This is a genomic window from Sphingobium sp. TomTYG73, assembly GCF_055394245.1.
Map to the genome: position 1 here is coordinate 916,732 of NZ_AP027340.1, position 43,339 is coordinate 960,070.

41 protein-coding genes (1 of these 41 cut by a window edge) are annotated in these 43,339 nt (G+C 60.4%); 20 read left to right on the top strand and 21 right to left on the bottom strand.

The features are described 5' to 3' along the window. The 5 genes from ACZ5TH_RS16920 to ACZ5TH_RS16940 all read left to right on the top strand — a co-directional run. Positions 1 to 832, top strand: partial view of an FAD-dependent oxidoreductase gene (locus ACZ5TH_RS16920; RefSeq protein WP_464795398.1) — the 3' portion only. Its footprint begins 794 nt before the window's first position; 832 of the gene's 1,626 nt are visible here — the last part of the coding sequence; its start codon lies off the left edge, out of view; it ends in the stop codon at positions 830 to 832. Between the two features lie 61 nt (positions 833 to 893). After that, entirely contained in the window at positions 894 to 1,757 is an 864-nt protein-coding gene (locus ACZ5TH_RS16925) for a sugar phosphate isomerase/epimerase family protein (RefSeq protein ID WP_464795399.1), read from the top strand. A 67-nt stretch (positions 1,758 to 1,824) separates the two neighbouring features. After that, a complete protein-coding gene (locus tag ACZ5TH_RS16930; RefSeq protein WP_464795400.1) occupies positions 1,825 to 3,453 on the top strand; it encodes an FAD-dependent oxidoreductase in 1,629 nt (542 codons plus the stop codon). 237 nt (positions 3,454 to 3,690) lie between these two features. Further along, positions 3,691 to 5,937: a TonB-dependent receptor gene (locus tag ACZ5TH_RS16935; protein WP_464795401.1), complete on the top strand. Its 2,247-nt coding sequence runs from the start codon at positions 3,691 to 3,693 to the stop codon at positions 5,935 to 5,937. Between the two features lie 145 nt (positions 5,938 to 6,082). Next, entirely contained in the window at positions 6,083 to 7,042 is a 960-nt protein-coding gene (locus ACZ5TH_RS16940; RefSeq protein WP_464795402.1) for a hypothetical protein, read from the top strand. A gap of 50 nt (positions 7,043 to 7,092) precedes the next feature. Here ACZ5TH_RS16940 and ACZ5TH_RS16945 read toward each other — a convergent pair whose 3' ends face one another. The 5 genes from ACZ5TH_RS16945 to ACZ5TH_RS16965 all read right to left on the bottom strand — a co-directional run bounded on the left by ACZ5TH_RS16945 (position 7,093) and on the right by ACZ5TH_RS16965 (position 12,186). Beyond that, positions 7,093 to 8,094: a hypothetical protein gene (locus ACZ5TH_RS16945; RefSeq protein WP_464795403.1), complete on the bottom strand. Its 1,002-nt coding sequence runs from the start codon at positions 8,092 to 8,094 to the stop codon at positions 7,093 to 7,095. A 34-nt stretch (positions 8,095 to 8,128) separates the two neighbouring features. Further along, entirely contained in the window at positions 8,129 to 8,944 is an 816-nt protein-coding gene (locus tag ACZ5TH_RS16950; RefSeq protein WP_464795404.1) for an enoyl-CoA hydratase/isomerase family protein, read from the bottom strand. Positions 8,945 to 8,967: 23 nt separating this feature from the next. Next, entirely contained in the window at positions 8,968 to 9,933 is a 966-nt protein-coding gene (locus ACZ5TH_RS16955; protein ID WP_464795757.1) for an alpha-ketoacid dehydrogenase subunit beta, read from the bottom strand. Between the two features lie 79 nt (positions 9,934 to 10,012). Next, positions 10,013 to 10,996, bottom strand: coding sequence for a thiamine pyrophosphate-dependent dehydrogenase E1 component subunit alpha (locus ACZ5TH_RS16960; RefSeq protein ID WP_464795405.1), 984 nt, complete (start codon positions 10,994 to 10,996; stop codon positions 10,013 to 10,015). A gap of 23 nt (positions 10,997 to 11,019) precedes the next feature. Next, positions 11,020 to 12,186 carry an acyl-CoA dehydrogenase family protein gene (locus tag ACZ5TH_RS16965; protein ID WP_464795406.1) on the bottom strand — a complete coding sequence of 389 codons (1,167 nt, stop codon included), beginning with the start codon at positions 12,184 to 12,186 and terminating at the stop codon, positions 11,020 to 11,022. 196 nt (positions 12,187 to 12,382) lie between these two features. Between ACZ5TH_RS16965 and ACZ5TH_RS16970 the strand changes: the two genes are divergently transcribed. Genes ACZ5TH_RS16970 through ACZ5TH_RS16980 form a run of 3 tightly spaced genes read left to right on the top strand, consistent with a single transcriptional unit; the run spans position 12,383 to position 15,661 of the window. Beyond that, positions 12,383 to 13,780, top strand: coding sequence for a phosphotransferase family protein (locus ACZ5TH_RS16970; RefSeq protein WP_464795407.1), 1,398 nt, complete (start codon positions 12,383 to 12,385; stop codon positions 13,778 to 13,780). Further along, entirely contained in the window at positions 13,780 to 14,916 is a 1,137-nt protein-coding gene (locus ACZ5TH_RS16975) for an epoxide hydrolase family protein (protein WP_464795408.1), read from the top strand. The genes ACZ5TH_RS16970 and ACZ5TH_RS16975 overlap by 1 nt, the downstream gene beginning before the upstream one ends. Positions 14,917 to 14,965: 49 nt before the next feature. Further along, a complete protein-coding gene (locus ACZ5TH_RS16980) occupies positions 14,966 to 15,661 on the top strand; it encodes a 2-oxo acid dehydrogenase subunit E2 (RefSeq protein WP_464795409.1) in 696 nt (231 codons plus the stop codon). A gap of 87 nt (positions 15,662 to 15,748) precedes the next feature. Here the strand turns inward: ACZ5TH_RS16980 and ACZ5TH_RS16985 are convergent, their stop codons facing one another. The 3 genes from ACZ5TH_RS16985 to ACZ5TH_RS16995 form a co-directional block, all read right to left on the bottom strand. Next, a complete protein-coding gene (locus tag ACZ5TH_RS16985) occupies positions 15,749 to 17,188 on the bottom strand; it encodes an aromatic ring-hydroxylating oxygenase subunit alpha (RefSeq protein ID WP_464795410.1) in 1,440 nt (479 codons plus the stop codon). 26 nt (positions 17,189 to 17,214) lie between these two features. Further along, positions 17,215 to 17,964 (bottom strand): SDR family NAD(P)-dependent oxidoreductase, encoded by a 750-nt coding sequence (locus ACZ5TH_RS16990; protein ID WP_460988892.1) that lies wholly within the window; start codon positions 17,962 to 17,964, stop codon positions 17,215 to 17,217. A gap of 102 nt (positions 17,965 to 18,066) precedes the next feature. Continuing rightward, the gene (locus tag ACZ5TH_RS16995) at positions 18,067 to 18,873 is read right to left on the bottom strand and encodes an enoyl-CoA hydratase/isomerase family protein (protein ID WP_464795411.1); all 807 of its coding nucleotides are present in this window, start codon (positions 18,871 to 18,873) and stop codon (positions 18,067 to 18,069) included. Positions 18,874 to 19,097: 224 nt separating this feature from the next. On the opposite strand from ACZ5TH_RS16995, the gene ACZ5TH_RS17000 reads away from it, so the two are divergent. From ACZ5TH_RS17000 to ACZ5TH_RS17015, 4 genes are all read left to right on the top strand, one after another. Next, a complete protein-coding gene (locus tag ACZ5TH_RS17000; RefSeq protein WP_464795412.1) occupies positions 19,098 to 19,607 on the top strand; it encodes a MarR family winged helix-turn-helix transcriptional regulator in 510 nt (169 codons plus the stop codon). A 112-nt stretch (positions 19,608 to 19,719) separates the two neighbouring features. After that, on the top strand, positions 19,720 to 20,517 hold the full coding sequence (locus tag ACZ5TH_RS17005; protein ID WP_464795413.1) for an enoyl-CoA hydratase/isomerase family protein: 798 nt from the start codon (positions 19,720 to 19,722) through the stop codon (positions 20,515 to 20,517). Between the two features lie 102 nt (positions 20,518 to 20,619). Further along, the gene (locus ACZ5TH_RS17010; protein ID WP_464795414.1) at positions 20,620 to 21,825 is read left to right on the top strand and encodes an acyl-CoA dehydrogenase family protein; all 1,206 of its coding nucleotides are present in this window, start codon (positions 20,620 to 20,622) and stop codon (positions 21,823 to 21,825) included. Between the two features lie 4 nt (positions 21,826 to 21,829). Continuing rightward, entirely contained in the window at positions 21,830 to 22,945 is a 1,116-nt protein-coding gene (locus tag ACZ5TH_RS17015; protein ID WP_464795415.1) for an acyl-CoA dehydrogenase family protein, read from the top strand. Here ACZ5TH_RS17015 and ACZ5TH_RS17020 read toward each other — a convergent pair. From ACZ5TH_RS17020 to ACZ5TH_RS17035, 4 genes are read right to left on the bottom strand one after another with little or no spacing between them, the layout of a single operon-like run. Next, positions 22,942 to 23,397 (bottom strand): nuclear transport factor 2 family protein, encoded by a 456-nt coding sequence (locus ACZ5TH_RS17020; protein ID WP_464795416.1) that lies wholly within the window; start codon positions 23,395 to 23,397, stop codon positions 22,942 to 22,944. The two genes, ACZ5TH_RS17015 and ACZ5TH_RS17020, sit on opposite strands and share 4 nt — an antisense overlap. Beyond that, positions 23,394 to 24,188, bottom strand: coding sequence for a ThuA domain-containing protein (locus ACZ5TH_RS17025; protein WP_464795417.1), 795 nt, complete (start codon positions 24,186 to 24,188; stop codon positions 23,394 to 23,396). Before ACZ5TH_RS17025 ends, ACZ5TH_RS17020 begins: the two co-directional genes overlap by 4 nt. Before the next feature lie 21 nt (positions 24,189 to 24,209). Further along, the gene (locus tag ACZ5TH_RS17030) at positions 24,210 to 24,971 is read right to left on the bottom strand and encodes an SDR family NAD(P)-dependent oxidoreductase (RefSeq protein ID WP_464795418.1); all 762 of its coding nucleotides are present in this window, start codon (positions 24,969 to 24,971) and stop codon (positions 24,210 to 24,212) included. Between the two features lie 24 nt (positions 24,972 to 24,995). Then, complete coding sequence (locus ACZ5TH_RS17035; RefSeq protein WP_464795758.1) at positions 24,996 to 25,778, bottom strand: glucose 1-dehydrogenase; 783 nt, start codon at positions 25,776 to 25,778, stop codon at positions 24,996 to 24,998. Between the two features lie 245 nt (positions 25,779 to 26,023). Between ACZ5TH_RS17035 and ACZ5TH_RS17040 the strand changes: the two genes are divergently transcribed. The 5 genes from ACZ5TH_RS17040 to ACZ5TH_RS17060 all read left to right on the top strand — a co-directional run bounded on the left by ACZ5TH_RS17040 (position 26,024) and on the right by ACZ5TH_RS17060 (position 31,043). Continuing rightward, positions 26,024 to 26,926 carry an SDR family NAD(P)-dependent oxidoreductase gene (locus tag ACZ5TH_RS17040; protein ID WP_464795419.1) on the top strand — a complete coding sequence of 301 codons (903 nt, stop codon included), beginning with the start codon at positions 26,024 to 26,026 and terminating at the stop codon, positions 26,924 to 26,926. Positions 26,927 to 27,005: 79 nt separating this feature from the next. Beyond that, entirely contained in the window at positions 27,006 to 28,124 is a 1,119-nt protein-coding gene (locus tag ACZ5TH_RS17045; protein ID WP_464795759.1) for an alkene reductase, read from the top strand. Positions 28,125 to 28,226: 102 nt separating this feature from the next. After that, positions 28,227 to 28,457, top strand: a complete 231-nt coding sequence (locus tag ACZ5TH_RS17050; protein ID WP_196227089.1) for a biotin/lipoyl-containing protein — start codon at positions 28,227 to 28,229, stop codon at positions 28,455 to 28,457. A gap of 56 nt (positions 28,458 to 28,513) precedes the next feature. Then, the gene (kce, locus tag ACZ5TH_RS17055; RefSeq protein ID WP_464795420.1) at positions 28,514 to 29,446 is read left to right on the top strand and encodes a 3,5-dioxohexanoate:acetyl-CoA acetone transferase; all 933 of its coding nucleotides are present in this window, start codon (positions 28,514 to 28,516) and stop codon (positions 29,444 to 29,446) included. Continuing rightward, positions 29,433 to 31,043: a class I adenylate-forming enzyme family protein gene (locus ACZ5TH_RS17060; RefSeq protein WP_464795421.1), complete on the top strand. Its 1,611-nt coding sequence runs from the start codon at positions 29,433 to 29,435 to the stop codon at positions 31,041 to 31,043. Before kce ends, ACZ5TH_RS17060 begins: the two co-directional genes overlap by 14 nt. Before the next feature lie 51 nt (positions 31,044 to 31,094). On the opposite strand, the gene ACZ5TH_RS17065 is transcribed toward ACZ5TH_RS17060, so the two are convergent. Further along, entirely contained in the window at positions 31,095 to 31,955 is an 861-nt protein-coding gene (locus ACZ5TH_RS17065; protein WP_464795422.1) for a MaoC/PaaZ C-terminal domain-containing protein, read from the bottom strand. 158 nt (positions 31,956 to 32,113) lie between these two features. On the opposite strand from ACZ5TH_RS17065, the gene ACZ5TH_RS17070 reads away from it, so the two are divergent. After that, positions 32,114 to 33,142, top strand: a complete 1,029-nt coding sequence (locus ACZ5TH_RS17070) for a zinc-binding dehydrogenase (RefSeq protein WP_464795423.1) — start codon at positions 32,114 to 32,116, stop codon at positions 33,140 to 33,142. 25 nt (positions 33,143 to 33,167) lie between these two features. Here the strand turns inward: ACZ5TH_RS17070 and ACZ5TH_RS17075 are convergent, their stop codons facing one another. The 7 genes from ACZ5TH_RS17075 to ACZ5TH_RS17105 form a co-directional block, all read right to left on the bottom strand. Continuing rightward, entirely contained in the window at positions 33,168 to 33,470 is a 303-nt protein-coding gene (locus tag ACZ5TH_RS17075; protein ID WP_464795424.1) for a YciI family protein, read from the bottom strand. Between the two features lie 28 nt (positions 33,471 to 33,498). After that, positions 33,499 to 34,026 (bottom strand): MarR family winged helix-turn-helix transcriptional regulator, encoded by a 528-nt coding sequence (locus ACZ5TH_RS17080; protein WP_449468879.1) that lies wholly within the window; start codon positions 34,024 to 34,026, stop codon positions 33,499 to 33,501. Between the two features lie 162 nt (positions 34,027 to 34,188). After that, entirely contained in the window at positions 34,189 to 35,358 is a 1,170-nt protein-coding gene (locus ACZ5TH_RS17085) for an acyl-CoA dehydrogenase family protein (protein WP_464795425.1), read from the bottom strand. Then, on the bottom strand, positions 35,351 to 36,244 hold the full coding sequence (locus ACZ5TH_RS17090; RefSeq protein ID WP_464795426.1) for an HpcH/HpaI aldolase/citrate lyase family protein: 894 nt from the start codon (positions 36,242 to 36,244) through the stop codon (positions 35,351 to 35,353). The genes ACZ5TH_RS17085 and ACZ5TH_RS17090 overlap by 8 nt, the downstream gene beginning before the upstream one ends. Beyond that, positions 36,241 to 36,696, bottom strand: coding sequence for a MaoC family dehydratase (locus ACZ5TH_RS17095; protein ID WP_464795427.1), 456 nt, complete (start codon positions 36,694 to 36,696; stop codon positions 36,241 to 36,243). The genes ACZ5TH_RS17090 and ACZ5TH_RS17095 overlap by 4 nt, the downstream gene beginning before the upstream one ends. Beyond that, positions 36,696 to 37,892 carry an acetyl-CoA acetyltransferase gene (locus ACZ5TH_RS17100; protein WP_464795428.1) on the bottom strand — a complete coding sequence of 399 codons (1,197 nt, stop codon included), beginning with the start codon at positions 37,890 to 37,892 and terminating at the stop codon, positions 36,696 to 36,698. The genes ACZ5TH_RS17095 and ACZ5TH_RS17100 overlap by 1 nt, the downstream gene beginning before the upstream one ends. A gap of 12 nt (positions 37,893 to 37,904) precedes the next feature. Then, positions 37,905 to 39,344, bottom strand: coding sequence for a 3-oxoacyl-[acyl-carrier-protein] synthase III C-terminal domain-containing protein (locus ACZ5TH_RS17105; protein ID WP_464795429.1), 1,440 nt, complete (start codon positions 39,342 to 39,344; stop codon positions 37,905 to 37,907). 189 nt (positions 39,345 to 39,533) lie between these two features. Here ACZ5TH_RS17105 and ACZ5TH_RS17110 point away from each other — a divergent pair, with 189 nt between their 5' ends. Both ACZ5TH_RS17110 and ACZ5TH_RS17115 read left to right on the top strand, forming a co-directional pair. Beyond that, a complete protein-coding gene (locus ACZ5TH_RS17110) occupies positions 39,534 to 40,283 on the top strand; it encodes an electron transfer flavoprotein subunit beta/FixA family protein (RefSeq protein ID WP_464795430.1) in 750 nt (249 codons plus the stop codon). A gap of 111 nt (positions 40,284 to 40,394) precedes the next feature. After that, a complete protein-coding gene (locus tag ACZ5TH_RS17115) occupies positions 40,395 to 41,324 on the top strand; it encodes an electron transfer flavoprotein subunit alpha/FixB family protein (RefSeq protein ID WP_464795431.1) in 930 nt (309 codons plus the stop codon). A gap of 109 nt (positions 41,325 to 41,433) precedes the next feature. Here ACZ5TH_RS17115 and ACZ5TH_RS17120 read toward each other — a convergent pair whose 3' ends face one another. Continuing rightward, a complete protein-coding gene (locus tag ACZ5TH_RS17120; protein ID WP_464795432.1) occupies positions 41,434 to 43,074 on the bottom strand; it encodes an AMP-binding protein in 1,641 nt (546 codons plus the stop codon). Positions 43,075 to 43,339: the final 265 nt, after the last annotated feature.

A 43,339-nucleotide genomic window follows, 5' to 3' on the forward strand; every position in this document is an offset into this window, starting at 1 on the left:
GATGCACGGCCCGCACAGCCCGCCCTGGAACGAAGGCGACGGGCTGAAGATGGCGATCCAGGCAGGCGCGTCGCTCGGCAACATGTCGGAGGCATGGTGGCAGCCTTCAGTGACGATACCGGGCGAAGAATATGACGGGCGGCCGCTCGTTCGGCTGACCGGCATCGAACGCTGCGGTCCCGGATCGATCATCGTCAACCGGACAGGTCGCCGCTTCGTCAACGAAGCCTGCAACTACAATGACATCGGGCGCGTGTTCCAGGCCTTCGACCCTGTGAACTTCGACTATCCCAACCTGCCCGCCTGGCACATCGTCAGCCAGGATTATATGGATCGCTTCCCGTTCCTGACGCGCTATCCGGGCGATCCGGTCCCATCCTGGATGGTGAGCGCCGACACACTGGCCGAACTGGCGGGCAAGATCGAGGTCGATCCTGCCGGACTGGAGGCGGAGGTCGCGCGTTTCAACGCTAATGCCGGCAAAGGCGTCGATCCCGACTTCCATCGCGGTGAAAGCGTCTATGAACTGTATTGGGGCGATGCTCAGGCAGAGGGCGCCGCGAAGACGCTGGGGCCACTCGAACGCGGTCCCTATTATGCGGTCGAAACCAAGATCGGAACGATCGGGACGAAAGGCGGCCCACGCACCAACGAGCGGGCCGAGGTGATGAGCCTTTCGGGCGGCATCGTCCCCGGCCTTTATGCAGCGGGCAACGCCATGGCGAGCATCATGGGCATGGCATATCCGGGCGGCGGTGCCACGCTCGGCCCCGCGCTGACCTTTGGCCACATTGCTGGCCGTGAAGCCGCGCGCGGATCAAACCGCTTCTGAACACCCTATTGAGCGGAAGCGGCCCTCCCCCTTCCCGCGATGTTGACGAAGGAATTTCATCATGAATGATCCGAAAATTGTCGCGACCTATTACACGATCGCGGGCGATGCTTATCCCGGCGCGCCGGTCGCCAGCCCTTTTCCGTTGGAACGGCGCGCTGCGGCGGCCGTTGCCGCGGGCTATTACGGCATGGGCCTGTCAGGCGATGATCTGGCCGCGAATGTTGCCTTGCATGGCACGGCGGGCATTCGCCGCATCCTGGACGATGCCGGTGTCCAGTTTCTGGAAATTGAGTGCCTGACGGACTGGTTCGCGCAGGGCGAAGCGCGGGCCGCTTCTGACATGATGCGTCGCCTATGGCTGGATACCGCTGTCGAGATCGGGACCAAGCATATCAAGATCGTCGGGGACATCAGCGACAGTGGCGTGTCGATGGAGACCATGGCCACCGACTTCCGGCTGCTCTGCGATCAGGCTGCGGAGGTGGGCGCCCATGTATCGATCGAGGTCTTTCCCCTGGCGAATATCCGCGACCTCAAGTCGGGGCGGCAACTTATCGAAATGGCCGGGACCGATAATGGCGGCCTGTTGATCGACATCTGGCACATGACGCGTCCGGGCATACCCTATGAAGAGGTAGCTGCCCTTCCCGCCAGCTATATCAAGCATGTCGAGTTGGACGATGCGGCGGCTGAAGTCGTTGGCGGTCTTTTCGATGATTCGACCGACAATCGCCTGCTGCCGGGCGAAGGCAGCTTCGATGTGCCCGCATTTCTGCGAGCCATCGCGGCGACCGGCTATGACGGCTGCTACGGGATCGAGATATTGTCGCACGAATTCCGCGCGCTTGAGCCGGAGGAAGCGGCGAAGCGATCCTTCGACGCCGTCGCGCGGCAGTTCGCGCTGGCACGGGAAAATGCCTGATCGGCCGTGGCGGCGCCTTCAATCGGGCGCCGCTGCAAGGACCATATGACAGTTTCAGGAGGACAGGGTGTCCGAGCAGGATGGGATTGAAGAGACCGACGTCATCGTGATCGGCTCGGGCGCTGCGGGGCTAGCAGCTGCCCTAAGCGCGCGTCACGCGGGAGCAGATGTCGTCATTCTGGAACGCTCGGAAAAACTCGGCGGGACCACGGCGACGTCGGGGGGCGTGCCCTGGATTCCATGCAACCACCACATGCATGAAGTCGGGACCAGCGACAGCCGCGAGGCGGCGCTCACCTACATGCGCCGTCAGTCCTTGGGCCGCATGGATGACGAGATGATCGAAACCTATGTCGATCAGGGCGCAGACGTCATCAAATTCATCGAAGCACTGACGGACATTCGATTTAGGGCGCTCAAATGGCCCGATTATCATCCCGAGCTGCCCGGCGGGACATTCGGACGGTCCCTGTCGGCGGGGTTGTTTCCCGGTAACAGGTTGGGGGAATTGCGGCCGAGATTACGGAGCAGCCTGACCTTTCCCATTCCGGTGTCGAGCAACGACCTTGAGGACGGCGTCGATATCTTCGACCCTGCCATAATCGGGGACCGGCTGGAAAAGGGGCTGGTGGGCGTCGGCAACGCGCTTGTTGCGGGGCTAACCGCCAGCGTGGTTGAGAAAGGCGTGCGCATCCTGTTCGGCATGCGGGCGCAAAGCCTTATTATGCGTGAAGGCGCGGTCACGGGCGTTGCGGGCAGCAAGGACGGCGAACCTTTCGAGATGCGTGCGCGGCGTGGCGTCGTTATCGCCAGCGGTGGCTTTGAGTGGAATGCCGGTCTGGTGAAGGACCTGCTGCGCGGCCCGCATGAGGGGGCGGCCAGTCCGCCGGACAATGAGGGCGATGGCCTGTTGATGGCGGCGGAGGCCGGGGCTGCCCTGGCGAACACGGATGAGGCGTGGTGGATGCCGATCATGAAGATTCCGGGCGAGGAATATGACGGCAATCCCGCAATCCGTTTTGCCGTGACAGAGCTGACGAAGCCAGGGTCGATCATGGTGAACCGCCAGGGGCAGCGGTTCGTGAATGAAGCATGCAATTATAATGATCTTGGCCGCTCCTTTTTCCAGTTCGACGCTCAGACGTTCGACTATCCCAATCGGGAGGCGTGGATCATTTTCCATCAGGCCTATCTGGACAAATATCCTGTACTCACGCGTTATCCTGGCGATCCCTTGCCGAATTGGATGATACAGGCGGCGTCGCTGCGCGTCCTTGCCGAGCAGATCGGTGTGGACGCCGATGGCCTTGAACATACGGTCGAGCAGTTCAACAAATCAGCTCGTGAGGGCAGCGACCCCGCCTTTCACCGGGGCGAGAGCCAATATGATCGCTACCATGGGGATTGGTCGCTGGAAGGCGCGCTTCAAACGGTCGGGCCGCTGGATCAGGCGCCCCTTTACGCCTGCCGGGTCTATCCCGGCGTTCTGGGAACGAAGGGCGGCCCGAAAATCAGCGCAAGAGCGGAAGTGCAGAATTTGCGTGGAGGTAATATCCCCGGCCTTTATGCGGCTGGCAATGCCGCCGCGAGCATTACCGGCATGGCTTATCCCGGAGCGGGCGGAACGATCGGCCCGGCACTGGTCTTCGGCCATATCGCTGGCCGAGAGGCTGCGGTCAGGACGAACCGCAGATAGGCATCTCCAAAAATAGATACATATATTTATCGTTCGCATGTTTACTTACTTGACAGCCGTCGTTGATGGTGCTGGAATGCGCTACCTGATAGAGGTGCAGCAATTAGCACCCAATGCGAAGCGGCCGAAAATGGTACTACTTCATAACAAGGTCAGACAAAGAAAACACAATATTCGCCTTGTCACACTTTCGGTCGAATAACTTATAATTATAATATTTAGTCGAGGGGAAGATCAATGAAGAAGAAGGCATTTTCGATCGTTGGTTTATTATTGGCGAGCGTGGCCCCTGCGCCCCTGCTTGCCCAGACGGATGCAGCCCCGCAAAGTGACGCCGCGTCGACTTCCTCGCCAGTCGGTCTCCAGGAGATCATCGTTACGGCTCAGCGCCGTAGCCAGAATTTGCAGGATGTCCCCGTCGCGGTAACGGCGTTTACGGGAGAAGCTCTGGAGACAAAAGGCATTTTCCGCGTGTCGGACCTTCAACAGGCCGACTCTTCACTGTTCGTCTCACAGATGTCCGGCGTTGTTGTGCCATTCCTGCGCGGCGTCGGAAATCCCGGTGCATCGACACCGGGTAATGAGGCAAGTGTTCCTGTCTATATCGACGATGTCTATTATTCACGTCTTGCGAGCGCCTATCTTGAACTGGCGAACATCGAGCGCGTTGAAGTTCTAAAAGGCCCGCAAGGCACGTTGTTCGGCCGCAATTCAACTGGCGGCCTGATGCAGGTATTCACGCGCGATCCCGGCGACACCACCGATCTTTCGGCAACGCTGGGCTATGCCAATTACGATACGATCAGCGGCAAGCTGTATGCGGCGACGCCGCTGGGTGAAGGCGTCGCCGCGGGAATCTCCTTCAGCGGTTTGAACCAGGGCGATGGATGGGGCAAAAACCTGTTCACCGGCAAGGATACGTACCGCCGCAAATTCTATAATATCCGATCGAAGGTCGTGTTTGAACCGAGCGACACGACAAAGATCCGCCTGAGCGGCTTTTATACCTATCAGCGGCAGAATCAGGGCAATTCGGTCCGTATCTATCCGGGAACGACCCGTGGCTATCCGCTGGGCTCACCACTTGAGGGCACCCAATATTTCGATCCGCCGGGCTTTTACGATATCAACGAGAATACCGAGATTTTCCATCGTCTGCGCGGTTGGGGTGGTGCGCTCAAAATCGACCAGGAACTGGGCTTTGCGGATTTCACCAGCATCACTTCCTACCGGAAAGCCAAGGAATTACTGAATTATGAGGGCGATCATACCGAATTGAACTGGCTGGCATTTCCGATCAAGATCGGAGACCGGCAGATTACCCAGGAACTTCAGTTGAAGTCTTTGCCTTCATCGAAGATCAGCTGGATATTGGGCCTTTTCTACATGAATTCGCGCACCGACGTGAATATCGCTCTCAATGGTGACGCCCTCACTCTGAACGGTCTTGCCAGCCAGAATATTGGTAGCCAGCAAAGGATCGAGTCTCTGGCTCCCTTCGCACAAGCGACCTTCCCCGTCGTGGATGACAAGACGAATGTCACGCTTGGCCTGCGCTACACGAAAGATCGCGTGGAAGGGAACGGCCGTGTTTCGCTGACACCGCTAGTTGGGGCCGACATTCCAGCTGGAAGCTATCATCAGGTCGCCAACTTCGACAAATGGACCTACAAAGTTTCAGTCGATCACAAATTTACCGACGATATCATGGCGTATGCGACATGGAGTCGCGGCTACAAGTCGGGTACGTTCAATACTATTCCGCTGGCCGCCCCGCCGACCAATCCGGAAACGGTGACGTCCTACGAGGCGGGTTTGAAGATGACCCTGTTCGATCGCAGGGTGCGCGCTAACTTTGCCGCGTTCCGCAACGACATCAAGGACCCGCAGGTCCAGCTCGTCCAGCTTGTGGACACGCCAGCTGGGCCGACACCCTTCGTCGCCTTTGCCAATGCGGACAAGGCGCGGACAAAAGGTTTCGAATTCGACACGACATTCCTGGTGACCGAGCGGTTGAGGCTCGACCTGGCGGGGCAGTATCTCTGGGCGAAATTCCTCAGCTTTGACAGTGCGCCGATCAACGTTCCCATCTTCGCCCCGCCTTGGGGCGTCGCCCTGGCGGTGGGCGATGTGGGTGGGAACAGGCTTTCCCAGACCCCGAAATGGAAAATCAACGCTGGCTTCAACTATGATCTGCCAACCTCTGTCGGTCAGTTCAGCTTTGCCGGTCAGATGTCATACCGTTCCAACCTGAAGTGGGACCCCGACAACATTTTAACCGAACCGAAGCTGACCCTGTTCAACGGCAGCATCTCGTTCAAGCCGGAATTCAATGACAAGCTGACCTTCCGCTTGTGGGGCGCGAACCTCACCAACGAGAAATATTTCGACAACGAAATTCCGCAGACCGATACGCCCGCCGGTGATCTGGGCGGCGTTGGTGATCCGCGGACGTACGGGGTCGAAGTCCGCTTCGATCTCTGATCACGGGCGCCTGCATGGTTGCTGAAAAATAAAAGGATGACCCGCGCCAGGTTAAACTGGCGCGGGTCATGAACATAGCCGGTATCGCCATATTTATGGTCGACAGGGCGCCTTTGCGCCCTTTTCCCGCTTTTTGGAGGCGATTATGCTCCTGCACGAAGATTACCCACACACAGTTCCAGCCCGAGCCTGGTTGCGTTGGAAGGAAAATTACTTCTGGGTCTTCATGGACCCCGATCGCGACCTATGCTGCCTTGCGCATAGTACGGCAGAGCCGACCTTTGACCGGGCTTTTGCCTCCTTTACCGTGCTGCATAAGGATGTGAAGGTTAGCCATAGCGGCGAGGTTCCCCTGCCCCAGCCGTTCGAACATCAGAAGCTGCTGCGCTACGGCAATCAGACGGTGCATTTCCTGAAGCCGCAGGAAGAGTTTCTTGTTGAATATGAGGACGAGAATGTTGCGGCATCACTGCGGTTTACCCGGCGCATGCATTTGTTCGACTTCCTCGCCTGCGCGGACGTCAATCCTGACCAGTTCTCCATTTCGGAGAATACCGCGCTCGATAAATCCGGCTTTCGCCATCAGGGTCAGTGCATGAATGCCACCGGCAAGGTGACGTTCAAGACAGGTGAGCTTGCGGGCGTGTCTGTTGACGTGGATGGGTCGGGCTATCGCGACCACAGCTGGGGCATGCGCAATGACCAGATAGTGATGGATCACAACTGGTCATTCTTCAATTTCCCTTCCATGGGCTTCCACCTTTTCACGGTGCGTAACATCGTTCGTCCTGAGAATATGACGGCGGAAGGCTATATCGCGCGGCCGGAGGGGAATGAGGTCATCAAGACGCTGAGGATCGAGAATGTCGGCGAAGGGCCGGAAGGGATGCCCGACAAGGTCATATTCCACACCATGACGCTTGGCGGCGAGACATTCACCCTGACCGCTGATGTCGGCAACGCCTTCGCCCGCCTGCCGCTGCATTCGCAGAAGCCCGGTGCCAAGGTCTATTATAATGTCGAAAATATGTGCCGGGTGAGGTGTGAAGAGACCGGCGAGGAAGGTCTGGCCAATGTCGAGATCGGCACATTGAAGGACGTATGAAGCGCTGACACGCCCTCCGGCTGGAAATATATGCCGGATGGCGCGTCCCTCTAAGCCTCCCGAATATGAGCGCCGGGGATCGTCCGTTCGTAGCAGCCGTAACCTTTCACCTTCCCGTTGAGGAGGAGGCTGACGGACTGCTCGTCAACCACGCGCGTTGGACCCGGATCGGTAGGATAGACGCCGACATATGTGTCGTTGGGCGAGGCGAGCGACAGGTAGGAGCTGCCGTGGAATGCGGCCGTGTCGATGACCAGCGTGCCGTTCTCATAACTCAGCACCGTCCGGATCAGCTTTTGGTCGTCATCCACATGGTTGCATCGTTCGATCTGTTCGATCTTCGCTTCGAAGCTCCTGCCGTCCTCGTAGATGACTGCCTCTGAAAACACGACCTGCTCACCCTGATCGATCTCTGCATCGAACAGCAGGAAGGACAAGCCGTTTTCAAAATAGCCCTGAAACCACTGATGGCTGTGCAGATTGCGGTTGTCGCGCCCGCCAAGGCTGTGATCCCGGTTGGCCATCGCGTTGAAGGTGAACTGCTCGCTGCCAACGCGGATCGATCCGGAAAGAAGACCGGGCTGTTCGATATGGCCAGCGGGGAGAAATTCCTGCAACGCGCCCACCTTGTGGAGATCCCAGATGTCGGCCGTCGATGTGAAGGTCAGGTCGAACGAAGCAGGCGTGCGTCGTCCGTCTCCCACCAGCCCGTCGAGCATCTGGGCGGCGGGAACGCGCATCACGCCACCGTTGAAGCGGTAAGTCAGCTTGCGCCCAGGCTCCACGATCCGCACCGCCAGATGAGGGCCGCCCGGCCCGTCCTCAGCGGCATGGGCATTGCCGATGGCTCGATGGGCAATCACCGTGTTGTCGGGCAAGCGGATGATGACGACCTCACGAAACAGGGTGAGGTCATGATGCCAACGGCCGATGTGGAACCAGAGGCCCACGCCCGATTGCGGATCGAACCCGGCGAGGCAGAAATTCTCGCTCCAATTGTCGATAACGGGAAAGGCGCCCTCCCAGGGCGTTTCCTTCAGCGGGATGTGCATGATCTTCTCCAACGCAGGGGGAGCGCCCACGCCTTTAGCGGACGGAGGGAAACACCGGCGCGCGCTTTTCGAGAAAGGCTGTCACGCCCTCTTCGAAATCAGCGTCGCCGACGCAGGCGACGATGCCGTCTGTTTCTGCATCAAGGACCTGCGCAAGGCTGCGCGCGGCCGCTTCATTGACCAGCTTTTTCGCGGCCACGACGGCGCGCTGCGGCGCCTGCGCGAGGCGGCGGGCGATCTTCATCGCTTCCCCTTCCAGCGCTTCTGCTTCAACGATCTTGTGGAGCATGCCCAAGCGGTGCGCTTCAGCGGCATCGACCTTTGCCCCCGTCAGCAGCAGCATGCGGGCCATGCGCGTTCCCACCACCTGCGGAAGCACCGCTGTCACGCCGCCATCGGGACTGAGTCCCACACGCTGGTGGGCGAAGACGAAAGTCGCGCTTTCGTCGCCAATCGCATAGTCGGCGATCAGGGGGTAGAACAGTCCCGCGCCCGCGACCGCTCCCCGTACCGATGCAAGGATTGGCCGATCGAACGCGACGACGGCCTCCACCAAGTGTCGGGCCAAGGGCAGGCGGCGAGCGAAATCCGCTTGCCGCACCGCCACCTCCTGCTTGATCGAGTCCGCAAAGCTCGCGACGTCGCCGCCTGCCGAAAAAACCTTGCCCTCGCCCCGGACCAGGATGCACCGCACGGTTCGATCCGCCTGTGCCGCGCGGAAAAGTTCGGTCAGCAGCGGCACCATCGCCTTGGGGATGGCGTTGCCTTGTTGCGGCCGGTTGAATGACAGACGCAGGACGCCATCTTCCAAATCGACCAGATAGCTTTCGTCCGGCGCCGACTGAAGCATGCCCGATATTCCTTCCCTGCTGATCAGGCCAGCGCTTTGCGAACGGCAGCCTGGATCGTATCGGCGCTGGGCGCGAACGCCTGCTCCAGCGGTTTGGAAAATGGCACGGCGCAATAGGCTGCCCCCACCCGCTGGACTGGCCCTTTGAGCGTGCCCCACAGTTCCTCAGAGATGACCGATGCGATTTCGGCGCCGATGCCAAACTGCTTCACCGCCTCATGCACGACAACCGCGCGGCCGGTCTTGCGCACGGAGGCAAGCACGGTTTCGCGATCCCAGGGCGAGATGGTGCGCAGGTCGATGACCTCGACCGAAACGCCCTCCGCTGCCAGTGCGTCGGCCACGGCCAGGCTGAGCGTCACCATAAGAGAATGCGCGATGATCGTCACATTGGCGCCTTCGCGAGCGATGCGCGCCTTGCCGATCGGCACCACTTGCTTGGTCACCGGTGCGGGGGTCCAATAGCTTGGCATATTTTCGATGAAGAGTACCGGATCGGGGTCGTCGATCGCCGCCCGCATCAGGCCATAGGCATCGTCAGGGGTCGAGGGGGCGACCACCTTTATGCCTGCCGTATGGGCGAACCATGCCTCAAGATAGTCACTATGCTGACCGCCGGTGGAGAAGCCCGAGCCCGTCATGGTGCGGATGACCATCGGCACGCCGGTCTGGCCGCCCGACATGAAGCGCAGCTTGGCGGCATGGTTGAAGATCATGTCCATCGGGACGGCGATGAAGTTCATCAGCATGATCTCGGCCACCGGCTTGTACCCGCCCACGGCCGCGCCGATCGCGGCGCCGATAATCGCCTGTTCGGATATGGGGGTGGATTTGACGCGCTCTTCGCCGAAGCGGGTGGACAGACCCTTGGTCACGCCCATGACGCCGCCATCCTGCGGATCGGCGACATCCTCGCCAAGGACGATCACCTTGGAATCGGCCTCCATGGCATCGTGAAGGGCCAGATTGATGGCCTCGACCATCGTCATCTTCTTGGGTTCGGTGTCCTGCGACGCGGGTGAAGCCTGCGCGGCGGATGCAGTGATTGTGTCGGTCATTGCCATTACCTCAAGCGATTTCTTCAGCGAACACGTCACGCTTCAGTTCGGCGACGTCGGGGAAGTCTGCCGCCATGGCGGCTTCGATCGCGGCCACGATCCGGCTGTCCGCGTCCTTTTCGATCTCAGCCAGGTCCGCTTCCGTGGCGATGCCTTCCGACAGCAGCCGGGCGCGCAGGACTGGCATCGGGTCCTTGGTCTGCGCCTCGGCATAGATGGCCTTGTCCATATAATGGCCCGCCTCCCCGAGGATATGACCATTGAAGCGGAAGGTCATGGCCTCGATCAGCGTCGGCCCCTCCCCTGCCCGGGCGCGTTCGATCGCCACCTTGGCGGCGCCGAACATTTCATCCGGGTCGTTCCCGTCCACGGTCACACCGGGCATGCCGTAGGCCGCAGCCCGATCCGAAATACGATCAATCGCGCGCGAATATTCGGGAGCCGTATGCTCGGCATAATGGTTGTTCTGGCACAGGAAAATGACAGGCAGCTTCCACACGGCGGCCATGTTCATCGATTCATGGAAAGCGCCGATGTTGGTCGCCCCATCGCCAAAGTTCGCAACGGATACCCGGTTCCGGCCGTCGAGCTTCGCTGCCCAGCCAAGGCCGGTGGCGATCGGCATGGACGATCCCACGATGCCGGTCGTCACCATCATGCCCTTTCCAGGGCAGGTCAGGTGCATCGGCCCACCCTTGCCCTTGCACGTGCCGGTTACCTTGCCTGCAAGTTCCGCCCATAGCTCATCCAGAGGAAAACCCTTGGCCAGCATGTCGTGGATGCCGCGATAGATGGTGCAGATATAATCATCATCATCCAGGCTGACGGAGATTGCCGAGGGGATGATTTCCTGCCCGCGCGGGCTGTAATAGGGCATCACCAGCTTGCCCGCCATCATCTGCTTGATGACATGTTCGTCATTCTGCTTGATGAGTGTTGCCTTGCGATAGATTTCCAGGAGCGTTGCCGCGTCTGGTTTTGGCCAATTGGACATGTCATCCACTCCAGCTGATTTTCTTAATAGGACTTCGGCAGATCCAGGACTTTTTCCGCGATGAAGCTCAGGATCAGTTGCTCGGTGATCGGCGCGATCCGCATCAGGATTGACTCGCGGAACAGCCTTTCCACCTGATATTCGGTCGAATAGCCCATGCCGCCATGCGTCATGACGGCGCGAGTGCAAGCGTCAAAGGCAGCGCGGCCGCCCAGGAACTTGCCCGCATTGGCCTCCGCGCCGCAGGATTTACCCGTGTCATACAGGTGCGCCGCCCGCATGATCATCCAGTAGGCGGATTCCAGATAGGTCCAGTTTTCCGCCAGCGGATGCTGGATGCCCTGATTCTGGCCGATATAGCGGCCGAACACCTTGCGCTCGCCGGCATATTTGGCCGCTCGCGCCAATGCTCCCCGGCCCAGCCCGACCGCTTCGATGCCAACGAGTATGCGTTCGGGATTGAGGCTGTGCAGGATGTAATGGAACCCCTTGCCCTCTTCACCGATCCTGTCCTCATCCGGCACGAAATAATCATCGATGAAGGTGGCGTTGGAATCCACCGCGTTCCGGCCCATCTTGGGGATACGGCGCACCTCAATCTGACTCTTGTCGAGGTCGGTGTAGAACAGCGTCATGCCGTCGGTCGGCTTCTTGCATTGTTCCTTGGGCGTCGTGCGGGTCAGCAGCAGGATTTTGTTCGCGACCTGCCCGGACGATGTCCAGATTTTGCGGCCAGTGACGCGATATCCGCCAGGCGCCTTCGTCGCGAAGGTCTTGATACTTGTCGTGTCGAGCCCGGCGTCCGGCTCCGTCACGCCGAAGCAGGCGCGATCCGTGCCCGCGATCAGCGGTTCGAGCATCCGCTTCTTCTGCTCGGCCGTGCCGTGAACCACCACGGCATGGGGGCCGAAGATGTTGAGGTGGATCGTGCTCGCCGCCGAATAGCCGCCTGCGCTGGCCGACACTTCGTGCATCATGATGGCGGCTTCGGTTACGCCCAGATTGGCGCCGCCAAATTCCTCCGGCATGGTGATGCCCAACCATCCGGTATCAGCCATCGCCTTGTGGAATTCGGATGGGAAGGTCTTTTCATCTTCGCAGCGGGACCAATAATCGTCGCCGAACTGGTCGCACACCTTCCGCACACTGTCACGGATGGCTTCCTGTTCTTCTGATAAGCTTATATCCACTGCACTGCTCTCTTTGCGCGGGGCTTGCCGATTCAAGCGCGCCCAAACATTGGTACGCGATATTACTATATGCTCCACTCCCTATGTCAAGCGCGCTGAGGGGTAGCGCGGAAAAGGATGGATTTTGACCTCCTGCAATGCGTCTGTTGATTAATATGTCATCGTACCATATGCATGCGGTCTAAAGAGGAAGCCGATGACAAACGCACGTCATATTTGGGCCGTGGCCGAAGCCTTGCAGCGAGAGGTGCGCCCCTTCGTCACCGACAGCGATGCACGCGCCACGCTGGACAATGGCATACGAGTCCTGACCGCTACGGCCAATGGATTGGAAATGGGGCCATCTGCCTTCATGGACTCGCCCAGTCCGGTGCAGCTCGTTGACACAGACCGATTAGGAGGCCCCGCTGAAAACGCCGCCGCCTATCGAACGACAGGCGCGGTCATCACAGACGTGGCCGAATGTCTGGACCGGGGCGATCAACTTACCGCTTTCAGGGACGCGATAGCCGGTGAGCGCGGACTTCTGGAGTCAGCCGTCGCGCGCATGGACGATGTCGAGCGTGCGCCACCCCGGCAGATGGGAGCGGATAAGGACTCCATCGATCCCAAAAGATTGGAAGCCTATCTCCGAAAGCTAACCGGGCGCGAAGGATTGCGCGTCGATTCGTTCAAACTGGTCGTCGGCGGCAGGTCGCGCCAGACGGCGCTCCTTGGCCTAACAGATATGGGTGATCTGCCTGCCCGGCTGGTCATCCAGCGCGGCATCCCCAATCTTGCCACCAATGACAGCTTCCTGGACGAGCTGACACAGTTCAATTTGCTGGACCTGCTGCATAAGGCGGGCATGCGCGTGCCAGCCCCGGTTATGGTCGAAACGGACCCCGCGTGGCTCGATGCCCCCTTCATGCTGGTCGAGCATGCCCCGGGCACGACAGCGCAACCGGAATATTGGCTGCCAGTCGCTGACCGCAATGTCGTGCTGGATCTGGCCAGGCAGATGGCGATCCTGCACAAGCAGCCGGTCGAAGAGGTGGGACAGGGCCTGCGCCCTTCGCGCAGTTCATTCGACACTGAAAGCTGGCAGGCGGAACTGGCAGAGATGGCGAGCGAATGGCACGCCCTTGCCCGCTGGCCTTCCATTACCATGTCGGCCGCCATTTCCTGGCTGCGCGCCAATGTCGACTGTCTGGATGACCGGCGATCGATCGTCCACAATGACATGATTTTTCATAATGTTCTGGCCGAGAACGGCAACATCACCGCGGTTCTTGACTGGGAGCAGGCGGCGATCGGTCATCCGGGTGAGGACCTCGGCTATTGTTACCCGGTCGTGATCGCAGCGACTGACTGGGAAAGTTTCATGGATGCCTATCGCGCTGCGGGCGGCCTGGACATTCCGCAGAGGCAGATTGATTATTTCGCTCTACGTGCCGGATTACGGCTCATGAATCTGGTGCTCAAGGGCGGACGCGATACCTTTGAGAAAGGTCTGAGCGACGACATATTGGTTGCAAGCGCAGGGGCACATTTCACGCAACGGTTGATGCACCGCATCGCCCTGGTGCTGCGTTCCGTGCTGAAGCGTTCGTGATGCGCCTCGTAGAACCGTTCGCGCTTCACGTTCCGCAGGAGCAGCTTGACGATCTGGGCCAGCGGCTGGAGCGGATGCGCTGGCCGGACGAGGAGCCTGTATCAGGCTGGGAACAGGGCGTGCCATCAGCCCGGCTGCGGGCCTTGGCCGACCATTGGCGGACAAATTACGATTGGCGGAAATGCGAGGCGCTGCTTAACGGCCTTGGCCAGTTCCGCACGCGCATCGACGGGCTGGACATCCATTTCCTCCACATCCGTTCGGCCGAGCCGGACGCGATGCCGCTCCTGCTGACACATGGCTGGCCTGGTTCAGTGCTGGAGTTCCGCAACGTCATCGGCCCGCTGACCGATCCGCTTTCCCATGGCGGGAAGGCTTCAGACGCATTCCACCTCATCATACCCTCTCTCCCCGGTTATGGGTTTTCCGAAAAGCCTCCCGTCAGTGGTTGGGGAGTGGAACGGATCGCCAAAGCGTGGGCCGAGTTGATGCGGCGGTTAGGGTATGAGCGTTATGTGGCGCAGGGCGGCGACTGGGGTTCGTTGGTGACGATGTGCCTCGCGGTCGATGAACCTGCGGAGCTGGCGGCTGTGCACTTCAACATGCTCTCAATCGTTCCACCCGATCTGGGGGACTCTCTCGATCCTGAAGCGCAGACGGCGCTGGAGTCGATGCGGCAGTTTAATGACGTGGAATCCGCCTATGCCCGGCTTCAGGCGACCAAGCCGCAAACGATCGGCTTTGCGCTGGCGGACTCCCCGATCGGCCAGGCAGCGTGGATTTATGAAAAGCTGCAACGCTGGTCCGATTGCGACGGCGTACCCGAAAGCGTCTTTTCTCTGGACGAGATGCTGGACAACATCACCCTTTATTGGCTGACCAACAGCGGCGCGTCGTCCGCGCGGCTTTATTGGGAAAGCATGAGCGGCTTCCGGCCCAGAAATGTCCGGGTGCCGCTGGGTTACAGCCACTTTCCGCGGGAGATCATCTGGCCTGCCCGCGCATGGGCGGACCGTTACTTTGAAAACATCATTCACTGGAACAATGTCGATAAGGGCGGCCACTTCGCCGCCTGGGAACAACCCGACATCTTCGTGCGCGAACTCCGCGACTGCTTCCGGGCGCTCCGCGGCTGACAGCATGTGCGGCGAAGTGCGATCCAATCACTGATATTGAGGGCATATAATGGCGTCTGAGAACATACTCCCCCTGACGGGCATCAGGGGAATCATCGCGCAGAAGATGAGTGAAAGTCTGCAAAAGACCGCCCAGCTCAGCTTCTTCTGCGACATTGACGCATCCGCGCTTGTCGCTGCCCGCAATAGCTGGAAAGCGGCCGACACGAAATTGGGCTATGAAGATCTGATCATCGCCGCCCTAACATCCATCCTGCGCGATTTTCCCCTGTTCAATGCGGTGGAGACGGATCGTGGCGTGGAGCCGCAGGAGCAGATTCACGTCGGCTGCGCGATCGCGCTGCCCGGCGCGCTGGTCGCACCCGCCATTTTCGATGCAGGCAACCTTTCCCTGCCCGACATTGCGGAGCGACGCGCGGACCTGGTGGCGCGGGCAAGGGTGAACAAGCTCACCATCGCCGAGCTAACAGGAGCCACGGTGACGGTCACCAATCTGGGCCTCACCCGCGTCGAGCATTTCACGCCGATCCTCAGCTATCCTCAGCAAGCGATCATCGGCCTGGGCCGCATGACGGCCAAGCCGTGGGTAGCGGAAGATGGCCAGACCATAGTGGTGAGGCCGGTTATGGGCTTGTCACTGACCGTCGATCACCGGATCATTGATGGCGCCCCCGCAGGCGATTTCCTCACCCGTTTGGCCCAAGAACTGGAAAGCGGCGCTGCCTTCTCTCCTCCCACGATCTGACCCGCAGCTGACAAGAAAGGGGCCGCGTATCATCCGATGCACGGCCCCTTTGGCCTTACCATGCCATTTCTGGCGAAATAGCGTGGCTCAGCCCCCCTTTTTGCCTTCAAGATAGAGGTCGAGTTCAGCATAGAAATGCTGAATGCGGCGCTCCTGCTCGGAAAAGACGATGGTCCCGTTCAGTCCCTTTGATCGCATGCCGCGCTGCATCGTCACCATGTTGGCGATGTCCTGCTCGACCACTTCACCTGCCATGGGGTTTTCGTGGGTGGAACGACGGATCGGGGGGCGAACCTTGCCCGAAACATCGACGTCGTCCTCCACGCCCATATAGGCTGGCGGCCGCCGACCTTCCGCCAGCTTGGCAGACAAGACGAAGACGTCCTGATATCCGCGTTCCGGGTCGGTCGGATGAGGCCGGAACCGCTGGAGCAATATGCCTTCGGGATGCATGTTCATCGTCACGTTCGGGAACAGCGACGGGTTCCAGTCATCGGTCAGCTGATTGTCGGTATAGCCGGAATAATCGACGCCAAAGGGATTATTCTCGCTGCGCTTGGCCTGCTGCAATGCCCGGCGAACATGCCGCGCGTCGCCTTTAAGCGCGGACATCTTCACGCCCGCTTCCTGAAGAAAATAGGCGAGACCGACATTGACGAAGCGATTATCCGGCCAACGAGGACTGACAGAGCCTACCGAGAACAGATTGCGATTATGCCCGTTACGGTAGAAGTCGTACTGGACATAATGGTCATCAACATAAGGTTTGATCTGGGGATGCGTCGCGTGCGCGTGATAGGTCTCATTGAACGCCGAGTACATCGTCTTCCAGTTTGCGGGGATATCGACCGCCAAATGCTTGACGACGAACATCTCCTCAATCTTGTAGGAAGCCAGCATCGGCAGAAGATCGGCGTAATATTCCTCAAACGGCATCGGATTGGGATTCATGCTGACGAACACCAATCCGCCCCATTCCCTGACATGGACCGGGGTCAGGTCCAGGTTCTGGCACAGCGCCTCCTCGCGGAATGTCTCCCGGTCGGTCACGCGTACATTCTTACCGTTCAGGTTGAACCGCCAACTGTGCACGATGCAGGTAAAGGACGTGGCGCCGTGGCCGAAATCATCCTGTACCAGCTCATTCCCACGATGTTTGCATACATTGTAGAAGGCCGCCACGCCTTCCTTGTTGCGGACAATGATCATGGACTGCTTGCCGACGTCAAACCGGAACCAGTCGCCGACATTAGGGATATCGCTGGAAACCCCCGCCAGCAGCCAGACCTTGCTCCACAACCGCTCCTCCTCGGCCGCCATGACCGCCGGGTCGATGGACCTGCTGGTTTTGACGGTGCGATAATCAGCGATATTAGGGTGGAGGTCTTCCAGACGCCAAGGCGACTTCTTTTCAAAGTCGGCGGTGACTTCCCCCGGCTCCAGGATAAAGCTTTCCGGATCAGACAGCTGTTCTTTAATCGGACGGTCGTTGAACCGGATTTCCGCGTAGCGAGCATTTGCCGCCATTTACCTTACTCCTGAGTACCCCCGGATCAGAACTGGACACGCTTCGTAAAGCCGCCGTCGATGACCAGATTGGCCCCCGTAACGTAATCGGCCGCCGGGCTGGCGAGGAATACGATCGACTTCGCAACCTCCTGGGGTGATCCCAGACGTCCCATCGGAATCTGGGCAACGATGCCGTTATAGAGGTCCGGCATGAGCGCCTTGGCACCTTCCCAGTTCCCGCCCGGATAGCTGATCGGGCCAGGTGTCACCATGTTGACGCGCACGCCCTTCGCCGCCCAGACCTGCGACAGCTGTTTGCCGTAGGTGATCAGCGCCGCCTTGATGGCATTGAACGCCTGAGGCATCAGGAATGTCTCGATTGCGGCCGTGCTCGACATGAAGATGACCGAGCCAGCTTGCGACTTTTCAAGATATGGCTCGAGTGCTTCGCATGCATCGACCGCGCCCAGCATGTCGATACGATAGCTTTCATCCCAGTCCATGGCGCCTTGCGCGCCCGATGAGCTGATCGAATGGATGAATATGTCGCACCCGCCAAGTTCTTCGGCGAGGCCCGTCAGCATCGCCTTATACCCTTCGCGGTCCTCCAGCGTGAATTCCCGTGTGACGGCCTTGCCGCCCAACTCGCTGTTGAATTCCTCCAGCGCGTCTCCGTTGCGCGAGAAGAGGCCCAACTGCGCGCCTTCCGCAGCGAACAGTTCGGCGGCGGCGCGGCTGATCCCGCGGGTCGCGCCGCCCATGATGACCTTCAATCCTGACAAGCCCAGATCCATGAACCCTCTCCCATTTTTGGATAATGACTGGCAGGGCCGGACGACCGGCCTCCGCGCCCCATCATCATTACTATGCTAGCATACTATTTTCAATAGCCGACATTAGTCATTTTTCCAGTAAAGCTGCTCCATGTCTTCGCCAGCGTCGAAGCGTGCCTGAATCGCCTTCATGCTGGCCACGCTGTCCGGGTGCGCGAACAAGCCTTGGCTGATCAGCTGATCGTTCTCGATGCCCTGGCTCTGGTTGAGGTCTTCCGCTTCGCCCAGCATCTTCTTCATCCCGGCGACCGACTGCGGCGGGAGCGACGAGATATGCCGGGCGAGCGCAAGCGCCTCCTCGACTGCTTTGCCTTTCGGAACCACGCGATTGAGGCCGCCAAGCTCATATAGCCGTTGCGCGGTCAGGGGGCGCCCTGTCAGGACGACTTCGGCAGTGGCCGTCCGTCCTATCAGACGCATCAGGCGGGACGTTCCGCCGATCCCGGTGCCTGCGCCAATGGCTACTTCCGGCTGGCTGAAGCGCGCTTGCTCCTCGGCAACCCGCAGATCGCATCCCCAGCCCAACTCACAACCGCCGCCCGATGTGTCACCGTTGATCGCGGCAATCGTGACCGCAGGCCCACGGTTGAGAAGCTGGAGCGAGCGGAACCACCCGGCGGGATCGCCGGTGGCGGCCTTACCTTCGACCAGGTTCACGATGTCGCTCAGATAGGCATGTTCGAGCCAGTGCCCCTCCATGGATGACGCGAGCACGATGACGCGGGCCTTTTGCTCGATCGCCGCCTCCAATGCATCCGCAAGCAGGCTCACCGTGGCGCAGGTGGTAAGGCTTCCCGATACGCCGCCATCGCCCACCGTGATCAATGCGATGCCCTCAGCGGGCCATTGCGTGTCCACATTTCCCTTCACGTGCTTCTCTCCTGATTCTGGCAGATCGCGTTGGAGTATCGCTCAACGCTCCTTGACAACCGTCACTACAATATGGCGCATAAACATACAAATGTCATTTATTGATGCAGGCAGGGCCATGATGCAAGATGATGAGACAAGGCCACCGCCAAACGTCGGCATGATTCGCAACGGCATCCGGCACGGAACAAGGGGGGATGAGGGTGGCGAGAAGCAGTGACAAGATGAAGCGGGCTGAAAAGCCGGATAACGATGCGCAACAATGCTCATTCCCGATGTTCAAGAAGACATTGGCATATCAGGCGCAATTGCTGGCCCGTATCACGCAAGCGGATTATCTTGAGAGAATCAGGATGACGGGAATAGCGCCCGCGCAAGCCTATGTTCTTGGAGAATTATGGCTGGAAGAACCTCTCTCTCAGGTGGAATTGTCACGAAGACTCGAGATTGGCAAAGCCACAATCGGACAGACGCTTCAGAGGCTTGAGAAAGCCGGCATAATAGAGCGGCGGCGTGTCGCGGCCGATCGGCGACTGGTAATGGTCCACTTGACCGCAAAAGGGCAGACATTGCACCAGCCGTTGAAAATTGGGGCGGTTGAGCAGGACGAGCTGCTCGCGCGAAAGCTCGGGTCCGAACGAATCGCCATGCTGACGGACCTTCTGGAGGAATCAAACCGACTCCTGTCGGGCAGCTTGCCGGTCGACGCGGGCGGAACGAAAATATTGGAGTGAGGCAAATTCCGCGCCGTTCGCATATTTTTGCGGTCGATAGTATGCTAGCGTTCTAAGTTCTGCTATCTGTTGTTACAAGGTCGAGCGAACCCAAGCATCACTGGGAGAGGACATGAAGTTCGAGCATTATGAAACCCTCGCTTTCGAGCGTGAAGGACGGGTTCTGACCATAAGGATGAACCGCCCAGACGTGCTGAACGCCGTCAGTTCCGCTCTCCATGAGGAAATGGCCCGCGTCTTCTTCGACGCTGCGGACGACGCCGAGAGCGACATCATCGTCCTGACCGGATCAGGCAACGCCTTTTCCGCAGGCGGCGACCTGGAGTGGCTGGAAGACCAGGCCGCAGGCCGCCGTGAGCCTTTCGTCAATGATGCAAAGAGCATGCGGCGCATCGTCATGGGCCTGCTCGACTGCCCCAAGCCGGTGATCGCAAAGGTAAATGGCGACGCGATCGGATTCGGCGCGTCTATTGCCCTATTGTGCGACATCGTCATCGCCGCCGATCATGCCCGCTTCGCCGATCCCCACGTCAAGCTGGGGCTGGTCGCCGGTGACGGGGGCGCCCTGATCTGGCCGCAACTGATCGGTTTCGGCAAGGCGAAGCATTATCTGCTGACCGGCGAGGCAATCGGCGCGGTGGAAGCGGAAAGATGCAATCTGATCAGCTTCGTGGTTCCGGCGGCCGAACTGGACGGCTATGTCGCCAAATATGCGGAACGCCTCGCCCGCGGCGCGCAATCGGCGATACGCTACACCAAATCGGTCACCAACATCGCCCTGCGGCAATTGTTCAGTTCCGTGTTCGAAGCTGGCGTCGCTTATGAAGGACTGGCGACCTACACCGCCGATTTCGGCGAAGCGTTGCGCGCGGTTCGCGAGAAGCGGCATCCGTCCTTCACTGGCCGTTGATGGCGGCTCGAAGGATTGGGGCGCTTTCCATCTTGCGTTCCCCTGCATTACGTATGTATGCATATGGTATTGACACACACTATTTAGGGCTAGGTTGAGCCGATGGATCCCGCCTACAGTGAAGATGATAAGGCGTTCAGAGCTGAAATCCGTGCGTTTGTGGAAGCCAACCTTCCAGCGGAGCTCGCCCGGCGCGGCCGCCACGACTTTCATCCCCACCGCGAGGATCAGGCGGCATGGACGCGCATTCTCGCCGAGCGGGGATGGTCGATGCCGCACTGGCCCGCCGCCCATGGCGGTCCCGGCTGGAGCGCGGTTCAGCGGTTCATCTTCGAGGATGAGACGCGCCGCGCCTATGCGCCAACCGCAGACCGGATCGGTGCCGAACTGGTCGCGCCTGTCATCTACACCTTTGGTTCCGAAGAGCAGCGGCAGGCCTATCTTCCCGGCATAAGGCTGGGCGAGACATTCTGGGCGCAGGGATTTTCGGAACCGGGCGCGGGCTCCGATCTGTCATCGCTGCGCACGCGCGCGGTGAGGGATGGCGACCATTATATCGTCAACGGGCAAAAGACCTGGACCACCGAAGGGCATCATGCCGACATGATGTTCATGCTGGTGCGGTCCAACCCTGACGTCAAGCCGCAGGCTGGCATATCGTCGCTGGTCGTGGACCTGAAGACGCCCGGCATCACCCGCCGCCCGATCTGGACATTGGACGAGGGACTGACGGTCAACGAATTCTTCTTCGACGATGTGCGCGTGCCAGTGGAAAACCTCATCGGGGAGGAAGGGCAAGGCTGGACCCACGCCAAGTTCCTGCTGGGGAATGAGCGCACCAACAGCGCCGAAGTCCCGCACACCCGGCGTGACATCGCGCAGCTTCGCGAAATCGCTCGGATCGAGAGGAAGAACGGGCGTCCGTTGATCGAAGACCCGCTCTTTCGCGCGAAGCTGGCCCGGATAGAGATCGACACGAAGTCGCTGGAAATCGCGGTGCTGCGCGCACTGACCTCCGACAATCATGGCAGTGCGTCCGTCGCATCTTTGGTCAAGGTTCGCGGATCGGAACTGCGCCAGCGCGTGGCCGACCTCGCCGCCGAAGCATTGGGCGACCATGGCATAGCCGTCAGCACCGATGGCGACGCCGAATATCGCCTGTACGATCAGGATCATGGCGTCAGCCCCACGCCGGAACATGGCATCGGCGTTGCGGCCAAGGCGATGTTCCGCCGCGCAACCACCATCTATGGCGGGGCGAACGAAATTCAGCGCACCCTGATCGCCAAGACCGTCCTGGAGCTGTGACATCATGGATTTCAACTATACAGCCGAGCAGGACGCTCTGCGGGACAGCGTCCGGCGCTTCGTCGAACGGGAATATGACTGGGAAAAGCGGTTCGCCGTCATCCGATCGGCGGACGGAGCCGCGCCGGATCATTGGGGAGCCTTCGCTGGACTGGGCTGGCTTGGCGCGGGACTGACGGAAGAGGCGGGCGGTTTTGGCGGCGGCGTAACAGAAAATGCGCTGATAGCCGAGGAACTGGGGCGCGGTCTGGTGACCGAACCCTTTGTCGGCCATGTCCTCGCCACCCAATTGCTGGCGACCATTGGATCGGACAGGGCGAGCGCCATGCTCGCGGACCTGATCATGGGCGAGAAGCGCGCCGCTGTCGCCTTGCAGGAGCCTCAAGGGCGTGGCGACTGGCGGATTGTCGAAACGCGCGCGGAAGGTTCGGGGTCGTCGCGGCTCCTCACCGGGGTCAAATCTCTGGTCGAGGGCGCGAACCACGCAGACTGGCTCCTCGTGACCGCTCGGCATGACGATCGGGTCGGCATTTATCTGGTTAAACAGGGTCAGGCTGGTGTCGATCTGCGCCCTTATCGTACCCTGGACAATCGGCGGGTCTGCGACATCCATCTGGAGGGTGCGTCGGCCGAATTGCTCATGGAGGGCGCTGAGGCCGAACGTGCCGTCGCGCTGGCCGTTGATCATGCCATCCTTGCCGTTTGCGGCGAAGCGCTGGGCATCATGGACGCTGCACTCTGGGCGACGCGTGACTATCTCAAGGTCCGCAAGCAGTTCGGCACGACCATCGGCAATTTCCAGGCTCTTCAGCATCGCATGGCAGACATGCTGATAGAGGTGGAGATGACGCGCTCCGCGCTGTTCAATGCGCTGGGAGCGATGGAAGAAGAAGAGGCGATCAGGACCGCCGCCGTGTCAGCGGCCAAGGTTCAGGCGTCAACCGGAGGGCTGTTCGTGGGCCAGCAGGCGATCCAGCTTCACGGCGGGATCGGCGTGACCGAGGAGCTGAATATCAGCCACCATTATCGCCGCATCTTCGTCATCGCGCGGCAGTTTGGCGACGCCGATATGCATCTTGCTCGCTTCGCTCAAGCGACGGACGAGGTAGAAGGTCGTTAGGATTGGGCGACATCGCGAAACAGGGCAACGTCCTGATTCCCCGCTTCACGCAGCGTAACAAGGCCCATTTCTTCGATCAGCCATTCCCCGTCTGCTAGCCTGAAGCAATAGGAGAGCAGGCCCCAAAGCTCATGAAGCGGCGGCGTCAACTCTTCGCAGCTGGCCCAGCCGTAGCGTTTTGCCCGCAGGGTCGCATGTTCGGCCGTCACGGAAACGATCGGGTTGAGCAACATGTGGCAGGACGTCTTGGCGGGAGGATTGAGTGAAGCGATCCCTGCCACCAATTCGTCCACAGGCACGACCGCAGCCTCATCGCCTACCAGAACCCCTATCCTCACAATGACCATGGGCGTGAAACTGCGTCTTACGCGCCGCCAATCTTTGGCATCAACGGCTTCATCGAGCGCATATGCGGCTTTCAATACCGCTTCGATAGGGCTGGGATAGGTCATGGCGCGCTAACCGACATGCGCGCGCCCCAGCGGATCGCCCGCCGGATGACTTCCATGTAGACAGGATTGTCCCACGGTCCCACCTGCGGCTCGATCTCGGCGATAAAGGGTTGCATGTCATATCGTCCGCAGCTGTGGCCCGGCGCCAGGAACAGCGCTTCGCCCGCGCCGTGACGATGCAGCACCGCTTGCGGACGCGGCACATCCTCCAACCATGGCCCCTTCACATAACCGGGCGCGTCGCCGGTATAGCGAGACTCGAGCAATATCTCGCTCTCGCCACGCAACTCCAGAATATAGGGTTCGTCCACCACTTCGAACGGTGGCAGGCCCGCTACGATCGGGTGGTCGGATACGGGGCGCACGGTAAAGGGCTGGGGCGCGAGGTGGGAGAGAAAGCGGCAGCCCAGCAGATCCATATAGGCCGGATGCCGGTCTGGCGTGTCCGTAAGACCGGGCAGTTTGATGCCGCCAATCTCCACCTCTGGGCCGGAAAACTCGATATAGGCCGCGCTGCCATGGACGGCGAGCCATCTTCCGCCGCGCGCCAGGAATTGTTCCAGTTCTGACAGGGCTTCGCCTTCTGGGAAGATGTTCGTGGTGTAGGTCACCAGAAAATCAGCGGTCCTCAGCGCGTCCAGATCATGAAAATCGTTGGTGCATGTCGTCCTGATGCGCTCATGCTCCCCCAACCGCTCCAGCAAGCGGCGGCGCACCATGTCGAAATCATGAAAGTTTCCACCAATTACGAGCAACGCTCGCACGATGCCGCTTGCCGGTTCATCCTTCATTGCTTTTCCCTTGCCATCGCTTCAGTTCCAGTTCGCCTGACCGCCATCCACCGGGATCGTCGCGCCGGTGATGTAGGCGGCATCTTCGCTCGCGAGGAAAAGGACAGCGCGTCCGATATCGGCTTGGGGGTCACCGATCCGCCGCATGGGGATGGTGGACAGATAGGCGTCCGGTCCCTCCGGCTTGGCGTCAAGCCAGGCGAGCATGGCGGGCGACCCGGCAAGAGGCGCGATGTTGTTGACGCGGATGCCGTCTGGTCCCCATTCGGATGCCGCCGCCCGCGTGATCGCGCCGATCGCCTGTTTTGCGGCCGAATAAGCGGCGGTCCCGCTCGTGTCCCAGTTGACGGCGGTGGAAGAGACGATGTTGATGATCGCCCCGCCGCCCTGCCGCTTCATATGGGGGTGAACCGCCTTCATCATGCGGAACGCCGCGAACGGTCCGCTCTCGAAGGTCAGCAAAAGCCCCTCATCATCGATGTCGAGCAGCGGCGCCAGCACCGCCTGCTGTGCATTGTTGACCAGAATATCGATGCCGCCATGACGATCGGCGGCATAGGCGACGAGAACCTCTATGTCCGCCGCGTTCCTCACATCGGCGGGTGGAGCCACGTCCGCCTCGCCTCCCGCAGCCGCTATTTCGGCTTGCACGGCGTCCAGCTTGGCCTTTGTGCGGCCAGCCAATATCACAAGTGCTCCGCCAGCCGCCAAAGCCAGCGCGATACCGCGCCCCACGCCCTGCCCCGCTCCAGTGACGAGCGCAATCTTGCCCATGATGTTCATATGACTGACCTTTCTCTGCCCCCGTCAATATTGCGCAGACTGCCCGCCATCGATCGGGATGACGGCGCCGTTCACGAAGGATGAGTCGGCGGACAGCAGGAAGGCGACGACCGACGCGACCTCCTCTGCGGTGCCCATGCGGCGCATCGGATTATGCGCGACGAACTGCGCGGCGGCTTCCTGCCAGTCATCGGGATTTATCTGGCGCAGCGATGCTTCGACCAATGGCGTCAGAATAGCGCCCGGAGCAACCGCGTTGATGCCGAGGCCCATCGCGCCATATTCCAGCGCTGCGTTGCGGGTCAGGCCCACGATCGCATGCTTGCTGGCGGTGTAACCGGCCTGCCGCCCCGAGCCGCGAATACCCAGCGCGGAGGCGGTATTGACGATCCGGCCATGCCCCTGCCCCGCCATCACTTTCAGCACATGTTTCAGGCCCAGCAGGACACCTTTGGTATTGACCGCCATGATGCGATCGAAAAATTCGGCATCGACATCCTCGGTCGCCACCTGCCGGTCTTCGATGCCCGCATTGTTAAAGAAACCGTCGATCGTGCCGAAGCGGGCCACGGTCTTTTCCACATAGGTGCGCACCTGATCTTCCTGCGACACATCAGCTTGCACCAGGAGAATTTCTGCCTCCGGACAAAGCTCCTGGACGGCGCCGTTCGTTTCTTCCAGACCCTTGGCGTTCACATCGACCAACGCCAACCGCGCACCATCCTGCGCACAGCGGATTGCTGCCGCCCGGCCAAGGCCAGAACCCGCGCCCGTGATGATGATGACCTTCCGTTCCAACCTTACCATTGCCGCCTCTCCCACCGGGCCTTCCCCTGTCTGCTGAACATTGCCGCAGCCGCCGATACACGACATATGTCATTTTTATTCCTGTGACACCGCCCTTGATGCTGACAGATGTTGCATAAACGATCTAAAGCATATAGTACGCATACGGATTAGATGCGTAAAGAGGCAAGGACGGGCTAGGCGTACGCGACGCTCTTTCGGCCACCGCGCACAAACATATTTCCTAGGTAAGCAAGGAAGAGGGCATGAGTTTTCTAGAAGGCAGAGTGGCGATCGTTACGGGCGGCGGGCGTGGTGTCGGCCGCACCTATGCGCTCAAGCTTGCACAGCATGGGGCGAAGGTCGTGGTCAACGATCTGGGCGGCGACGCAGCGGGCAGCGGCGGCGAGGATCTGACCCCCGCGCAAGAGGTCGTCAACGAGATCAAGGCTCTGGGCGGCGAGGCCATCGTCAATGGCGGTGACGTTTCCAACTGGGACAATGCCCGGGAGATGGTCAGCCAGGCCGTCGAAACCTTCGGCCGCCTCGACATCCTCATCAACAATGCGGGCATCCTGCGCGACCGCATGCTGGTCAACATGACCGAAGAGGAATGGGACATCGTGGTCAAGGTGCACCTGAAGGGCACCTTCGCACCGACGCACCACGCCGCCAATTACTGGCGCACGGAAAGCAAGGCGGGGCGCCAGCCGGACGCTCGTGTCATCAACACGACGTCGCACTCGGCCCTGTTCGCCAACATCGGGCAGGCAAACTATGCCGCAGCCAAGGGCGGCATTGCGAGCTTCAGCCAGGTCGCCGCACGCGAATTGCAGCGGATCGGCGTCACCGTAAATGCTATCGCGCCGCGTGCCGAAACGCGCATGACGGCGGGGTTGCGCGAATGGACGCCCGAGCAGCTGGAACGCCGCGACCCCGAATGGATTGCGGGATTCGTCGCCTGGCTCGCCAGCGCCGAGGCAAGCAAGGTCAGTGGCCGCGTCTTCGAAGTCTGGGGTTACGGCATCACCGTCGCCGAAAGCTGGCAGCATGGTCCGAGCTGCGAAGCGTCGAAGGACCCGACCGTGCTCGGCGAACGCGTCTCCAAGATTTTGAAATTCGCGCGTTCGAACGCCGGGATCAACCCGGGCGAATGGCTCGACCCCTGATAGCAGGGTGACGGCGGCGGGCCGTCGAATGTCCGCCGCCTCTTTGGATGGGTAAGCTCGCAGGAATATCGCAATGTCTCTGGACGCTTTGTTTGAACCGCTGACGATCGGGTCGCTGGACATTCCCAACCGGGTGGTCATGGCGCCCCTGACCCGTGCCCGTGCGGACGACCGGCACGTGCCCACCCCGCTTCAAGGCGAATATTATGCGCAGCGGGCGGATGCAGGCCTCATCATTTCGGAGGCGACTGCGGTCGATCCGCTTGGCATGGGCTGGTATCGCGCTCCGGGCATTTGGTCCGACGAGATGACGACAGGCTGGCAAGCGGTCACGGAGCGTGTCCATGCGGCGGGCGGGCGCATCTATTGCCAGCTTTGGCACATGGGCCGACTGGTGCTGCCGGATTATATCGGGGGGCAGCAGCCGATTGCTCCATCGCCCATTGCCGGCGAAGGTGAAACGATGGCTCCGCCTCCTGAAGACTATCAGGGCGGTTTCCTGCCGATGAAGGCCTATGTAGTACCGCGCGAAATGACGCAGGCGGATATCGGTCAGCTTGTCGCCGCCTATGGTCGGGGAGCAAGAAACGCAAAGCGCGCGGGCTTCGATGGCGTCGAAATCCACGGCGCCAACGGCTATGTCATCGACCAGTTCCTGCAATCGAAAAGCAACCATCGGCAGGATGGCTATGGCGGCAGTGTGGAAAACCGCGTCAGGCTGTTGCGTGAGGTGATCGATGCGGTGACGGCAGAGGTCGACCCCGCCCGAGTGGGCCTTCGCGTCAGCCCTACCAGCGAGCGCAAGGGCATGGGCGATGCGGACCCGGGCGCTTTGACTGAGGCGATCGGCCGCATCGCGCAGCAGAGCGGGCTTGCCTATATTCACCTGATCGAGCCCATCGCCTCGGGCTTCATGGAAAAGCCCGATTACCCGGTCATCGAACGGTTGCGCGCCGTCTTTTCAGGAACAATCATTCAGAATGGCAGCTTCGACGGCCCCGCTGCGGGCGACGCCATTGCCAAGGGCAAGGCGGACGCCATTTCCTTTGGCCGTCCCTACATTGCCAATCCCGACCTCGTCGCCCGGATAAGGCGCAGCCTTCCGCTTGCGGAGGCGAATTTCGACTATGCCTATGTCGGAGAGGAACGAGGTTACACGGATTATCCTGCTTTCAGTGCTTCGGGATGCTCCGTCTGAGAGACAAATATCATGGCGATGGACGCGGACGTCGTTCATTCGCCACCATGCTAAATTGATCATCTTCGGCGTCACGGTAGCGCCGCCCAAGGAGAAAATATCATGTCGACTGAAATCCTGCTGCCCAAGCTCGGCTTTTCGATGAATGAAGGGCTGCTGTCCGAATGGCTCGTGGCCGATGGTGGGGCAGTAACGGCCGGAGAGCCGCTATTCGCTCTGGAAAGCGACAAGTCCACGCAGGAAGTGGAAGCACCTGCATCGGGCACGCTGAAGATTTTCAAGGAAATCGGGGAAACCTATCCCGTGGGCACCGTGCTGGGCGAGATTATCTGACGAATTATTGATAAGAACTGTCATCTCTGGAGAGGCGGCGCAAAGCCGAAAATCATATGAAACGCACCGATAAGGTCATCATCACCTGCGCCGTCACGGGGTCGATCCATACGCCGAGCATGAGCCCCCATCTGCCGATCACTGCTGACCAGATCGCCGCTGAGGCGATCGCGGCGGCAGAGGCAGGAGCCGCGATGGTTCATCTGCACGCCCGCAATCCCGAAACCGGGCAGCCATCACAAGATCCCGAACTCTTCCGGCAGTTCCTCCCGCGGATCAAGCAGTCCACAGACGCCATCGTCAACATCACCACCGGCGGAGGTCTGGGCATGAGTCTGGCTGACCGGCTGGCGCCCGCGAAGATGTTCAAGCCCGAAGTTTGTTCGATGAACATGGGATCGGTGAATTTCAACATTTCCGGGGCCGGAGCCAAGATTTCGGATTGGCAATATGATTGGGAACTGCCCTATCTGGAAATGACCAAAGACTTTATCCTGTCGAACACCTTTGCCCAGATCGAGCAGGCGATGACGCAATTGTCGGACCAGGGCACGCGGTTCGAGTTCGAATGCTATGACGTCGCGCATCTTTACAATCTTGCCCATTTCGTCGACCGCAAGATGGTGGAGCCGCCCTTCTTCATTCAGGGCGTGTTCGGCATATTGGGCGGCATTGGCCCCGATCCTGAAAATGTCATGCACATGAAGACGACGGCGGACAGGCTGTTCGGCGAGGACTTCATCTTTTCCGCGCTTGCCGCAGGAAAGCACCAGATGCGGCTCGTCACCTTGTCCGCGCTGTTGGGTGGATCAGTGCGCGTCGGTCTGGAAGACAGCCTCTATGCGGGCAGGGGCAAGCTGGCGACGTCCAACGCCGAACAGGTGGCGAAAATCCGCCGCGTGCTGGAAGAACTCAGCCTGACCGTGGCCACGGCGGACGAAGCCCGCGCCCTGATGCAGACAAAGGGTGGAGACGATGTCGCATTCTGACGGCGAAGCGATTGGCGGGCTGCTGAAGCAGGGCCTGGCGCTCGCGGAAGGGCCGCCGCTCGACGATAGCGGCCTCATCCTGCCGTCCGATTATCCCAATGTCGCTGCCGCCGTTTCGCCGGACAAATTGGCCATCCTATTCGGCGATCATAGCTGGACTTATGCCCAGCTGGATCGGGGCTGCGATGCGGTGGTCACATTGCTCGGCGAGCATGGCGTCGGACAGGGTGGCCGCGTCGCTTATCTCGGCAAGAATAACGACCTTTTCTTCCTCATCTTGATCGGGGCCATTCGTGCTGGCGCCGTTCTCGTGCCAATCAACTGGCGCAATACGGCTCCGGAAACGGCCTATGTGCTGGAGGATAGCGAGGTCAGCCTCGTCATTGCAGATAGCGAGTTCCTTCCGCTGCTCAAGGAAGCGGACACGCGAGGCCTTCCGACGCTGGTCGTGGATGAAGAGGGGCCGCAAGGTCTGCGCAGCCGGATCGCAGCGGCACAGCCAACGCCTCGCAAGCCACTGGACCCGCACGCGCCCTGCCTTCAGCTTTATACCAGCGGCACTACGGGGCGTCCCAAGGGCGTCGTCACATCCCAATATGCGTTCGGCATCCACCGCCATGTCGAAAATGTGTCGGGCTATTTCGCCGACTGGGGCGATGACGAGGTTTTGCTGTCCCCCCTCCCCACCTTTCACATCGGCGGGATGTCATGGGTATGCACAGCCTTGGTGCGCGGTGCGACCGTCCACATCATCGCGGACACCGCGCCCGCAACTATATTGGATGCTTGCCTGGAATTTGGCGTTACCCGCACCTTCATCGTGCCGACGCTGGTGCGTGGGCTGATAGCGGAGATGGACGCGCGCAATGTGCGCGTGCCGACGCTGCGCGGCATCCACTATGGCGCCGCGTCGATGGACCCCGGTCTGCTCGAACGATCGGTCGATCGCTTCTCCTGCCACTTCCTGCAATATTACGGCATGACCGAAAACACCGGGACGATGTCAATCCTTGGGCCGCAAGAGCATGACATCCGTCGCCCGCATCTGCTCCGGTCGGTGGGGCGGCCTTTGCCCGGTTTCAGCGTTGCGATCCGCGATCCGCAGGGCCAACTCCTGCCCGTGGACCAGCCAGGGGAAATCTGGGTGAAATCGCCCAGCCTGCTGATCGAATATTGGAACAATCCGAAGGCAACGTCGGAAGCGTTGATCGACGGCTGGTATCGATCGGGCGACGGGGGAAGGCTGGACAAGGACGGTTATCTGTTCCTGACCGACCGGATCAAGGACATGATCGTGTCGGGCGGGGAGAATGTCTATCCGGCCGAGGTTGAGGCCGTGTTGCGCGATCATCCGGCCGTGATGGACTGCGCCGTGTTCGGATTGCCCCATCCCAAATGGGGCGAAGGCGTGACGGCGGCGGTAGAAGTTCGTCCGGGTCATGAACTCGATACGGAAGAGCTCATCGCCTTCGCGCGGCAGTCGCTGGCCGCCTACAAGATTCCGCGCCGGATCGAACTAGGCGTTGCACTACCCCGCACAGCGTCGGGGAAGGTCCAGCGCGGGCTGATCCGCAAGCAATTCCTGAGCGGGGAATAAGCCGGGCGTCGGCGCGCACGGAGATATATCCGTGCGCGCCGCTCCTGCCCTTTATGCTTCGCTCACCTGCGCCGAGCAGCGGTCAAGTACCACCACATCTCTTTCAGCAGCCACCGCGCGGAAACGCAGCTGGCCGCCGCCCTGCTCATAAAATTCGAAGCGGATCGTCTCGCCCGGCATGACCGGCTTGCTGAAGCGGACGAACATGCCCTTGAAGCGCGCCACGTCATTGTCGCAATAATGCGCCAGCACCGCGCGATTGGCCAAGCCCTTGGTGCACAGGCCATGCAGGATCGGCCGGTCGAACCCCGCCTTTCGTGCAATCGCTGGCTCCGCATGCAACGGATTCCAGTCCCCGCTCAAACGATAGATCAGGGCCTGTCCCGGACGGGTAGCAATTTCCACCACCGCGTCGGGCTTTCCTTCGGGCACCGGGTCCGCCGCCGGGATGGCATTGCCGAAACCGCCCTCCCCGCCATTGCCGCGCATGAACAGTGTCGATCGCACGGTCGCCAGATGATCCCCCGTGGCCGTATCATACAGCGCCTTTTCCTGATGGAGCAGCGCGCCGCGCCCTTCACCTTTGTCCTCGACCCCCGCCACGCGATATTCGCCCCTTATGGTGCCCGTCGGGGGCAGTGGCTTGTGCATCGTCAGATGCTGCTCAGCGTGCAGAATTTTCACCCAGTCGATGCCGAATTCCGGCCGTTGCGCCCAGAAGCCGGGATGGCAGAGGATGTTCGCAAAGCAGGGCAAGGAACGCAGGTCTTTTTCATAGACGAAGGGCAACTCTGCCTCATCAACCGGGTCCAGACCATAGCCCAGCCCCAGCGCATGGAGGATCGTGTCGCGTTTGTCATAGGATTGGACGATGGGCTCAATCGTCAGGTTCCTGATCTTCTCAATGTCCAAGCGTCATTCCTCCAATGGCGTTTCAAGACCACTCAACAGCCCAGTGGCGTTATATGGTGCGTTATAGTACCATACGCATTATATCTGATTTGACAACCTTTGGCACGGGGATATAGATTGCAGGGATACGAGTTATTGACGCCTGACATGGAGCTTGCGTGCCGGACTTCATTCCTCCGTTCAGCACCCGCCTGACGAACCGGCAGGTCATCCTTGCGCGCCGACCGGCGGCCAGCCCCGTCGCTGTCGATTTCGCCCGGAAAGACGTCAGCATTGCATCGCCCGAAGAGGGCCAGTTTCTGGTGCGCAACCTCTATCTTGCGGCAGACCCCGTGCAACGCGGTTGGGCGGCCAACGAAACCCTCACGCCACTGGGTCAGCCAATGCGCGCCCTTGCGGTCGGCGTGGTCGTGGAAAGCCGCGATGATGGCATCCGATCAGGCGATGCGGTCTACGGCTTTTTCGGTTGGCAGGATTACAAGGTCGCGACACGCGGCGACCTGTTGTCACACATCCCCCATCCGCGCGCACCGCTTTCCGCCTATGCCGGGGTGCTTGGCATGCCCGGCGTGACGGCATGGCTCGCCTTGCAAGACATCGCTCCACCCTATGAGGGCGCGGCCATGCTTGTCTCGACGGCGGCGGGCACAGTGGGCAGTGTCGTGGGCCAGATCGGTCAGCGCGCGGGCGCGTTCGTCGTCGGGCTCACCGGCAGCGATGAGAAGGTGGAAAGTTGCGTTCGCGACTATGGCTATGACGTCGCCTATAATTACAAGTCCGTCGATCTGGCGGCCACCCTTGCCGAGGCTCGCCCCGGCGGCTTCAACATCTATTTCGACAATACCGGAGGCCCGATCCTGGACACGGCGATCCGCGCCATGGCCAGGCACGGACGGATCGTGCATTGCGGCACCGCCGCCACGCCCAGTTGGAATCCTCCGCCGACCGGCCTTCGAAACGAGCGCGAGATATTGATGCGCGCGCTTCGTTGCGGCGGGTTCGTTATCTTCGATCATGTCGCCCGCTTTCCCGAAGCCGTGGAAAAGCTGAGCGACATGGTGCTGAACGGCGACCTGAAGTTTCACGACCATGTTGAACCCGGTATCGACCGGGTCAGTGGAGCCCTGGAGGCGCTTTTTGCGGATAGCAACGCGCCCAAGACGCTGGTCTATATTGGCGAGGACTAGCGAGCTTCTGGAACTGCGCTTGCGTTCAGTCGCGCCGCCACTCACCTATCGCAGGCCGCACCGGCTGAACGACGAAATCGCCCGTGAACACGCCTTCCTTCGTGAAGGGGTCGCCCGTGAGCAGCGCGCGGACTGCGGCCTCATTTTCGGCCTCCAAAAGGAAGGAACTGCCTTGGGGACTTGAGTCCGGCTTGTCTCCATCCAGCATCGCGCCAGCGACTTTCACCGCAGCCCCCTGTTCCAGCCAATAATCCAGATGGCGCTGCCGATGCTCCAGCCGAAGGGGTAGAGCGCCCGGCTTGTCGGCGGCCAGAACGATGAAAAACATGAGCTCCCAGCCTTCCCGTCGCTGATTTTTAGTCTTCGCCCTCGATCAGGCTCGAACCACCCTGCTCTCGCAGGACATCCTTCAAATTCTGCTTCACCTGCAACAGCACTTCCTCGCACACTCCCCTGTCGGCGTCCGACACGCCTTCCAGGATACGGCGGTTCATCGTCGCGGCCAGTTCGATCATGAGGCCGATCACATCGAACCCCTTTTCCGTAATGAACACGCGCTTGGCCCGGCGATCATTGGCATCTGCCCGGCGTTCGACATGGCCCGACGCTTCAAGCCGATCTATCAAACCGCCGACAGTCACCTTGCCCACTTCCATCAGCCGGGCGAGATCGACCTGCATCATCCCGTCATTGCCTGCTCGCGACAAGGTGCTCAGCACCGACCATTGCGACCGGGTGATCCCGTAAGGCCGCATCAGCAAGTCCATCACGGTGCGCCGGATACGCGATACGTCATGAACCAGATAGCCGAACGTGAACTGTTTCGCTGAAGGCCGTTTCGGCGTCTTCTTTTTCGGTGCGGCAGCTTTCAGCGTGTTCGTCATTCTCACCATCCAGTTAAAGGCAATTCAGTGCATCAGCTTCACCTGATGCTCTATAATTCGCCCCACTATTGCAATAGCGTATGATAGCGAACCCGATGATCAGCAGGCGTATGATGTCTCATGACCTCTCTATGCTGACCAACCATGATCTGGCAACCGCCTTCATTTGCCGAACAGGTCGCGGCCGATGATCTGCTTCATGACCTCCGCCGCGCCGCCCGCGATGCGGACGATGCGGGCGTCGATATAGGCTCGCGCGATCGGATATTCGGTCATATAGCCATAGCCGCCGAAAAATTGCAGACATTGGTCCACGACCTTCACATGCAGGTTGGTGACCACCAGCTTCACCTTCGCCGCTTCGACGCCCGTCAACTCTCCCGCAAGGAAGCGCTTGATGCACCAATCGGTAAAGGTCCGCGCCGACAGGATTTCGGCCGACAGTTCGGCGAGCACGAATTGGGTGTTCTGGAAATCAGCCAGGGTCTGACCGAACATCTTGCGTTCGGCGGTATAGGCGACCGTCCATTCCAGCGCAGCTTCCGCCACGCAGATGCTACGCACCGCCTGCGTCAGCCTTTCCTGCGCCAGCTTGCCCATCATGATCCCGAAGCCGCCGCCCTCGCGGCCCAGAAGCCTCCAGGATTCCGCGCGCGCGTCCTCCAGGAAAATTTCCGACGTATCCTGTGCTTTGAGGCCGATTTTCTCAAGATTGCGGCCACGCTTGAAGCCCTGCTGATGCGTGTCGATCGCGATCAGGCTGACGCCCTTGGCGCCCGCCGCCGGATCGGTCTTGCACGCGCAGACCATGATGTCGGCCAGCTGCCCGTTGGAAATATAGACCTTTTGCCCATTCAGCACATAATCATCGCCCTCACGCACGGCGCGGGTGCGGACTTCCTTGACGTCTGAACCAGCGCCCGGCTCGGTCAATCCAAGCGCGCCGATATACTCGCCCGCGACCATGCGGGGCAGGACCTCGCGCTTCAGCTCCTCGGTGCCTGCCGTCAGGATATAGGGCGCGACCATTTCCGAATGCACCATGAAACCGGGGCCGGTGATCCCCTTCTTCGCCAGTTCCTCGATAACGACGACATTGTAGAGCCAATCCGCGCCGAAGCCGCCATATTCCTCGGGAATGTTGGGGCAAAGGATGCCTACCTCGCCTGCCCGCTTCCAAACCTCGCGGGGGACGACCTCATCCTTTTCCCACTGATGATGATTGGGAACCAGTTCCTCATCCACGAACCGTGCGACCGTTTCGCGAAACTGTTCATGCTCGGCGGAAAAGATGCCGCGCCCGCCTTCGCTGCTGTGCTGCACGTCAACCACGGCGCGCCTCATGCATTGCCAATGTTCTTTCCGCCTGTTTCAGGTGAGGGATGTCCAACATCTTGCCGTCGAGTCCCAAGGTTCCGGCGTCAGGGTTGGCGGCGAACAGGTCGACCACCCGCCGGGCGAAATCCACCTCGTCGGCGGAGGGCGAGAAGCTTTCGTTGATGATGTCCACCTGCGCGGGATGTATCGCCACGCGGCCGGAAAAACCCTCCGCCCGCGCGGCCTTGCATGAGGCGCGCAGACCTTCGGAATCGCGAAAATCGACGTAGAGCGTGTCCACCGCTTCGCCGCCCGCAGCGTGCGCGCCGAGCAGACAGAGCGAACGCACCATCTTGTACGTGTGCGTCCATTCACCGTTCGCGTCGGTGTTGCCGCTCGCGCCGATCGCTGAACTCAGATCCTCCGCGCCCCATGTCAGCCCATATAGCCGGTCCAGACCCGCCGCCGCATAATCGCCCAGCCGGAAGGGGGAGGCTGCGGTTTCGGTCGCCACCGGCAGGATGCGGATCGAACCCTGTTCGACCCCGGATGTGGCTTCCAGCGCGCTCAGATAATGGCTGACCTGCGCCACATCCTCCGGCCCGTTGACCTTGGGCAGCATGATCCCATCGGGCGCGACAGGCACGATCGCGGCGAGGTCTTCCAGAGTCCAGGGCGTGTCCAGCGGATTGACGCGCACCCACAATTGAGACTTCCGTCCAGCGCGCGGACGTTCCTTGATAAAGGCCGGAACCATCTCCCGCGCTACTGGCTTGCGCGCGACGGCGACGGCATCTTCCAGGTCCAGGATGAAGGCATCGGCAGCGACGCCATCGACCTTGCCCAGCTTCTTCTCGCTGTCGCCGGGGATGAAGAGGAAGGAACGGATCGGCAACGTCATGACGCGGGCCTCTTCATCTGGAGGCCGGACCGCTTGCACGACGCCACCAGTTCATCTTTCTGATTATAGGCTTTGTGAAAGAATGTGACGATCCCAGCTTCGGGTCGCGACCTTGACTCGCGCAGGTCGATGACCTCGCTCGTGACGTGGATGGTGTCGCCATGGAACAGCGGGTTCGGGAAGCGCACCTCGTCCCAGCCAAGGTTCGCGACCGCAGTACCCAGCGTCGTGTCCCCGACCGAAATGCCCACCATCAGGCCCAGCGTAAAGGCCGAATTGACCAGACGCTGCCCGAAGGGCGTGCCCTTCATATATTCCTCATCCAGGTGAAGCAGCGCCGGATTATGGGTCATGCAGGAAAACAGAACATTGTCTGTTTCGGTGATGGTGCGCCGAATGGGATGGTTAAAGACCATGCCGACTTCAAGCTCGTCAAACCAGACTCCAGGCATCACGCAAGTCCCAGGATAGAGATGGCGGCGATGCCCTGATAGGGAACACCGCCCAGATTGTGCGTCAGTCCGATGGACGGGTTCGACAATTGCCGCTCCCCTGCCCGGCCCAGCAACTGGCTGTAGACCTCATAGGCCATGCGCAGACCCGAAGCGCCGATCGGGTGCCCGAAACATTTGAGACCGCCGTCGATCTGGCAGGGCATCGCCCCATCACGGTCGTAGCGCCCGTCCAATATGTCGAAAACCGCCCGGCCATCGTCGGAAAAGCCAAGGTCTTCCATCGTCACCAGTTCGGTGATGGAGAAACAGTCATGCACTTCGCTGAGGTTCACCTGGCGCTTGGGATCGGTGATCCCTGCTTCCTTATACGCCCGCGCCGCCGCGTTGCGGGTGGTGGCGACATAGCTGCCGTCCCACTCATTGGTCTGGGTCTCGCGGCCGGAACTGGTCGACAATTGCAATGCCTTGATCGTCACCAGGTCCGTCTTGCCCAGAGCCCGCGCGATTTCCGGCGTGGTCACAATCGCGCAGGCCGACCCGTCCGACACGCCCGAACAGTCAAACAGGCCCAGCGGATCGGAGATCATCGGCGCGTTCATGATGGTTTCCATCGGCACCGCCTTCTGGAAATGCGCCTTTGGACTGTGAACGCCGTTCTGGTGGCTCTTCCAAGACACATGGCTGATGGCGCGCTTCAAGTCCTCCTTGGTCGTGCCGTATTTCGCCCGGTAATAGGGCGCGAGCTGAGCAAAGCCGGCTGGTGCGGAGCCCATCGGCATCCACAGGTCGTTGAAGGTCCCTTTGAAGGCAGGAGGCAGGCCGCCAAAGCCCGTGTCCTTCAGCTTTTCCGACCCGATCGCCAGCGCGATATCCACCGCGCCCGACGCCACAGCATAAGCGGCTCCGCGCAGCGCTTCGGTTCCGGTCGCGCACATATTTTCGACGCGGCTCACGGGAATGCCTTCAAGCCGCAGCGCCATCGCGGCGGGAATGGAGCTGTTACCGACATTGACGCTATCGCCCCAGCATCCGAACCATGCCGCCTCGATCTGGTTGCGCTCGATCCCCGCGTCGGCTAGCGCTTCCTCAAACGCCTCCTTCATCAGGTCGGGCGACCCCATGTCCCATCGTTCGCCGAATTTCGAGCAGCCCATCCCCAGAAGGGCCACCTTATCCTTGATACCCGTCGCCATGTCGCGAACTCCTCAGGCCGCGCTCAGCGGCGTCGATTTCCAGAAGTAGCGGTTATATCCCCGCTGGCGGTCCTTCTCCTTGATGCGGAAGACCATGCGAACCTGATCGCCCGTGTCGATCCCGTCATGGCCGATATCCACCATCTCCATCAGGACGCGCGCGCCATTGTCGAACTTCACGAAGCCGACCCACAACGGTGGTGAAGGATGATAGGACAACCAATCAGCGGTCGATGTCAGGACTTCCGCAGTCTTGTTCCGCAAGGGAACATCAGTGAACTGCTCCCCCGGCGCATGACATTGCACGCAATATTGCATCTGGGGGAACTGAACCGCGCCGCAATTGCCGCACTTACCGGCATTGAAACCTTCGAGTTGGGCGGCGGAGCGATACTGCTCGGTCAGAGCCGTCTTGGCGCTCTTCTCCGAACGCATGCCCCATTCATTGTCGATCCCGCCGTAGAATGACAGCATCCGCAGATAGCTGTCCGTCCGCAAGGCATCCGCGATGGAACCCGCAACGCCCCGCGCCGGGCGGACTGACGCGATGGCCTCTGTCGCCTGGAATATAAGGACATCGGCGCCCTGACCGAAACCGACCAGCAAAATCCGGTCGCCCGGCTGCGCCTTTTCCAGCGTCGCCGAGAACATCAGCAGCGCATGGGCCGCGCCAGCATAACCTACGCCGTCGTCCAACGCCCCGGCTACAGCGCCTCCAAACTTCAGCGCCTTGGCCACCATGTCCGCCGCACCCTTCAGATAGGAGGGCATAACGAAATGCTGAATGTCGCCGATGGAGAGTTGCGCCTGATCCAGCGCCGCCCTGACAGCTTGGGGCACGATCTTCGCATAGCCTTCGTCGCGGACCCACCGTTCTTCCCAGCCATAGTCGCTCTGGGCGTTCGCCGACCGGAAATGATCGACGAAAACTTCGGTGAGAGACGCTGATCCGATTAACCGCGCCACCACGTCATGATCGGAAATCACAAAGGCGGCCGCGCCTGCGCCAAAGCTCATTTCCTGCGCGCTGGCGGGTTTCGCGAAGGGATTGTCGGATGCGACCACAAGCGTCGCTTCCGCGCCCTTGAGCGCCTGTAGCAAGGCGGATGTTCCTGCCCGCTGTGAGCCAGCCGCATCCGACGTAGCGACACTCGCCGGGGCACCGATCGCCCGCGCCATGATCGCCGCATTCTGAAGGTCGGCATAAGGCAGGCTGGTCGATGCCAGCCGTACGGCCTTTACGTTATCAAGACTGCTGTCAGCCAAGGCATCGCGGGCAGCTTCTACGCCCATAGTTATGGCGTCCTCATCCCAGCTGGTGAACGCCCTGCTGCCTTTCGCCTGCCCACGCAGGCCAGGCGCCATCCAACCATGCGCTTCCGCTATCATGGAACGATCCAGCCGAAGCCGGGGAACATAAGCGCCGTAGCGCGAAATGCCGAGTTGAGTCATTCACCTCACCTGCTCAAGGACGCGGCACCCTGCCGCCTGCCGTCGCTCACCGTGACGGCCATATTCAGCCGAAGACTCATTTAGTTCGCTAGATTACGTTACGCAAGGGTCTTATTCGATACAGTCGGCTTTACGACCGGATATTCGTGTTATATATGACCGTATGCTTGCATACTTATGGAGGGATGCATGAAGATCCTTGTGCCCGTGAAGCGGGTCATTGACTATAATGTGAAGCCGCGTGTGAAGGCGGATGGGACGGGCGTTGATCTGGCGAACGTCAAGATGAGCATGAATCCGTTCGACGAGATCGCGGTTGAGGAAGCCATCCGCCTGAAGGAAAAGGGCGTGGCGACCGAGGTCGTGGCGGTGTCGATCGGCGTTGCGAAGGCGCAAGAGACGCTGCGTACAGCGCTTGCCATGGGCGCGGATCGCGCGATCCTGATCCAGACGGATGACGAAGTCGAACCGCTGGGCGTCGCCAAGCTGCTCGCCAAGGTGCAGGAAGAGGAAGGCGCTGGCCTGATCATCCTGGGCAAGCAGGCGATCGATGATGACAGCAACCAGACCGGCCAGATGCTCGCCGCGCTCTTGAACCTGCCGCAGGGCACCTTCGCATCGAAGGTCGAGGTTGAGGGCGACAAGGTCAGCGTGACCCGCGAAGTCGATGGCGGCCTGGAGACGGTGAAGCTCAACGTCCCTGCGATCGTCACCACCGACCTGCGTCTCAATGAGCCGCGCTATGCTTCGCTGCCCAACATCATGAAGGCGAAGAGCAAGCCCCTCGCGGCCAAGACGCCTGCTGACTATGGCGTGGACATCAGCGCCCGTCTGGAGACGCTGAAGGTCACCGAGCCTGCCAAGCGTTCGGCTGGCGTCAAGGTGGCCGATGTCGATGAACTGGTCGCGAAGCTGAAAGCTTTGGGCGTCGCCGCCTGACCATCATTCCAAGCCCGTTCGGGCTGAGCCAGTCGAAGCCTGCTTCCTTCTTTGAAGAGAAGAAAGACCCTTCGACAGGCTCAGGGCGAACGGGGATAGAGGATCGAGATTATGAAGACTCTGGTATGGGTTGAACATGAGGGCGGCGCCGTGAAGGACGCGACCCTTTCCGCCGTCACCGCTGCTGCGAAGCTGGGTGAAGTGCATCTGCTGGTCGCTGGCGCTGGCGTCGGTGGCGTGGGTGAAGCTGCTGCGAAGATCGCTGGCGTGGGCAAGGTCCATGTCGCCGATGACGCGGCTTTCGGTCACGCGCTGGCAGAGAATGTCGCGCCGCTGGTCGTTGAACTGATGGGCAGCCATGACGCCTTCGTCGCGCCTGCCACCAGCAACGGCAAGAATATCGCGCCGCGCGTCGCGGCTCTGCTGGACGTGATGCAGATCAGCGACATCCTGTCGGTCGAGAGCGAGGATACGTTCACGCGCCCGATCTATGCGGGCAATGCCATCGCGACGGTCAAGTCGAAGGATGCGAAGAAGGTCATCACTGTTCGTGGTACCGCTTTTGAGAAGGCGGATCGTGAGGGCGGTTCCGGCGCGGTGGAAGCCGTTGCTTCGACCGGCGACAAGGGTCTGTCGAGCTTTGTCGGTGCTGAGATCGCCAAGCAGGAGCGTCCGGAGCTGACTTCCGCCAAGATCATCGTGTCGGGTGGCCGGGCGCTGAAGGACGGGCCGACGTTCGAGGAAGTCATCTATCCGCTGGCCGACAAGCTGGGCGCGGCGGTGGGTGCTTCGCGTGCGGCCGTCGATGCGGGCTATGTGCCGAATGACTATCAGGTTGGGCAGACCGGCAAGATCGTCGCACCGGAAGTCTATATCGCGGTTGGTATTTCTGGCGCGATCCAGCATCTGGCAGGCATGAAGGACAGCAAGACCATCATCGCCATCAACAAGGACGAGGATGCGCCGATCTTCCAGGTCGCCGACATCGGTCTGGTGGGCGACCTGTTCAAGGTTGTGCCGGAGTTGAACCAGAAGCTTTGAAGCTTCCTTTTTTCAACACGCCAATGAGCCCTCGATCCTGTGACGAGGGCTCATTGCAACGCTGCCGCCGATTTCAGCGCAGGACAAGGATCAAAGCGGCTTCGCGCCTTTAGCTTTGCCCCTCAAATTCCTCCACCATCGCCTGACGGATCAGATACTTCTGCACCTTTCCTGTCACCGTTGTCGGAAACGCGTCAACGATCCGTATGAACCGGGGTATTTTATAGTGGGATATCTGGTTCACACAAAATGCCCTGACCTCATCTTCGGCCAGTTTTTCGTCGGCGCGCAATGTTATCCACGCACAGACTTCCTCCCCCATATGATCGTCCGGCACGCCCACGACGGAGACATCCTCGACGGCGGGGTGCATCCGCAGAAAATCCTCGATCTCACGGGGATATATATTCTCCCCCCCACGAATGATCATGTCCTTTATCCGGCCGACGATGCTCCCATAGCCAGCGTCGTCCAGGACGGCCAGATCGCCGCTGTGCATCCATCCGTCTGAATCAACGGCTGCCGCCGTTTGTACGGGATCGTTCCAATATCCCATCATGACGGAATAGCCTCTCGTACATAATTCTCCCGGCGTCCCGCGCGGGACGATCGCGCCGTCGGCATCGACGATCTTGCATTCGAGGTGCGGTTGGACCTGGCCGATGGTGGTGGTTCGACGCTCAATCGAATCTCCGGGCACGGTCTGGAAACTGACAGGACTGGTCTCCGTCATCCCATAGGCGATCGTCACATTTCGCATATTGAGGCGATCCACAACGTCCCGCATCAATGGCTCCGGACAGAGCGCCCCGGCCATGCACCCGGTGCGCAAAGAGGACGTATCGGTCGCATCCGTCTCGAGCCGCGCCAGGACCGCAATGAACATCGTCGGAACGCCATATAGGGCGGTACAGCGTTCCTCCGCGACCGTACGCAGCACCGCCGCAGGATCGAACGCGCTCGACGGATAGATCATGGCCGATCCATGCGTGATGGCGGCAAGGTTGCCCATGACCATCCCGAAACAATGGTACAGCGGCACAGGTATGCAAATGCGGTCGCCGGGGGTCAGGCCCATGGCGCTGCCGACAAAATAGCCATTGTTAAGGATGCCACGATGGCTGAGCGTAGCGCCCTTCGGCAAACCTGTAGTGCCGCTGGTGAACTGAATGTTCACCGCGTCCTCCGCCCGAATTTGCGGCTCGATTGAACGCAGATGATCCAGAGACGGAGCCGACGATAGCAGGTCGTCAAACCGCAGCCAGCCCGGACGCGGCTGTTTACTGATAAGGATGGCCGCTTTGAGCGTCGGCAGCCGCTTTGCTTCCAATTGCCCCGGTACGCAGCCGGGCAGCTCCGGAGCCAGCGTCTCGATCATATCGGCATAGGCACTGGTCTTGAACCGTTCGGCTGCCACCAATGCCCGCAGACCGACATTGTTGATCGTATATTCGACTTCCGACAATCGATAGGCGGGGTTTATCGTTACCAGGATCAAACCGGCTCGGGCGGCTGCGAACTGCGTCAAGGTCCACTCCGCGCAGTTAGGCGACCAGATGCCGATACGATCCCCAGGCTGCAAGCCGAGTTTCAAGAGACCGGCAGCCAGCTTATCGGCAAGAGCAAGTAGATCGTCATAGGTCCAGCGGATATTCTGTTCCGCCGAAACCAACGCATCGCGATCACCCCACCGCGCGGCAGCGTCCGCCAGAGCCTGTCCTATCGTCAAATCCAGCAGCGGGGGATCCATTCTACCCCGGACGTAGCTGAGAGCGTTCACTTTCCACATCCCCTCAGGGCCACTGGCATACTCCTCTCGAATATTGGCTGCGGTTCCGCAGCGACAAATTGCATAAGCACCTGATTGTCGCGGACAGCGTCGCCTCTGCAAGTATGCTACTGTTAGGCACTTGCCTGTGAACCGCCTCACCTTTCCGTTGCTTTGCGACTAAAGTCAGGCAATGTTCCTGAGCCGGGCAAGGATCGATAACCCGACAAATGACGGAGAGGCAACG

Coding starts and splice junctions, on each gene's coding strand:
- ACZ5TH_RS16925 (WP_464795399.1), top strand. CDS start 894: ATGAATGATCCGAAAATTGTCGCGACCTATTACACGATCGCGGGCGAT.
- ACZ5TH_RS16935 (WP_464795401.1), top strand. CDS start 3,691: ATGAAGAAGAAGGCATTTTCGATCGTTGGTTTATTATTGGCGAGCGTG.
- ACZ5TH_RS16940 (WP_464795402.1), top strand. CDS start 6,083: ATGCTCCTGCACGAAGATTACCCACACACAGTTCCAGCCCGAGCCTGG.
- ACZ5TH_RS16945 (WP_464795403.1), bottom strand. CDS start 8,094: ATGCACATCCCGCTGAAGGAAACGCCCTGGGAGGGCGCCTTTCCCGTT.
- ACZ5TH_RS16950 (WP_464795404.1), bottom strand. CDS start 8,944: ATGCTTCAGTCGGCGCCGGACGAAAGCTATCTGGTCGATTTGGAAGAT.
- ACZ5TH_RS16955 (WP_464795757.1), bottom strand. CDS start 9,933: ATGACGATGGTCGAGGCCATCAATCTGGCCCTTCACGATGCCATGGAG.
- ACZ5TH_RS16960 (WP_464795405.1), bottom strand. CDS start 10,996: ATGTCCAATTGGCCAAAACCAGACGCGGCAACGCTCCTGGAAATCTAT.
- ACZ5TH_RS16970 (WP_464795407.1), top strand. CDS start 12,383: ATGACAAACGCACGTCATATTTGGGCCGTGGCCGAAGCCTTGCAGCGA.
- ACZ5TH_RS16975 (WP_464795408.1), top strand. CDS start 13,780: ATGCGCCTCGTAGAACCGTTCGCGCTTCACGTTCCGCAGGAGCAGCTT.
- ACZ5TH_RS16980 (WP_464795409.1), top strand. CDS start 14,966: ATGGCGTCTGAGAACATACTCCCCCTGACGGGCATCAGGGGAATCATC.
- ACZ5TH_RS16985 (WP_464795410.1), bottom strand. CDS start 17,188: ATGGCGGCAAATGCTCGCTACGCGGAAATCCGGTTCAACGACCGTCCG.
- ACZ5TH_RS16990 (WP_460988892.1), bottom strand. CDS start 17,964: ATGGATCTGGGCTTGTCAGGATTGAAGGTCATCATGGGCGGCGCGACC.
- ACZ5TH_RS17000 (WP_464795412.1), top strand. CDS start 19,098: ATGAAGCGGGCTGAAAAGCCGGATAACGATGCGCAACAATGCTCATTC.
- ACZ5TH_RS17005 (WP_464795413.1), top strand. CDS start 19,720: ATGAAGTTCGAGCATTATGAAACCCTCGCTTTCGAGCGTGAAGGACGG.
- ACZ5TH_RS17010 (WP_464795414.1), top strand. CDS start 20,620: ATGGATCCCGCCTACAGTGAAGATGATAAGGCGTTCAGAGCTGAAATC.
- ACZ5TH_RS17015 (WP_464795415.1), top strand. CDS start 21,830: ATGGATTTCAACTATACAGCCGAGCAGGACGCTCTGCGGGACAGCGTC.
- ACZ5TH_RS17020 (WP_464795416.1), bottom strand. CDS start 23,397: ATGACCTATCCCAGCCCTATCGAAGCGGTATTGAAAGCCGCATATGCG.
- ACZ5TH_RS17025 (WP_464795417.1), bottom strand. CDS start 24,188: ATGAAGGATGAACCGGCAAGCGGCATCGTGCGAGCGTTGCTCGTAATT.
- ACZ5TH_RS17030 (WP_464795418.1), bottom strand. CDS start 24,971: ATGAACATCATGGGCAAGATTGCGCTCGTCACTGGAGCGGGGCAGGGC.
- ACZ5TH_RS17035 (WP_464795758.1), bottom strand. CDS start 25,778: ATGGTAAGGTTGGAACGGAAGGTCATCATCATCACGGGCGCGGGTTCT.
- ACZ5TH_RS17040 (WP_464795419.1), top strand. CDS start 26,024: ATGAGTTTTCTAGAAGGCAGAGTGGCGATCGTTACGGGCGGCGGGCGT.
- ACZ5TH_RS17050 (WP_196227089.1), top strand. CDS start 28,227: ATGTCGACTGAAATCCTGCTGCCCAAGCTCGGCTTTTCGATGAATGAA.
- kce (WP_464795420.1), top strand. CDS start 28,514: ATGAAACGCACCGATAAGGTCATCATCACCTGCGCCGTCACGGGGTCG.
- ACZ5TH_RS17060 (WP_464795421.1), top strand. CDS start 29,433: ATGTCGCATTCTGACGGCGAAGCGATTGGCGGGCTGCTGAAGCAGGGC.
- ACZ5TH_RS17075 (WP_464795424.1), bottom strand. CDS start 33,470: ATGTTTTTCATCGTTCTGGCCGCCGACAAGCCGGGCGCTCTACCCCTT.
- ACZ5TH_RS17080 (WP_449468879.1), bottom strand. CDS start 34,026: ATGACGAACACGCTGAAAGCTGCCGCACCGAAAAAGAAGACGCCGAAA.
- ACZ5TH_RS17090 (WP_464795426.1), bottom strand. CDS start 36,244: ATGACGTTGCCGATCCGTTCCTTCCTCTTCATCCCCGGCGACAGCGAG.
- ACZ5TH_RS17095 (WP_464795427.1), bottom strand. CDS start 36,696: ATGCCTGGAGTCTGGTTTGACGAGCTTGAAGTCGGCATGGTCTTTAAC.
- ACZ5TH_RS17100 (WP_464795428.1), bottom strand. CDS start 37,892: ATGGCGACGGGTATCAAGGATAAGGTGGCCCTTCTGGGGATGGGCTGC.
- ACZ5TH_RS17105 (WP_464795429.1), bottom strand. CDS start 39,344: ATGACTCAACTCGGCATTTCGCGCTACGGCGCTTATGTTCCCCGGCTT.
- ACZ5TH_RS17110 (WP_464795430.1), top strand. CDS start 39,534: ATGAAGATCCTTGTGCCCGTGAAGCGGGTCATTGACTATAATGTGAAG.
- ACZ5TH_RS17115 (WP_464795431.1), top strand. CDS start 40,395: ATGAAGACTCTGGTATGGGTTGAACATGAGGGCGGCGCCGTGAAGGAC.
- ACZ5TH_RS17120 (WP_464795432.1), bottom strand. CDS start 43,074: ATGGATCCCCCGCTGCTGGATTTGACGATAGGACAGGCTCTGGCGGAC.